Origin of the sequence: Pseudomonas sp. UBA6699 (assembly GCF_002454615.1) — a bacterium.
GTDB classification, from domain to species: domain Bacteria; phylum Pseudomonadota; class Gammaproteobacteria; order Pseudomonadales; family Pseudomonadaceae; genus Aquipseudomonas; species Aquipseudomonas juntendi.
Genome location: NZ_DKJF01000057.1, coordinates 1 through 57,671, shown reverse-complemented (window position 1 = coordinate 57,671; position 57,671 = coordinate 1). Strand labels below are relative to the sequence as shown.

The following is a 57,671-nucleotide window of genomic DNA, read 5'->3' as shown; positions in this document are numbered from 1 at the left end:
GAGCGGGTTGTTGAACACGCTCTGGTCGTGCGGGGTGTTCTTGCAGACGGCCAGGGCCAGCGAGCGTCCCTCGCGGCGGCGCCCGGCACGGCCGGCACGCTGCAGATAGTTGGCCGGGTGCGGGGGCACGTTGTTCATCGCCACCACGCTGATGCCGCCGATGTCCACGCCCATTTCCATGGTGGTCGAGCAGCTCAGCAGGTTCAGCCTGCCGGTCTTGAACAGGCCTTCGTAGCTGTCCAGCTTGCTCTTCGGCTGCTGTGCCGAGTGCTCGGCGGCACGGAAGTAGTGGCCCCCCTCGATGATCCGGTCCATGACGTCCGACCAGAGCGCGTCCTTGCGCAGCTGCTGGATCTGCGGCTCGCTGTTCAGCCAAGCGCGGATCGCCAGCAGGCCCTCATCACCCGGCACATGCAGGAGCGCCTCGGGCGGACGCGGCAGGGTGTAGGGCGTCACCTTGACGACCATCTCGCGGTCGGTACGTGGCGTATAGGGACTGAGCTGCTCGAACGGGGTGTTGATGAAGCGCCGCGATACCGGGCACAGGTAGACCGTTTCGGGCAGCCGGAAGCTCAGGTCCTTGAGGTCGAGCTGATAGCCGTCGCCTGACGAAATCAGCAGCTTTGCCTGCTGGGTCAGTACCCGCCAGGCTTCGCTCAGGATCGAGTCGATCTGGTCCTGATGGGCCGCGGTTGACCAGTTGAATGCCTTGCAGAGCAGCAGGATGGCCCGTGACTGGAGGCTGCTGACGGTATTGACGGATGGCCAGCGGGCAAAGCGACTTTGCAGCTTTTCAGGCTTTTCCCCCAGGACCGGCGCCACGACCCATTTGGGGCTGATGCGTGCGCCGATCAGCGACTGCCAGCGTTTGTCGATGTTCAGGAGGGTGTTTTCGCGGACGAAGAAGTCCAGCAGCACCTTCAGGTAGGTGCGCCAAGTGTCGACATCCAGATGTTTGGGCCAGGCCATGGGCTTGCTGGTGATGCTGTCCAGCTTGGGATAGCAGACCTGTACCAGGCCGAGGGTTTCCAGGCTGTTGGCACGCTTCGGGCGGCGATAGAACTCGCGGGCCAGCAGCATGTTGGCCAGGGCGACACTACCCTGCGGGCCGAAGGTGTTCGGTGCGAGGTTGTTGTAGTAGTCGAGCATACCCATCTGCAGCTCCGGCGTGCCGCCCAGATGGTTGGCCATGTCGGTCCAGCTGATTTCCGCGCCTTTGGCCGCTTCAGCTTGCATGTCCAGCAAGGATTGCAAGTGCTTTTGCTCGATACGACTCAATCGCTCTGCTGTTTGAAGGTCTTGCAGGTCCTGCAAGTCCTCTGCGGACAGTCCATTGACGGGTTGTGCCTGCAGCAGGCGCTGATAGATCAGCCCGCGAATCCGGTTGCGCTCGGAGTCCTGCTGCAGCTTGACGGCAATCCGTGCGGTGCCCTGGCGGCTGTCGGTGAAGGAGATCAGCTTGCGGCCCTGGAACGGCTTGCCGGTCGGCATCGGATCCGGCGGGCAGAACTCCAGCAGGGTGCCGATCACCGTGCTGAGGGTGAAGGGCGTACCGATGCGCGCGGGGCGCAGCAGGCTGCGGCCCTGGATATTGGCGCCACAGCAGGGGCATTCGTTCTTGGCAGTGCGGAAGAGCTGCAGCTCGATGCCACCATCCGCCGGACGATTGGGCGTCAGTCGGTGAGTGGCGCGATCGAGGAAGTCGGCACTGCCTTTCTTGACGGCGCGATTGGTGATCAGGATCTGGATGGATGACACAGTATCCTTATCCTTGGTCTGATCATCGGCCTCCGTGGCTTCATCTTCGAGAGCGAACTCGTCGTCCTGTTGCTGTGTCGGATCGACCAGAGCACTGCTACTGCTTTTGGTGGCCGCCTGCAGGAAGCTCTCGTTGCACTCCTCGCAGGACACCAGTGGCATCAGCGGCGCGCCGCAGCGGCAGTGAGTCCGCTCCTCCAGATAGACCATGCCGAACGGCCAGTCGGCATGTGCCAGCGCGGTGCCGGCCTTGTGGCTGCAGTTGCGGTCCACGCAGGCGCGGATTGCCGGAATCACGTTATGGAACAGGTGTGCGCGCAGCGGCAGGAAGGACAGCCCTTCGGCACTCTTGGTGCCGGACAGCAGATCCAGCCAGGCGAGCACCTGCGCCGAGGGTAGACCGGACTCACGGATCAGCCCTTGCAGGCTTTGTGGTTTCACCTGGCCATTAGGCATGAACAGGGCGCGCAGCCGCCGAGCGGTGGGGCTGGCCTCCAGACGCTGGTAGCGCAGCGCCGACTGTTCCTGGTCCGCCTCGATGGCGCCGATGGCTTCAGGGGTGTCCTGCTCGGCAACCAGGGTGGCGTTCAGCAGCGCCGGGATATCCCGATGTCCCTGCACGACATGCACCTGCTGCGGATCCACTCCGCCGATATCGGCGAGGAAGGTGCGCAGGCTCTCGATGGTCTGGGTATCCGAGCCGAAGGTGGCCGAGGTTGCCACGAAGCGCACATCCTGCGGCTTGACCTGGAAGGCCAGCATCACCCGGCGCAGCAGCAGCGCCATCTCCGCGGCCTGGGAGCCGATGTGGGTGTGCGCCTCGTCCAGAATGATCCAGCGCAGCTTGCCGGCCGACTTCTGCAGGATCGGCTCGTCATCCTTGCGGATGAGCATGTACTCCAGCATGGTCGCGTTGGTCACCAGCAGTTGCGGCGGGCTGGCGCGCAGGCTCTTGCGGTCGATCACCTGGCCATCGTACTGCTGGTCTCTATTCCTGCGTTCGTTCTCCAGGGCACCGGTGTATAGACAATGGCGAATCTGTCCGCCGAATCCGTGGGTCCAGGCATCCAGGCGGTTCTGTTGCGAGTTGATCAGGGCGTTTAAAGGGTAGATGAACAGGGCGCGGACACCCTCCGGGTCTTCGCCAGCGTCGATTTCCTTGGCCAGCTGGCTGAGGACCGGTACCAGGAAACACTCGGTTTTGCCCGAGCCGGTGCCGCTGGTCACCACCAGTGATTGCGGCTCGGGACGGTTGAGAATCTCCCAGGCCGCCAACTGGTGGGTGAAAGGATGGCGATTGCTGGGGAAGGCATATTCCTCTGCAAGATCATGGGGCTCCTTGGGCGGGGCCGCCATGGCTTCGGCAAGGCGTCGGTGTAGTAGGTTACCGCCGGCCAGCGAACTCATGGTTTCAGAGCTTTCCTGCCAGCCGAAGGTCGGCTCGAAGACTGGGTCGGCCAGCCAGGCGCCCGGAGTGCCGGGGGCAGCGGTCAGCTGATCATGCAGGAACTGCCGCAGCTGCGGATTGCCGAGGCTGAGCAGGCCCTGGGCGGCCCGCTCGCTGCGGGTGCTCAGGTTGCCGGTGAGGGCGGAGAAATAGTTCTTCTGATAGAGCATGGGATTCACTTCTGCATCGAGGCGGCTTGCGCCATGGCCAGGCCGAGTTGATAGGCCGAGTCAAACCAGACGCTATCGAACTGGCGAGCATTTCTGAGGCTGAACAGGCGTGCCGGGTCGGCTTGCCATTGCTGCCCGCGGCCAGCGTAGGTATCGAAGGCGGCCATGAAGGGCAGCATGACCGTGGCCAACTTGAAGTCGTTGGCAGGGAGCTTGCTGCAGCGGAGGAGCATTTGCCCGTGGGGCGTTTTCAGGAAGGCTCCTATATCCGTATTGCCGCTGCCGGGGTATTGATGGGTTTCGGCAGGGTTCCGCCGGAACATCTGCTGCATGGCCGAGTGCTCGCCATCAAACAGGTGCGACTGCCAGGAGGCGGTGAGCATCGCCGGGTTTTTCAGGAAGAACCCCACATCCGGGCTTTGCAGATCGAAGGAGTGGTGCAGGCCCTGATCGAAGATAAAGCGCAGCGCGGGCTGCCAGCGAGACAGGAACTGGCTCTTACTCTGGATGTCGGTGCGGATCAGCGACAGTAGCCGGGGATTGTCGACGGCCAGCTGTTGGCGCAATGTCGCAAAGGTGTCGAACCAGTGCTCCGGGGCAATCAGCAGCCACTCGAAGGGCAGCTCGCAGGGCAGGCGCTCGGCCAGGCGGCTGGAGAAATCGTCCAGCCGCAGGGTGGCCATGGCCAGCGCTTGCGGCTCGCGGATCAGTGCCTGGCAGATATCCAGGCTGGCCAGCGGCAGATGGTGCAGCCGGTCCAGCAGCAGCTCCAGCGTCTGCCAGTCCTCGGCTTCCGGATCCGCGGCCATGGCGCGCAGCGCGGCTCGGAGCAGGCGCATGCGCTCTTCACCATCGGCTTCGCAGAGCGCGTCGCGCAGCGGGGTCAGGGGCTTCGACAGTTGTCTCACGGTCGGCGGCACGACGGTCGGACGGCTGTGCAGTTTGGAGTCGTCGGGGGTGTACAGCAGCCAGGGACCAACCGCATCGGTCGGCAGGCTGACCAGCCAGTTGCCGGTGAACACCTGCTCGGAGAAATGCAGCGGCAGGCTGACTGGGTCATGTTCCGGCTCGGCCAGAGGCAGGGCCAGTATCAGGCCCTCGGCCTGGGACTGCTCGGGCAGGAGATCACGAGCGCCATCGCTCAGGGAGGCCATTTCTTTTTGGCTGTGCAGGCGGATGCGCGTCGAGTAGCGGCCCACCTGCAGGCGGGCGTGGGTCTGGTGGGCGTGGATCAGCTCCAGCTGCACGGTATGATCGAGTCCGGGGTGGCAGGACATCATCTGCTGGATTGCCGGAATCAGCTCGAACAGACGGATTTCGCGGATCCCGGTGTAGCGAATTTCCTGCGACAGGGTGGAGCGTGAGTCGGTGCCGCCGGAGGTCAGGCGAATCTGCCAGTTCTCGGCGCCCTGTGTCGACATCAATACCGCACGGCATCCGATCAGCTCTTCGATGGTCAGGGCCTGATTCAGCTTGAGAGGAGTGTCGTTGCGCAGCAGCGTGACGCCATAGCCGGGGAAGGGCAGAGTGAGCTTCTGCTCGCCGTCGGGCCACTGCAGGCACAGCGGAACCGTGGTGGCCGGCCGGCTGCCGGTGCTCTTCAGCCGCAGGGCCAGGCCTGTTCCATCATGGCGGCGCTCCAGCGCGATCTGTTCGCTCTCGCAGCGCACGGGCACATCAGGCCAGTGGTGAAGGCGAATGCTGCCCTCGAGGGTAGTGGCGCCCGGCGCGTAGGTGATGGAGGCTTCGTCCGGGAGAAGCACGGCGCGGGTGTTCAGCAGGCGCTGGCCATCCTTGCGCCAGATCAGCCGGCACAGCCCCGGCGCCCGGGCTTGGGCGAGCGGCAGCTCCTTGCCCTGCGTGCGGACAAACAGCTCATGGGCGGGCGCATAGCTGGAAAAGCCCGTTCCCTGCTCAATGCGTAGGCGCGGCGTGCCACGGAACAGCAGCCCCGGCACGGAGAGCGCCTCCAGACTGTTGCCATGCCAGTAGGCTTCCGGGTGGCGGGTAGCGCTGGCGCTGATGGTGACAACGAAGGGCTGTTGTTTGTACGTGAGCCGGGTGGTACCGGCGGGAAGTTCCATCAGCATTTGCCCGTCGGCCAGGCAGTCATGCAGCTCGCGAGCCTCGCCTTCTTCGGCATACACGATGGTTCTTGCCGGCATGGCCGCCAGTGCCGACTCGCCCTTGACCAGCGCATCGCCCTGGGCGAGCAGGCGGGCAAAGGGGTAGGTATTCTCGAAGATCAGCGGCTCGTCATGGCTCAAGGCTTCGCCGCCCGGTAGGTTGGCAATGTGCAGGGTGGCGCCCCAGCGGCTGACGATCAGCTGCGCGGCATTGTGCAGGCTGTGGATGGCCGGCAGCGGCCTGGCGATCAGCTGGTATTCCTCGTCTCTAAGCAGGGCTTCGCCGACCAGGTATTCCCGCTCGCCGATGCGCAGCAGGAGCTGGAAGTGTGGCGGCAGCGCATCCACGGCCATCCCCAGCGCCTCGGCAACCTGATCGCGCCTGGCCTGAGCCTGCATCACGAAGGACTGCTCGTAGACGGGTATGGAGCCATCGGAACTGAAGCGCAGGCCGCGCTGGATCTGGAAAGGAGGCCGCCGCGACTGGGGCGTGATGCTGACTGTATCCCGGACCAGACCCTTGATCAGGCTGGCGGCGGCCTGGGAATCGAGGGCGATGGGGAAGAGCTCTTCCCAGTGAGGGCACTCTTCCTGCAGCCGGGCGATTGGGTCTTGGGCGCCCTGCAGGGCATAGGCCTTGCGGATGTGCAGCACCGCCTTGACCAAGCTGTCGAGCAGTTCGTAGACCGGCGCCTGCTGGTAGCAGGCGGGCAAAAGCTCGGCCTGGGCCTCGATGGCCTGGCGCAGATGCTCATCCTGCAGGCGGTATTCCAGTGCCTGCTCAGTGACCATGCGTAGCAGGCGGGATAACCCGCCCTGTGCCGACTCGACAAGGCGCATGGGCAGGCCGCCATTCACCGCGACCAGGCCGATGAAACGTTTGCCTTCACTTTTTATAGTGGTTTGCAGACGCCACTGACGACGCCCATCAATTACCAGGCTGCGGGTCTTCTCATGAGCTACCTTTCTCTGGCCGGCTGCCTCGCACAGTGGTCCCCAGCGCCATGCTCCCCCTGGATATTCGCGCTTCCACCATTCGGCCGCAAAAAGTAGCCAGGCCTGAGCATATTCGGGGTGCGCGTGTTGCCCTAGGTTGAGCCCATGCAAGAGCTGGCGCAGTGTCTCGAATTCTTCTGATGAGGTCTTATAGGCGAATAGGGGACGACCATCCGGCTCTTGCAGTCCACGCCTAGATAAAAAATCTGAAATCCATTGGACAAGCGGCACACATAATTCCTTTTTTGTGAACGAGTGAGCTGCCTCAAAGGCTGTCCTTGGATCGTGTCCTTTTTTCAGTCTTAAAACAAGGCGACGGATTCATCCGGCTTGTGGGGGCTGGAGATGAAGTGCATTGATGGATGCACGTGAATCAAGAGATGCTCAGCCTCCGTTCAGCAAGGCAGCCGCCATACCGTCCAGTCGTTTTTTTGTCTTTTCCCATTGCGGCATGACCTGCTGCATAAGGCGGTAGAACCGCTCACTGTGGTTGTGTTCGGCGATGTGGCAAAGCTCATGCAAGATCACATAGTCGATGCACTCGCGGGATGCTTTAACCAAGTGGGGATTGAGCGTGATACGGCCCGCAGGTGAACAACTGCCCCACTGTGTCTGCATGCTTAGGATGCGCAGTGGCGGCTTGGCTGCAACCCAAAGGGCTTGTTGCAAGACAGCGTCTAGACGTCGATCAAACACCTCACGGGCGCGAGCTTTGTACCAGGCGTAAAGGAGTGCGCGGATCTTGTCTGCCGACTTGACCCGAACAGAAACCTCCAGCTTGCCCCGCAACAAACGCACCTGCTGTAGCTCATCAGGCGCCTCAATCACCTTGAGCACATACTGCTTGCCTAAGTAGTAGTGGCTTTCCCCGCTGACGTACTGCCGCGGGCGAACGTGGGTTAGCTGAGCACGGAACTCACGAAGCTGCTCATAGATCCAGCGACCGCGTCGTTTCAGCGCGGCCAATACCTGTTCATCGCTGGCCCCATCCGGCGCACTGACGCGCACGCGGCAGTCCGGATCGACTTTGATCAGAATGCGTGAAACATCGCGAGCCCTTCGCGTCCTTTCAACCTGTATCAACTCATCGGCATAGTGGAAGCTCAGCCAGCTCGACACTGCGGAGGCAGGTGGAGCGCTCATGACGATGGGTACACTCATAAGCCGGACAAGCCTACTCGCGTGATTTGCACCACCCACTCAACCATGGCCTTCGCCTGATCCATGCCAGCGCCCACCGCTTTGCACTCCTTGAAGAGCAGCGGCAGTAGCTTCTTGCGAATATCGCTCTCAATATTTTGTGGGTTGATTGAATGCTCAGCCACTGAGGTCGTGACCATTTCATCCAGGCTGAAAGCTAGTTTTACCCAGTGCTCCTGTGCCTGTTCATCAGCTGAAACCAAGGCCTCAGGAAGGCTCTTCTTGAAAATGCCGAAGTACGCCTGGGCATGCCGGTTACCCGCAAACACATCGGGCAGCTCATCGAGCTTGCGGGCCTGCACCTTCTGCTCAAATTCGTGGAATAGCAGGTATTGCTTAAGCGGGTGGTCAAATAGCTTTGCTGCCTCTTCGATGGCCTGGCGCAGCAGTTTGGAGAACGCTTCTTGGGCGTAGGGGTCATCACGCAACTCCTGCTCAATCATCTTGCTGACGCGGGTCTTGATGATGTCTGTTTCGTTGCGTGTCTTTTCCTCGCTCCACTGTTCAGGCTTTTGCTGCCCCATCTTGCCGACTTCATAAACTCCGCCGGGGTCTTTCACCTCGACGCCTACCACATGCTTATCCAGCAGCTTACGTACCTGCTCGGCATACTGGTCGTAGTTCACCGTTTCACCGGCATCTTGTTTGGCGAGTTGGCGCAGACTGGAGAACTGTTTAAGGGTTTCCTTGTAATGAGCGCGGTCGGCATTGCTGAAGCTGGTGTCCTCGAAGAAGGATGCTGACTGCAAAGCGACCTTTAGGCAGGTAGCGAACTCGGTCAGCGCTTCGTAGAAGTCGTCGCGTACCTTGAGATTCACATCAACCAGCTCCCCATCGCGCTCTTGCATCCTGGGCACCAGCACTTGGCGTAGCTGTTCGATATCACCTTTGTTTTTCACATCGGAGAAGATCGCCCAGAGGTTCTTATGCAGCTGGGGTAGCCGTTTGTACTCGCTGCTCATCTGGTTGTAGAGGCCAGCGATGTCATTGATGTCATAGCCGCCCTGAGTGCGGGAGGCCAGATCCTGATACTTTTGGATCGTGGTATCCAGCTCGGAAAGGATGCCCCTGTAGTCGATCAGCAGGCCGAACTTCTTCAGTGGGTGCAGGCGGTTTACCCGAGCAATCGCCTGGATCAGGTTGTGCTCCTTAAGTGGCTTGTCGATGTAGAGCACGGTATTTTTCGGCTCATCGAATCCCGTCAGCAGCTTGTCCACCACTATCAGGAGCTTGAGAGAGTCATCCTTGTCGAATCGCTCGATCAATTGCTTGGTGTAGATCTGCTCATCCGTACTGCCGACGTTTTTCTTCCACCACTGGGTTACCTCGGGTGAGGCCGATTCATCCACATCGGTGTTGCCCTCACGGCTATCCGGCGGGCTCATCACAACGGCGCTCTCGAACAAGCCTGCCTCATCCAGATACTGCTTGTATTTGATTGCCGAGGCCTTGCTGTCGCAGGCCAATTGACCCTTCAGCCCCTCGTCGATGTTCTTCACGAAGTGGTTAGCAATATCTAGAGCTATCAGGCGAATACGGTCATCCGCGCTATAGATTTGCCCCTTCTTGGCGAACTTGCGCTTGAGGTCGGCTTTCTGCTGCTCGTTTAGCCCTTCAGTGATTCGCTCAAACCAACTGTCGATGGCGCGCGCATTTACATCCAGATCAGGTATGCGCTCTTCATAGAGCAACGGTGTCACAGCCTGATCCTCCACTGCGCGCTGCATGGTGTAGGCATGCACGATGGGGCCAAACTTGTTCGTCGTCTTATCGTCCTTGAGCAGCGGTGTGCCGGTAAACGCGACAAAGGCCGCATTGGGCAGTGCCTGCTTCATGCGGATATGGTTTTCACCACCTTGGCTACGGTGACCCTCATCGATAAGCACGATGATGTTGGCACTGGTGTTCACGCACTGTGGCAGCTTGGTAGCGCTGTTGAACTTCTGGATCAGCGAGAAAATGATGCGCTCGTTGCCCTTACCGATTTGCTCAGCCAAGCGCGTGCCGGAAGTGGCCATGGCAGCCTCGCGATCCTTCTTGCCAGCCAGTTCGCCGCCCGAGGCAAACGTTTTGCTCAGCTGGCTTTCCAGGTCAACCCGGTCGGTGACCATCACAATGCGGCACTGCTTGAGAGAGTCATGCAGGATCAGCGCCTTGCTCAGAAAAACCATGGTGAATGATTTGCCCGAGCCGGTTGTATGCCAGATGACACCACCTTCACGACCGCCGTCTTTGCGTTTCTGATTGATCCGTTCAATCAGCCGTTTGATGCCGAAAACCTGTTGGTAACGCGCGACGATCTTGCCGGCCTTCTTGTCGAACAAGGTGAAGAAACGAGTCATCTCCAGCAGCCTGGCTGGGGACAATAGGCTAATGAGCAACTGATCTTGGCCTGTCAGTGCGAGCTCGCCGCCAGCGATCAGGTTTTCGTACCAGTGCAGATCAGCCGCTGGGCGATGGCTGAAAATTGCCGCCTTCTGCACACCAGTCAGTTGGCGATTCTTTAGCGTGTACAACTCAGAGGTAGAGATATCCTCTTCGCGCCAGGCCGCCCAGAACTTAGCTGGCGTGCCGCAGGTGGCATAGCGCCCATCGCTGCCATTGATCGACAGCAGTAGCTGGCTATAGGCGAACAGTTTGGGAATTTCGTCATGGCGCTGGTTGCGCAGGCTTTGCGAAACGCCTTCGTCGATTGTCGGGCCTTTTTGTGCATTGCCATCCGGGCGCTTGGCCTCGATTACGACCAGAGGAATGCCATTGACGAAGCAAACGATATCCGGCCTGCGCGCTTCCACACCGCCGCTGCGGAGCACGCGAAATTCTTCAGTGAAGATAAAACTGTTGTTGGCTGGATTGTGCCAGTCGATCAGCGCCACGGTTGGGCTGGCCTTTTTACCATCCACGAACTCCGTCACCGAGATGCCATACAGCAGATGGTTATAGAGCCGTTCGTTTGCAGCCATCAATCCTTCATTGAGTGCAGGGCTGCACACTTCACTGATCAGGTTGTCGATAGCTTTTGCGGAAAGCGGGTACTCACCGCCTCCAAACAGGAAGCGCCGCTTACTCAGCTGCTCACGCAGCACATCACGCAGCACCACGTCATCGCTCTTACCGGCCCGCGCAGCCAGAGCGTGCTCGGGTGACATGAATTCCCAGCCGAGGTTGCAGAGCAGCGCCAGAGCAGGAAGCTTTGCGCTGTACTCCTCCTGAAATTTCGGTGTTGGTGTCATGCGCTGTGATTCTCCGGGCGGCCATCCAGTTTTCGCTGAAAACCAATCAGCTCATGAATCTGGCTGCTGTGTGGGTCATAGACCCATTCATGATCAAAAAGGCTGGTTAAACGCTGAGTCATAAAGCAATCGCCTACGACCAGGGAATAGAAGCGGTTGCCATGAGTACGCTGCTGCTCAATTTGCTGGCGTAAATGCTCTGGCAAGCTAGCCATGATGAAGTCTGAAATCATCAACAGGTCTGCTCGTTCATAGGCTTCGCTTTTCATCACACCCAACGCATGATCCAATGCCGGGATCGCATCCGTACCGCCGTGAAAGGACATGCCCAGAAACTTGATCAATGCCTCCATACCAAAGTCGTCGCCAAGATCAAGCGTCTCGATGCCGGTGGAAAAATTAATCAAATAGCATGCTCGCTTTTGCTGCCTGGCCTTGCCTGCAATGAAGAGCGCCACGGCTTTGGCAACCGTCTCAGGCATACCGCTCATAGAGCCGCTGGTGTCGACACAGATCACCATTGGCCCTTGTTTAGCTGCCTCTTCAACGCTACGCAGCTCTTCTTTTTGGTGATGTTGCTGCACGCGCTGAATGCCCTGCATGTCAAAACACATCAGGCGTGACTCGACATACTTGAGGTCGAAAAGAATGGACGTTTCGGGGTCAGCCAGAAGTGCCAACTCGCTGGGCAGCACATGCTCGATGTCACGCCCTAGGCGAATGCCGATGATCTCTTCTCGCGAATTGATATCCGGTAACTCAATGTCTTGCGTATAGCGCACCTGGGCTCGCTCGATACGCTCGGATAACTCCAGCTGGCGTAGCTTGCCCAGCAAATCACATAGCGACCGAACACCCGGATCATTGGCCAAGTAGTTAGCCCACCGCTTAAAGCGCTCGATCTCTTGTGCAGAGAAATTGCCTTTGGACAGGTCAAGGAATATACCCGGGTCCAACCCCAGCATTTCCAACTGCTGTTGAAGCTGTTGCAGTAACTGCAGAAATACCTCGAGCTCCTCCATGAACTGCCGGCGCAGCATGGATATGCGCTCAAGCTCCCACTCGGCCCGCGCTTTATCTAGCGCCTTTTGCCATTCATCTCGCAAAAGGCGGGCACTTACGGTGCTATCGGCCTGACGTTTTTTGGTAACTGTTTGAGAGGCCGTCACCGCTGCTAGCTCACGCTGCCAAAAAGATTGATTGTCCGGCAGTTTGGCTACACGACAGAGCGCAACATACTCCGCAACAGCTGCTGCCAGTTCTGCACTCGAAACAGGGGAAGACTGGTTCCGGGTTTTCCAGTTCGATAGCTGCTGCTCATATAGCGCAAAGGGGAACTCAGCTTTCAGCTCTTCAGCCGAGGCCAGCTGCCACAGCCGAATCCTCTCTGCTACGTGACCTGCAATCGAATCAGAGTCTCTTAATAGCGACGCGAAGATACGCTGAGCATTATCGCTAACATCCTTGGCAGCACTAGCCAGTAGATCTAGCGGCATAATTCTTCCAGCCGTTCGCAGTCTTTGATACGAAGTTGCAAACCTTCGATTTGTAGTGCTATTCCCGAAATTGCTAGAGAAATCTTATCTGCCGGCACAAAAGGCGAGCTCAGCTTAGTCTCGTAGGCTTTAAATTTTTTCTCTACTTTTTTCAGAGTGAAAGAGAGCTTCTCGCGAATTTCACTCACCGAAGAGGAAAGGGAGGTGATTAATCGTATATTAATATCCTCCTTTCTGTCGCCTTTGTGAAAAAGAACTTCAGGCGTGAACTTAATGCTCAGGTAATCCACGTGGCCGTTAGATAAGGTGATCTGACAGGTTCCTTGTCCGTCAAATTTGCACTTAACACTTTTCTGTTCATTACCTTTACTGTCTAGCGGGTGGAACTCGTCTTTTGTCTTGAGTCTATCTTTTGCGATGAATATCTCAAATGCTTTTTCGTAGTTGCTGTAGTAGCTGTTTTTGGGCTTGAAGGTGCCTTTGCATTGAAAGAAATCCTTGTTGGAGAGCTTTACCGTTTTGTAAATATCAGCAGAATGGAAAAGCTCCTTCTTTATCTCCTTGTCTAGTGCGTCTTTCTCTTTATCCAGTGCAGCCAAATCTATACCACTATCAAACCCACAGGCCTTTACCGCCTCCGCAACGATATCCCAGACAGCCTGACGATTTTCTTCATGAGTCCACAGGCAGTGCTGCAGCAGCAAGGCGTCACTATGGTTGGTTTCCTTGCGATCATTAAAAAAGGCTGCTGCCTTCATAAGCATCGCTGCGCGCTGCCAGCGGCGGTCGGAGACATAAACCTTGAGCGTTTCGTATTGCTGCTCCAGCTGTTCGCGGATCAAGTGAATGATGGTTAGCGTCTCAGCAGACAGCTTGACCTGATGCAATTGCGCCATCCACTCAGCCCATTCGCTGGACTTCACCTGTTGAGCCGAGGGGATATCGATTTTGGCTTCGGTCGGTTTGCTATTAAGTAGCTGATCGAAGTGCTGGGCTTCACGAATGGGCCCCACCATCAGCCTCACAATAAAGCGGTCATACAAGGCTTCTAGGCCTTGATTGGCATCTGGCGTTTCGTTGGATGCAGCAATCAGGGCCTTGAGTGGGGCTTTCTCAATGGCTTCACCATTACGGAACACATGCTCGTTAATCAACGTCAGCAGGGTATTCAAAATAGCTGGGCTGGACTTCCAGATTTCATCAAGGAAGGCGAAATCGGCCTTGGGCAGATAACTATCTGTTTTGCGAATGTAGCGATCTTCTTTCAGCGCTTTTATGGACACAGGGCCAAACACCTCTTCAGGTGTGCTGAAGCGGTTCATCAGGTATTCGAAATAGGTTGGCTGCTCAAAGGCGCAGGCTATACGGCGAGAAATCAGACTCTTGGCCGTGCCGGGTGGCCCGTATAAAAATGTATTCTGCCCGCAGAGTGCTCCCAGCAGGGATACCGCGATGATCTCTTCACGCTCAAACATGCCCGCGCTTACGCTGGCGACCAAATCCCCGATACGCTTTTGCAAACCCACATCCAACTCCTTGCAATCACTCGGCAGCCCTCATGGCTACCACATGGTCAAAAGCCGCCAGGTAATCTGACAGACAATGTAACTAAGCCTCAGTGTGCTGACCGACTTGCGCACGTATTCCGTTTTCGAAAGTCATCAGCAGCTTCATTTTCTCAACGATCAGGCCAAGCACTTCCTCTTCATCAAAGTGATCCAGCACCCAGCTAAAACCCAGGATGCTGTTGTTCTTCCCCTCACTCCATACCTTGGTTTCGTTTCCCGTGAAGAGCTTTCGGCCCTGCTCTTGCAGCGTCTCATCAACATCACACAGGTATACCCGTACCGATGGCTTCATCGTGCTGTTGGCACCGCTCAGGTAGAGCACAACGTCAGACCACGTTTTCCAGTTGTCGGAGGCATAACGCAGTGCGGGGCCATTCTTCCAATTGTGCCGCCGGGTATAACGCGCATAGCCGGGCACCTCGGCATCGAGCTTGTCGAGCACCTTAGCGTCGAGGGCATCAATGACCTGGTCCTTGAGGCGCGTCAGCTTGTTGATTTGATGCAGGTGCTCGATAACAAAGTTGACGGCTTTGGCGTCCATGGCCTTCTCCACAGTGATGTTTTCCAGATGCAGCAGGAAGTCGCGGGCAAACACCTGCCACTTATCTACAGGATGAGTCAGCATGCGCTGAGCCAGTTGCTGACGTGCAGCGTCAATAAATTTCGCATAACTCAGGCCATGCCATGCGGCCCGCACGCTTTTGCCTGATGGTGAGAGCACGGCATAAAACAGCGGGCGCTCACCATCGTTGAGTTTGCGCTGAGCGAAGGCTTCATAGTCGGCAAAGGGGTTCACTTGTCCGTGGAAAATCTTGTTTTCCAAGAGCAGATCCCATCCATCACCGGGGAGCACTAGGTCGATTCGGTTGCTGTTGTGGGTGACCACCTCGCGCTGGGGTGCCGCTCGCAAACTAGGCGTCAGCGTTGAGGTATTGGGCAGGCAATTCAGCAGCGCAGTGAGGAAGCACTCCTCCAATCCATGCACCTGCGCTGGGTTGAGGAAGAACGCCAGCAAATCCGTGGTGGGGTTTTCGTAATAGCCGCGCCCACCCAAGGCAAAAATGCTCGGCTCTCGCTCAGGCTGATAAAAGCGCTCGGCCTTCGCCAGCAGTGCGCGCAGTTGTTCCAAATCCATGGTGTAACTCCCTGATCGAGTGAGCGGGCAATTCGGTCACTTGGATTTCTTCTTTGCACTCAGGCGCTTTTCCAGACGTTCAAGCTCTGCCAGCTCTTGAGCATCGGCGGCCAAAGCCTCGGCGCTGCGGCGGTGTTGGTCAAACGTCTCATAACGCTCATGTGCCACCTGCTTCATCTGCTCGTGGCTGATGCTGCCGGCAGTGCGTAGCAGCGGTTGCTCGTTGAAGGCCATAAAGCTGTCGATGTATTGCCGCCAATCGGCGAGCATCAAGTGCTTACGCTGCTCGGCGCGTAGCTCAGCGAAGTCGAGGAACATGCCGACCAGGCGATTGAGCTGGTCTAGTTCCTCGGCATTCAGGTAGTTCTTGGCCACCACAACATCGGCTTTGCGCACCCGGTCGCCCTTGAAACTAAGCAGGTTCATATTGGGTGCGCTGGCATCGGCGCGCTGCACTATCAGCTCGGCGGCGGTGTGGCCGGTAACGGCGAAGAACAGCTTGTTCTGCACTTCGGCAAACAAGCGGGCGGTGTCCTGCTCATTGGCGCGGTAATCCTCGGCCAGAGTGAAGAGATCACGTACCTTTTGGTAGAAGCGCTTCTCCGAGGCCCGTATGTCACGGATGCGCTTGAGCAGCTCATCGAAGTAGTCCCAGCGGGGCTCCTTCAAGCGGGCGTCGTCCATCACGAAGCCCTTCTGCAGGTACTCACCCAAGGTGCGGGTGGCCCACTGACGAAACTGGGTGCCACGAGTTGAGCGCACCCGGTAGCCCACGGCGATGATCATCGGCAGAGCGTAGTACGCTAGGTTGCGCCTGACTTGGCGCGAGCCCTCGGCTTGAACTGTCAAGTTTTCCTTGACGGTTGCCTCCTCTGTCAACTCGCCCTCAGCGAGGACGTTCTGCACATGCAAGCTGATGTTCTGTTTGCTGGTTTGGTACAGCTCGGCCATTTCTAGTTGCGTCAGCCATACTTGGCCATCCAGTACGCGGAGCACTAGTTGAGCTTCGCCGTCGTCACTGGTGTAAAGGATCAGGTCATTAGCATCCATGTTATTGGCCTCTACCTCTTAGCGTTGAGCGCAGCATCTCTGATGCTCCGGGCATGGTCGGTCCATGCTCCTGCGCCAGTAAGCCGGTTTCGCTGCGGCTGAATAGGGCCTGCAAGACAATATCTCTCGATTCCTTGTCGATCTCTGCTTCGTTAGTGAGTGACAAATATAGGTAGGTTAGCTGCTCACGCTCTTCGGCATCGCGCATAAGGTGGAACGAACTAAACGCCAGCCTCGACAATACCCTCAGCAAGAACGCATACACACCCGCAAGGGAACCGAAAAGGATAACCCCTTGTATCGTGTTGAGCTGAACGGGAGTCTCGCGGCCTTGCAGCCACGTGACAAAGATTTCTTGAAAATTTATCGCTGCGACGATAACCAAAGCAACAATAGCTAGCGTCCAAAGCCCGCCTTGTATTCCATACTTACGCGCCGATTTTGCCCAATATTCGGCAGGTTTTTTCAGTTTCAGCTTTTCTTCATAAGTGCTTTCAAGGGTCGTGACTTTCTCAGTCCATTCGGCTAATTGTCGTTCAAATGCATTGGATTGCGACTTTATCTTTCGGCGGCCTAATGCTTTTTGTACTTTAGCAAGTTTGCTGCTAGAAGCCCTATTCTGTGTATCCCAATCTGTAATTTCAGATTTCAGCTCGCCAAACTCAGTGAATAGTTTGTCTTGGGCGTCGGCGAACTGCGTGCGCAGATGCCCAAGAGACAATTTCTCACCATGGCGGCGCTTTACTATTTGAGAGTCCTGATTGGCAAATTCATAAGCATACATGTAGCCTTTGAAATGCTCGATATTGCTAATATTCTGTACGGATTTTCGAATCGAAAAGTCCAAGAATGCATTAGCTGTATTATCGCCATGTTCTTTGAGGCACTGGACGAATGGTTCAACAAAAGGATGACCACGCCAAAGCCAGTCTCGCTGTAATCGCTGAAAATAGCTTTGCTGAAGCTGCTGTAGCTGACGGCTTAGATCATCGTCGCTCCAGACCTCTATGTTGTCCTTCCAACCCTGAATCGTATCTGCCGCTCGGGTGAATACATCGCCTGCATTCAGATGTGTATGGTTAGCGCTATTTCTATCGGTCTGGACTATCTGTTTACGCTCCTTCCAAAAGCTTGCTTCTGCCTCACAGAACGTCAGAAAGGAACGCAAGCTTAGAAAATTCGTTACATGCCCAGCGCAATCGGTCAGCCGAAAATTAATAGTGCGATCCTTCACATAGCCCCCTTGGCATCAACAGTGACTCTACGCTTGCCGGTAAGTAGCTGCTGCATCAGGGCTTTTTTCTCCTGCTTTAGGCAAGCGAGCTTCTGCTCTAGCGCAATAACCTGCTTGCTGGCGACATGCAGGATATCTGCAATCCGCTCTTGTTCCTCCAGAGAAGGCACCGGAACCTTAGTGTTCATGAACTCACTAGGCTTGATGTTGAGCAGGCCATTGTTGCGAACACCAGTATTGACCAGCTGGCCAAGCTGAGGCTTCAGGTAGTCAGCCTCAAATAGATACTTGAAATAGCGGTGACTAAGACCCGGCTTTAGCTTAAAGCAGACATAAACATGAGGCACTAGGCCGGCGTCAAAAGAATCTAGATCAAATATGCAGCCAAATTCATAGGTCTTGGAGTTTCCTTTGTTGTAAGCAAACTCGCCACGCTTGAGCAGGATATAGCTCTCGACGCTCTTGCCAGCCATAAAGCGATTATATTTTTCATCCTGCCGAACAAATCCGCTGAGGGATGATATGGTAAGCACTGGGTGATCGCCGCCATCAGACTTTCTTTGAATGCGCTCTGCAATTTCGGATATACGCTTGAAGTCCTGCTCCCCATCTTCCTCAGCGCTTTCATGACTGCCAAGCAGCTGCTGCATCAAAGCCTTTTTCTGCTGCAGGCTGTTTTCCAGAAGTTGCTCGGCAGTAGCGATGGCCTGATCCCAAGTGGAGAGAATCTTGGCGATTTTTTCTTGCTCGTGATGGGGTGGTACGGCAATTTTTAGTTTTTTGAAATATGGCAGGCCAATGGTTTTTATGGTTGAGCCCACCGCCTGACGCTCAAACTCTGGTTTCATCATTTGTAGCCAGTTATATAGAAACCAGCTATTCATTTTTTGGCTATTGTCACAGCGCCATGCGATAAAATGCTGGCTGACTGCCATAGGGCTAGCCAGAATGGCACTTTTTCCAACACCCGCATCACGGGACAAAATTACGGTTCCTGCTGGGTGCAGAACAGCAGATGAGTTCTGGATGCCTTCTTCTGAGATCTCCTTATCAGTATTAAAAATGAGTCCTTTGTCTAAATTAAAAGAGTCGGCAAGCGAAACCCATTTTATGCCCCCGTTCCAATAATTGGATTTCTCTTTGTTAGGCGTATGGCCACTGCCGCGAACAGTAAAATTATCGAGGAGGTCATACTTCCAGTCAGTAGGTATGTTGCTTTCTTGAGCGCTACGCACCATAGCCTAGCTCCTTTAAGTACACATCCATCTGCACTTCCAGCTCAGCCAGCTTCGCCTTCAGCTTCTCCCGCTCTTTGCGCACAAGCAGCAAGTCGACTGTTTCCTCTTCTTCAAAGGTATCCACATAGCGAGGGATATTTAGATTGTAATCGTTGTCGCGAATTTCCTGCAGGCTGGCACGGTGGCTGTACTTATCCGAGTTAATGCGGTGGCGATAAGTTACTAGGATGTTTTTGATCTGCTCATCCCCCAGCACGTTCTGGTTTTTACCTGACTTGAAGTCTCGGCTCGCGTCGATAAACAGTACGGTTTCATCGGTCTTGGCTTTGCTGAAGACCAAGATTGCAGCGGGGATGCCGGTGCCGTAGAAAAGCTTCTCCGGTAGGCCGATCACGGCATCCAGAAGGTTTTCCTCGATCAACTGCTGGCGAATCTTGCCTTCGCTGGAGCCGCGGAACAGCACACCGTGAGGCACGATCACCGCCATGCGCCCGGTCTTGGCTTTCAGGGTTTCGACCATGTGCAGGATAAAGGCGAAGTCACCTTTGGTTTTCGGCGGAATACCGCGTTTGAAGCGCCCAAACTGATCGTGCTCGGCTTCGTCATGGCCCCACTTGTCCAGCGAGAACGGCGGGTTAGCGGTGACGATATCGAACTTCAGCAATTGCCCATTGGTATCGAGCAGCTTGGGGTTGCGCAGGGTGTCGCCCCACTCAATCTTGTGGTTGTCCTCGCCATGGAGAAACATGTTCATCTTGGCCAGCGACCAGGTGGAGCCGATCGCTTCCTGGCCATAGAGGGCGTATTGCTTGCTGTTGTGGTGCTCGCGCACCTTGCGCCCGCACTTCATCAGCAGCGAGGCCGAGCCGCAGGCCGGGTCGCAGATGCTGTCGCCCGGTTGCGGGTCGAGCAGTTCGGCGATCAGCTCGGAAACTTCCGGTGGGGTGTAGAACTCACCAGCTTTCTGCCCGCCGCTGGCGGCGAAGTTTTTGATCAGGTACTCGTAGGCGTTGCCAATCACGTCCAGGCTGCCGACGCGGGATGGTTTGAGGTCGAGCTCTTCACGGGCGAAGTCTTCGAGCAGGTGGCGCAGGATGGTGTTCTTCTGCTTCTCCTCGCCCAGCTTGTCGGTGTTGAAGGAGATGTCCTGGAACACGCTCTTGCCGGCATCCTTGAGCTTGGTGCCATTAGCTTCCTCGATGGCATGCAGTGCCTGATCGATGCGCTCGCCATTGCCCGGCTCATAACGTCGATCGTAAAGGGCATAGAAGTTGGCATTGCGCGGTAACACGAAACGCTCGTTCTTGAGCATCTCCTCGATCAGTTCCGGCTCATCGCCGTATTCCATCCTGTAGCTGTCGTAGTGGTCCTGCCAGACATCGCTGATGTACTTGAGGAACAGCATGGTGAGGATGAAATCTTTATAGGTGTCCGCACTGATGGTGCCGCGGAAGGTATCGCAGGCAGCCCACAGCGCCTTGTTGATGTCGTCCTGGTTTACTTTGTCGCTCATGGTTCAATCCTTAATAAGGTGCTGGTAAATGCCTTGCAGCATTTGCTCTCTGTTGGTTTGCAGGCGTGCGATCAGCTCATCCTCTTCGTCCCATAGCGCTTGCAGAGCAATCAGCTTCTGCTGAGTGGCGAGTGGCGGAAGGGGAATCCTCATATCCAGCAAGGACGCTTTGCTGATGGCCTGAATCGCACTGCCGCTGCGCTCAAGGCTTCGCTGGCTTTGAGGCAGATTGATGAGCCAGCACAGGTATTCGGGTAAGACATCCTGTTTTTTTGTGCTGACAATAAAGAACTGGCTGGTGGCAACAACCGGTTGCTGCCCCGTGAAGAGAGCAGCCTTGTTGTTGTCGCCACGGGCGATCACCGCGATGTCGCCTGATTGGAGCAGCGGCGGTGAGGTGCGCGCATCCCAGCTGATGGCCGTTAGCGTGTCCGGCTCAATGGCCGAGCTTTGACGCAGATCCTTGATCTGTAGAACACGGATATCACCAGCAGGGTCATGCTCCAACGCGCCGCGGAAGGTGTATCCAGAACGGACATCGGCCACATCGCTCAATTTGAATGACGGGTTTGGCATAAGTAACTCTGGGTAGAAGCGCCATCCTTGGCGCAGGCGTTCATCAGGCTTCGCAACGCTGATACTGATTTTGTAACCACTGAGTTTTTTCGGCGTCCAGCCCAAACCAGGCGGCGTCTCCCTGCAGCCGGGTTACCAGTAAGCCGTCATCAGCATCCATTGCTGCTTTGAGGTTATCCCTTACCTGAGTGGCGCTCTGGCTCGTGGCAACAATCCAAGTGGACTCCAGCGGCCGACACCAGGTGCCATAGGCTTTGATGCGGTCATACAGGGCTTGGTAGTTACGCTGCTTACGCAGGTCATAGGCGATTTGGTACAGTTTCATAGCTTTAGCTCTCCTAACGGGTCAGTTATTGCAATCGCGGCAGGCTGCCACCTGCCGCACCTCATTTTTATCTCCGTACAGCTCGTACTGAGGTGAGGCGAGATCAATATCGCCTAGCTTGCTGCTGCCGTCAATATTTTTATGCAGTAGGATCTCTATGGAGTTCTTGCTTGGGGTCAGCGGTGCGTCCTCTTCTTTCCGCTTTTGCCGTCGCCTCGTCTGACCTAGCCGTTAGCGTGCGGCCCGATCCCCCTCACCCACAGCGAGCTGACTCGGGGCACGCAAAGCAGCGCCATACTCGCAAGCGTGCCGTCCTCATTTCCCAGTCTGGGATCTGACGAAATTTGCAGCATCTGCGTTAGCGCAGCGAAACATCGAGTTAACGTGTGCCTCGTAAGTAATTGGGAGCGCACGCTGATGAGATGGTTTTTCGTGGTGATGCTTTGCGGTGGTGCAGGTCTCTTGCTAAGCGCCCAATATCAAGTACCGCAATGGTTGCTTTGGCTGCTGCTGGCGCTGGGAACCACGATATGGGGCCTGGCCAAGTGGATGGAACGGCAGGAGGCCAAGACGGAGCGCAGCCATGATCGTGCACACTGACCCGGATTGGTCTGCATGGGATCTCCCAAGACTGCAGGCTTTGCAGCTTCCTGCTCGGCAAACACTGGTTGGCATTGCACCCTAACTGCGCGCTAGGTGGCGGGCGCTGGCGAGCCAGCGGCCCGGGACTTTACGTTTATGGCCAGGAGATAGCGAGATTGACCCTTCCTTATGAAAGAACCCGCGCCATTGTCAAAACCGAGGAATTCCTGCGTGAGCTATCCCGTCATACGGGATTACCGCAGGATATCCGCAGCTATGCGAAAAGCCTGCTCAGGCACTATCCCTCTGCGGCCCAGGTTTTCTCGCTGGGACGCCTTGAGGAATGCCTGGTGAATGAAGCGCTTGAAGTCGAATACCGACAACGAGTGATCGCCTTCCACCAGCCATTGCTCTGCTCTTCGCTGGATTCGACACAATAGCGATGCCCCGCTCCCATTCTGAACAGTCGGTATCTCACCTCGTCACGCAGCGTGTTAAGCGTCTGCGCAGGGGGAGGCCTTTCAGCATCAGGTGTCTTGCTGAGCTTGGTTCGAGCTCGGCCATCTCCAAGGCAGTCGCCCAGCTAGTTCGTGGCGGTGAGCTTGTGCGTGTGTACCGTGGCATCTACATGCGGCCGAAAACCAGCCAATACACCGGCCGGGTTCGTCGTCCTGGGCCTTGGGACTTGCTGAGTCTGATTGCCAGGCAGAGTCGCTGGAAGCTGCAGATTCACGGTGCTGATGCAGTGAGGCAATTCGGGCTGAGCACACAGGTGCCCGTCATACCTATCTATTACACCAGCGGCCCCAGTCGATCTCTGTTTATAGAGAAGGCCGAGATCAGGCTCGTGCATGCTGCTCCGATGGTTATGCAGTGCTCCGGAACAAGGGTCGGGATGGCTATCAGTGCTCTTTATTATCTCGGAAAAGATGGCGCTACTCAGGAGTGCATCGATGCGATTAAAGCAGCACTCCACCCCGGAGAGCTGGCCACCTTGTTGTACTGCAATATGCCCAAATGGATGCGCGTGGCGCTAGCTGAATGAGCCCTGCGCATCAGGTGGTGAGGCCGTCCGTACTCGGTTTAAAGTCTAACTTCGTGGTTAGTTGGCAGTCAGCCATCTGATCTGACTGCCCGTGTTATCTGCTTTGAAGCGAGTCTGCGTTTTATTGCTGGCTCGCCTTGATCCGCGCTTTGCGGATGTAATTCACTGATACACCCAGCTGGCGTGCAAGCTCGGCGTCGGAAACGACACCAAACGCAGATGCAATTTCAGGTGTTATTTTTGGTAACGGACGTTTGTATGCCTGTATTCCAAGCTCGTGACGTTTCTTTTTGACTGGAAAGTTGCTGATATCCAGACGATCAGCGACCTCGGTATCCGGCATCTTCCCGAGCATGGCAATGGCTTCATTGGTCCAGATGTCCTCAAGGGGTTTGAAGCGTTCGCGGGCAGTCTTGGGCTCCTGGATTCTCAGCTCACCTCGCTTTCGCTTGATGCGCTTGATGGAAACTCCGAATTCTTGTGCCAGTTGATAGTTCGTTCTTGTAGCGAGTTGCTCAATCAGCTCAGTCGGCAGCTCAATGTCTTCTGGGTGAAACTCAGGAATGCCAATTGAGTGGCGGTAACGCCGGACAGTGCTCGCTCCAAGGCCAAAGCGCCGCGCTACTTCGCGGTCGCTCATCTTTCCGATGCATGCCTTCCAATCACCCATATGCGTGCTCCTAAAACGAGATGTAGCCAGACAGTTTTGCCTGACCTCGTATTCAGAGTGCGGTCGGGCTACCCCTGATTTTCAGGTTGATGCAGTCGGGATTTGATATCGCTCCATTTCTTCGGCGTGTACGGCGCCCTTCTGATTACGGGCTCAGCGAAGCCCATTTGCTAGTTAAACCCGCGCATGCGCGGAAATTTCAGTGCTTTCTTTGATGGCATCGTTGCAGTGTGTTCGGCGATTTTCCGCGCATGCGCGGAATTAGCAAAAGCGGCCGTTGGCAAAGAGGTCAGTCACCACGTCAATTAGCGAACAAAAAATTTCGTCACAGTCCAATTCACTCCCCTTAATCGGGGGCTCGCGCCTCGCATTGTCTAGTAGTCATATCACTAGAGAGAGGCGTCATGTTGACGATCAAATTACGCGACATCCAAGGAGTGCATCCCGAATTTTCTCGTATTGAGCGAGATCTGGATCTAGCTCCTGTAGGGGTTCCAGATCAGGCTCTGATCCCCAGGGCTATGGCCTTGCGCATCAATATGCTCTACCCGTTGGTCATCAGTAGGCCGGATGCGCTCTGTATCGGCCAAACGACGCTGTATCGATGGCTAAAAACATATATGGATCCAGAAACGCCGGTGCTGTGCATTGAATGGACGGGGGGGCGAATCAAGGATTGTGCCTACCAGCTTGTTCTGATTGAGCGCCTAGTTGCGCCTGCCCTAGCTCAAATTACGCCACAACAGGTACGTGATTTATTTACGCATATAGGATATGCCGCAGAGCAGTGGCCTCACGAGTATCGCAGTCACGCCCACCTATCTCGGCTGGTTGGGGTAAAAACGCTCAAGGGGCGGGAGGGCGAAAAATGAGTAAGCACTCGGCTCTGTTGCTCCTCGCCTCGGAGCAGAGGCAGTCACCACGAATTATTGGCGAAATCCTCAATCTGCTAGGCGCTCATCCTGGGCTCATTGACCTGCCACGCGCCATTGATCAGCTTCTACGAGTGCTCCGCGCATGCAATGTTGGCATGCCGATTGGTTTCGAGAATTCTGATGTGGTCGTGTGGCGTGAGGCGTGCGGATGGATCGTTTCCCTGGCCCGTCAACCAAATATCCGAGAGCGTCTAGGTGAGCAATTTTGGCTAGGAGATAAAGGGTCGGCGAACAATCCTGTTTTACATAAAGGCGTAAAAATATTCGGATTTCCATACGCCACGTTCCTGCACATATTCAGAGACCACGGAAATAAACAGAACTATGAGCGACTGCTCGCACAGTTGCTTGTTGCATCTCAGAAAACCGCTACTAATCGCTTGCTAGACCAGCGTTATGATGTTTACAAGGCCATCGGCCATCTATGCAAGCTGCAAACCGTCTCAATCGCTTCCGAACTAAATATTTGGGGGAGTACTGAGGAGTTCGTGGCGAGTTGCAGAGGTTTTTTACATAGTAAGTCAAGATCAGAGAATGCCGATAGTTTTGCTGCTATCGCCAGATTTGTTCGTTACTGCAACGGCGAGTTGCCACGCGTGGGTGGCGGCGGAGGCGGTCATAGAGGTAAGCGTAAAAGGCAGAGTTTGCCTGAGCTGAACCACTATATCAGTGAGGATGTTCGAGGGTTTGTGCTGGGGGATCCCGATGATCCTGATCAGCTGCCAGGTCATTACGACGTCATCGTTGGACATACCGATACTGCTGGGGGTGATCTGGCCCCCGGAGAAATGAGTCCAGCAACCGAAATTTGGGTACTGGACGATGAGGGCTGTGAGCGGCCATATGTTGCTGATCTGCTAGGCCAACAAAATGTCGAGGCGCATATTGTCCGTAGCCGACAGTTCCTGCCATTTTCATATAACCAGCTCACGCTAATGGAGTTGCGGAATTTATTGTTTGGTGCCAGCGACCTATTCCACTCGTATCTGCAAGAGCTTTCCTACACAAAAGACCCAACTCCGATCCAGCTCCGAATGGAGGCGATTGTTGCTCTGCATATCAGTCTGTGGTTGGGGCAGTCGACGACGCAGATTATCCAGTTATCCATCGTTGATGACGAGACAGATGACGCCGATGGTCTGGCATTGATCCTAGGGGATTCGGCGCAGTTCAGTATGGTAGTTAAGCGCCCAGATTTGGCTGGCGACGATCGTTGGCAGGCCTCTTCTGGTGTCCGACTATCGTTGCTGCGAATTCTATTGCCCGATCTAGCCGGTAGTGCCCAGTTGGTAAAGCAACTGATCAGGACATTTCCTCACTCAGCCAACCAGGTGTTCACTTATCAAACTGAGCAGCTGGACGCCGAGATCAGGGCACTGCTGCTGGAATTGGGTGGGGGGGATCGCCGCTATACGCGAACCAAATTGCGCAGTTATTTGTTCCACCAGATAGTCGCTGATACTCAGGATGTAGCAGCAGCATCCATGCTGTCTGGCGTTGAAATCCCCTCGGCGCAAACCCCGCGCTACTACTTGCAGCTCGATGCCTGTCACCTTCGCAAAATTTACACCACCTCACTGGTGAGAGTGCTGACGCAGGTTTATGCCTGTGCTGGTCTCGCATATGAATATGTCGACCTAAATCCGGACCAACAGGGTGGGGTGGGTGCAACTCATTGCCTGCTGCCTGCAACCATTGCGAGCAATATCAGTGCAATGGCCAGGGTCTTGAGGAGGAAAGCGAACGGGCGTCTCAGCGAGATGGTCGCTTGGCACAACTGTTTCACCCTCTGGACAGTGCAGATGTTTATGTTGGTCACGTCCTGTAGGGCGGTCCGCAACCCTCTGATGCTCATCGACGAATTTGATTCTGTGTTGGGCATGGGCGCGCTGTCAGACAAGGATTCTGACGATCGTCATATGAGTCGGCTGATTTGCATGCCGCCGATGTTGAGGCGGCAAATAACAAGCTACTTCGCGCATTGCGCGTCTATCAGCCGACAATTGATTGGTTATCTGCCACAGGATGAGGAGGATCATCAGTGGTCGCGAGGGTTTTTCCTACAGATTAACCAGGCTGGAATACGCCGCGTTGAGATTGCCCCGAGCAATATCTACGACCAGATGGAGCTGGTCTCTGGTTACACCACGCATCGAGTCAATGCCCACCGGAAATTCACCCGCACGGAACTCACGGAGCGGGGCTGTCCTTCAGAAGCGCTGGCTGCGTTCATGGGGCACTGGCTCAGGGGTGAGGAGCCTCAGGACGCCTATTCGACGTTCTGCCCTGCGGTATACGCCAAGGTTCTAGATGAGTGGATTACCCCACTACTCAGGGAGCTTGGCTGGTCGGCTCTGAGCAGCCAGTGGGTGACAGAATGAACCTGCCCCGTCTAAACAATCAACAGGGCAGTGTTATCTGGTCGGCTCGGCCTCATGAGCCGGAATGGATGCCCGAGATGCGAGCGCTTCTGAAGTCGATTGCCGAGAAGTCCGGTACGGCGTTCGGCAAATGGCTGTTGGGTGAATGTGCCATATACGGGATCTCGACGACACACGTCCGCGAACTGGAGGCACAGCTCGGCAAAAATCACACGTTGCGCAACGTACTGCGCAGCATCACTCAGCGAGTTCGGGACCAAATCCCGGGATTTCCGCTGGCACGAATAGCCATTGCCGTCAGGCGTGCAGCAAACCCGATCAATCCTGACGTCTACACGGCTGAGCGAATTCAACGCAGCAGCCAACTGATTCACGCCCTGCAGCAGGGTCTGAAACTGGATATCGATGCGCTCAGCACGGATGAGCGCATTGGTCTGCTACTAATGAGTGCGGCCTACAACGGCGGATTGCTCGATGTGGCTCAGCTGAATGCCATGCTCAGTACGACGCCAGACAGCATCGAGTGGGTAGCGGGAATTCCCGAGATACGTCTGCCGCTATCGATCCGCGGCAATGCCGTCGCTGAATTTCGGCAGTGGTTCCCTGATCCGGCAACGCTGGCTCTGTTGATACGCTGCGTGGATGATGTTCAAAAAAGCACCGGCAAACTAAAGCGTAGAAATTGGCACATGCGCTGTGTCTGTGCATTCCTGAAGAAGGTTGAGGTACCTGAACAGTATCATCCAGAGAATCCCAGCGACCTGTTTGATTTTCTAAGGATGCAAATGCAGTTGCGGCTGCCGCAGGTGCTGGTGAATTTTGCATGCCGCAAGGGTTTTGTCTCGCAGTCACTGCGCCCCTCATCTTGGGGCAATATTCTCGGCCTAGATGATCTCGAGGACCCTGCGGGGACTTATGACGATGAATCTGTTTCGGATGTAACTGAGGATAACCCTGACCCCCCCGCATGGCTGGAGGAACTGCGCGATCGGATCCGGGACAACCTGCCCATAGAGAGCCCTTTGCAAGCGGAGTCTCATGGAGAACTTCCCGGCCTAATCCAGAGTTGGCTTGCCTACATGCTGGGTGGCGCCTCCGCATACGGCCACAGTATTGGGCGAAGCACGATAAAGCGATATACCCAAGTACTAGGCGCAGCACTTTCCTCTCGGTTAGATGGCATAAGCATCTTCGAGCTCGAAATTGACGCGCTCGAACTTGTGTATGAATCCGCACTGGATGCTCAGGCCACAGATAGCAAACGGCGCACCCTGGCCAAGGCAGTCCAGGAGTTTCACACGTTTCTGCAGCGTCGTTACAACTACCCGACAATCAGCCCCTACTCAATCCTAGGCATCGGCAAAGGTGTGACCAGGGTAGATGCTCGCATTATCAGCGAGGAGCAGTACCAATTGGTTATGCAGGCGCTCGGCACATGCGGGCTTGAGCTGCGAACGCCACGTCTGGTGACGGCTGCGAGGCTTTTGTTGATCTTGGGGTTCCGGTTGGGATTGCGGCGTAACGAGGCTCTAAAGCTTCGCCTACGTGATTTGCATCTGCCCGAATTTTCAGCAGCGGAGTGCGCGCATATTCAAGCTCGGCAATCGCATATGCGCAGGCTATCTAAAGATGAACAGGCCAGAATAGAGCTGCCCGTTGACCTGCTCATTCGCCCCCATGCACAGCGTGGGTTGAAAACCCAGAATGCGGTTCGGAGTTTGCCGCTGCGTGAGCTGCTTGAGCCCGATGAGCTCACATTGCTGATCGACTGGTATCGAGAGCGGCAGCAGGAAGAAAGCCAAAATTCAACGTCGGAATTCCTGTTCTGCATCCCACAGCTGAGAACTCAGTGGGTCAGCGAGAGCTGCCTGTTCCCAGCTCTACATGACTGCATGCGAGCAGTCACGGGTTCCGAGTTCCTGCATTACCATCACCTGCGCCATTCCTGCGCCACGTGGTTTTTGCTCAAGTTGATGGGTGCGCAGAATGCGCTATCACCAGAGCTGGTTTTCAAAGATCTGCCCCTTACCACTCGCTGGCTCAGAGATGACCTCAGGTTGCGTAAGGCGATGTTGCCTGTAGAGGGCCCCACCCGGCGAATCGTCCATATTGTCAGTGCCATCCTCGGGCATGGCAGCCCAAAAACCACACTGTTGCACTACGTCCATAGCCTGCCTCAGATCATGGCAATGATGTGGCAATGGAATCCCCAGAACTGGATATTCAACGCCGCAAACGTCGCCAAGATAGCCGAGGTAAGCCAACCCACCATGAGCACTGAGCCCCGTGAAGGCATTTCAGCTGAGTGCGGCGTGCTACTCGACATCATCGGTCGCATTAGACCCCTGAAGGAGCGTAAGCGTGCTCGGAAGAAGGCGAGTCGAGGCCAGGCTGAACAGGTGGAGCAGAACTGGGCGATTGGGCGAATTCTGGCTATCGAGTCGATGCTGGCGTATGCCTCATATGCCGAGCAGACAGGTCGAGCGGTCAATCTCGACTGGGTCGAGTTTTCTGCCGAGGCGCGTGAAATGATGCTTGAGCGGGCACGCTGTATCCGCGATATGCAACAGCGACCGGGAGCAAGCAGCTCAAGCCCTAAACACAGGCTGCAACCTGCTCTGTATGCAGAAGGTTCGTCGTATCTGTCGCTGTTGCCCTCGCCTCCAAAGCATGGTGGGCGTGAGGCTGTGGCCGAGTATGCGCAGCGCCTCTACGACCTGCTCGAAGGCCCCGACAGCGAACGCGCCCAGCGCGTGATTGATGATTTTGTTGAGCGCTGTTGGATGACTGAAACCACGCTGCGATTCCAGCGTAACCGTGACGAGGACCATGCACAGGACTATCTGTGGCTGCTGAGTGCTATAGGTATTCCGGCTCGATCTATCGAGCTGATCGTCTACGACGCTAACAAGCCGAAGACGACCAAGTCCTACTGGCGTCAGCAGCTCGGGAGCACTCGCCGGTCGTTCAGTCAGCACGCGCCGGAGAGTAACGATGTAGCGAATCTACATTTGGGTATAAGGGCGAAGCTTGAGCTGAAGGGTGAGGCAAGGCAGAACCATCACTCCGGCGCCGCCCTGCGCTACCTGATGCTGATGGCTTCCATCGACTGGCATTTCCGTGCCTGACCAAGTCCGGAGGGCATTCAGCCCTCCGGATCATCCTGCAGTTCCAGCAACTCACCCACCTCACAGTTCAGGTACTGGCAGATCGTCTCCAGGTCCTTGAGCTCCACCCGTTGCGCGGTCTCGTGATAGAGCCGCGTGAGGGTTCCGCGGTTGATCCCCGTGTCCCTAACCACGTCACTTATCTTCAATTTCCGCTCACCGAGTAGGCGAGATAAATGGCACTTGACCATCTCAATCTCCAAAAAATGATCTTCTAGAGATCATTTTGTACTTGCAAAGCCCAAAATGAGCGTTATATTGATCTTCAGGAGATCATTATGAGCTATCAGGAGCTCATAAGAATCCGCTGTCGTTCAATTTAGCAGAGAGGGCATTGCTATGTCTCACACCTATCTGACCACCGAGGAGCTGGCCACTCGTATGAAGTACGACGTGCGCACCATCCGTAACCGCCTGAAGGACTCGGTACTGCTCGAAGGCATCCATTACTTCCGCCCGTTTGGTGGTCGAAAGATCCTGTTCATTTGGGAGGCCATCGAAAAGGACATGCAGAAGCATTCCCGCACCTCCAGTTTGATACCTATGGCCGGCGGAGGCATTTGCCATGGGTAAGATTCGTGCCCGTGCCGACAACGAGAAGTTGTTCTTCGACTTCACTTATCTGGACAAACGCTGCCGTGAGCAAACCACGTTGCCTGATACGCCGGCCAATCGAAAAAAGCTGGAGAAAATCCTTGAGCGTATTGAGGCAGAAATCACGCTGGGAAGCTTCGACTATGCCACTTACTTTCCGCAAAGCAGCAAGGTTCAGGAGTTCGCAAGACTGCGGGCTGGCTGCGCGATATTGAAGACTCCACCATTTAGGGACTTCGCCGAACGCTGGTTCGACGAAAAGCGTGTGGAGTGGCGCGACACACATACAACGACGGTACGTCAGACCCTTGATAAATACCTGCTACCAACATTCGGCAGACAAGAAGTCAGCGCCATCACCAAGGCAGAAATCCTGTCCTTCCGCTCGGCACTCGGCAAAGTTCCCGGGCTGAAGGGGCAGGCTCTGTCAGCGACGCGAATCAACCACATCATGACGCCATTGCGCATGATCCTTAGTGAGGCGGCTGACCGGTTTGAGTTTACTTCACCGTACCTCAACATCAAATCGCTGAAGGTTCCCAAGACCGATGTGGAGCCGTTCACTCTGGATGAAGTGCTGCAGATTCTCGGTGCCGTGCGCGAGGACTTCCGCAACTACTACACGGTGCGCTTCTTCACCGGGATGCGCACGGGAGAAGTCGACGGCCTGCAGTGGAAATTCGTCGACTTTCAGAGGCGGCAAATCCTTATCCGCGAAACTTGGGTCGGTGGCCGGCTCGACTACACGAAGAATGACGGCTCGCAACGCGAAATCGACATGTCTGGCCCGGTGTACAAGGCCCTGCTCGATCAGCAGAAGAAGACGGGGAGTGGTCAGTTCGTCTTCTGTTCTCGGGAAGGTACGCCTTTTTCGTACCGCAACATCAACAACAGGGTTTGGTTTCCGCTGCTGCGTCATCTGGGGCTGCGCCAGCGACGCCCTTACCAGACCCGCCATACGGCTGCGACCCTTTGGCTGGCTGCAGGCGAAAACCCGGAGTGGATTGCCCGGCAGATGGGCCACACAACTACAGAGATGCTGTTCCGCGTCTACTCGCGCTACGTGCCTAACTTGACCCGACGTGACGGAAGCGCCTTCGACAATCTGATCCAAGCCAATTTGAAGGACTGAGGAGTACTCACATGAAATTGATCAACCGCAGCAACGTCACGTACCTGCATCCGGCGATGGAGGCTCGTGAACACCAGTACTTGAAGCATTTGGCTTCTGCCATGAGCCACTACCTCGAGAGCCCCAACGGCAATGAACTGGTCTGCATCCTTGGCTCCGGCTACGAGAAGAACAACCGCCAGGCGCTCGATACCTGGGTCGCCTATCACCGTAATGAGGTCTTCGAGAAACGGTTGGAGGGGCGCAGCCCGCTGGACTTCCTGATCGAAAAGCTGGAGAGCATGCTCAACAACTAAAGTAACGAAGGGGCCGAAAGGCCCCTTCTGCTTAGGTGCTTTCAGATGGGTTGGGAGTTGTGCCTGATTGTGGCTAATACTCAATCTCTGCGAAGTAACCGGCATGCCATCTCACCGTGCGGCACGCTTTGGGCACAGAATTGGCACAGCCTGAAAAGCCGCCGCTAGATGACACTGAGGGCAGTGCTCATCGCAGCCTGAGAGCTGGCATCAAGGGAATTTTGCTGGAGGGCGCCGATTCAGCAGCGGAAGCGGCGAAGCCTTAGAAAAAGGCCATTGAATCAAGAGGATATGGCGCACCTGGCGGGATTCGAACCCACGACCCTTGCCTTCGGAGGGCAATACTCTATCCAGCTGAGCTACAGGTGCGTATGTGTTGCGGCGAACTATTTGACCACTAGCCTTCACCCTTCTCAACTCGATGATCACTGCCTTCGGAGGGCAGTACTCTATCCAGCTGAGCTACGAGTGCAACGCGCACGCATGATACCCATCTGCGCCGGTCGCGTCCATCGCCTTGATCTGTAGCCTTTTTTCCCGGTTGCCTGTGCCGGCCGGTTCGCGGCTGAAGCCGCTTCCGCCCAGTGGGAGCGGGCGTGCCCGCGAAAGGGCCGGTTGCCAGTACGCAGATGATGACTTTTCCGCCAGGCTGTTCAACCATTCGTTCTTTTTTTCGAACAGCCTATTGTCCAACACCCCAGCAGCCGCTTAGCATTCGTTTGAGATTTCAAACGCTCGATGCCCTGCCTTGGGCGCTTTTCAACAATCAACAATTCGGGAAGCCGACATGCAGCTCAAAGACGCTCAGTTGTTCCGCCAGCAAGCCTACATCAACGGTGAGTGGCTGGATGCGGACAATGGCCAGACCATCAAGGTGACCAACCCGGCCACCGGTGAAGTCATCGGTACCGTGCCTAAGATGGGCACCGCGGAAACCCGCCGCGCCATCGAAGCTGCCGACAAGGCCCTGCCGGCCTGGCGTGCCCTGACCGCCAAAGAGCGCTCGACCAAGCTGCGTCGCTGGTTCGAACTGATGATCGAGAACCAGGACGACCTGGCTCGCCTGATGACCACCGAACAAGGCAAGCCACTGGCCGAAGCCAAGGGCGAAATCGCCTACGCCGCCTCGTTCATCGAGTGGTTCGCCGAAGAAGCCAAGCGTGTCTATGGCGACACCATTCCGGGCCACCAGCCAGACAAGCGCCTGATCGTCATCAAGCAGCCAATCGGCGTAACCGCGGCCATCACCCCGTGGAACTTCCCGGCTGCCATGATCACCCGTAAAGCCGGCCCGGCCCTGGCCGCTGGCTGCACCATGGTGCTCAAGCCTGCTTCGCAAACCCCGTACTCCGCCCTGGCCCTGGTCGAACTGGCCCACCGTGCCGGTATCCCGGCTGGCGTGCTGAGCGTGGTTACCGGCAGCGCTGGTGAAGTGGGCGGTGAACTGACCGGCAACTCCCTGGTACGCAAGCTCTCCTTCACCGGCTCGACCGAAATCGGTCGCCAGCTGATGGAAGAATGCGCCAAGGACATCAAGAAGGTTTCCCTGGAGCTGGGCGGCAACGCCCCGTTCATCGTGTTCGACGACGCCGACCTGGACAAGGCGGTCGAGGGCGCGATCATCTCCAAGTACCGTAACAACGGCCAGACCTGTGTCTGCGCCAACCGTATCTACGTGCAGGACGGCGTCTACGACGCGTTCGCCGAGAAGCTGGCGGCTGCGGTGGCCAAGCTGAAGATCGGTAACGGCCTGGAAGATGGCACCACCACTGGCCCGCTGATCGACGGCAAGGCTGTCGCCAAGGTTCAGGAGCACATCGAAGACGCCGTTTCCAAAGGCGCCAAGGTGCTGTCCGGCGGCAAGCTGATCGAAGGCAACTTCTTCGAGCCGACCATCCTGGTTGATGTACCGAAAACTGCTGCTGTCGCCAAGGAAGAGACCTTCGGCCCACTGGCGCCGCTGTTCCGCTTCCAGGACGAAGCCGAAGTCATCGCCATGTCCAACGACACCGAATTCGGCCTGGCTTCGTACTTCTACGCCCGCGACATGAGCCGTGTGTTCCGTGTTGCCGAAGCCCTGGAGTACGGCATGGTGGGTATCAACACCGGCCTGATTTCCAACGAAGTGGCGCCATTCGGTGGCATCAAGGCTTCTGGCCTGGGCCGCGAAGGTTCCAAGTACGGTATCGAGGACTACCTCGAAATCAAATACCTGTGCATCAGCGTTTGATCGCACGGTAACGGCTTTACCTCTGCCAGCGGGGCGCGAGAGCGACGTCTCGCTGGCCTTTTTTACATTGCAGTACCTGGTGGCCAGGGCGCTTGTGGCAGTCGATCAACGAATACTGTTCGCGAGCACTCCCAGCCACCCCCGAATAAAAGCGCCATTACTGTCGGCGCAATGAGGGCATTATGAGCAAGACCAACGAATCCTTGATGCAACGTCGTGTAGCTGCCGTCCCGCGTGGCGTTGGCCAGATTCACCCGATCTTCGTCGACAGCGCGAAGAACTCGACCGTGATCGACGTTGAAGGCCGCGAACTGATCGACTTCGCCGGCGGCATCGCAGTGCTGAACACCGGCCACCTGCACCCGAAAGTGGTTGCAGCCGTGCAAGAGCAGCTGACCAAGGTCAGCCACACCTGCTTCCAGGTGTTGGCCTACGAGCCTTACGTCGAGCTGTGCGAAAAGATCAACAAGCTGGTTCCAGGCGACTTCGACAAGAAGACCCTGCTGGTCACCACCGGCTCCGAAGCCGTTGAAAACGCCGTGAAAATCGCCCGTGCCGCCACTGGCCGTGCCGGCGTTATCGCCTTCACCGGCGGCTACCACGGCCGCACCATGATGACTCTGGGCCTGACCGGCAAGGTCGTGCCGTACTCCGCAGGCATGGGCCTGATGCCAGGCGGCATCTTCCGCGCCCTGTTCCCGAGCGAGCTGCACGGTGTCAGCGTTGACGACGCCATCGCCTCGGTCGAGCGCATCTTCAAGAACGACGCAGAGCCACGCGACATCGCTGCAATCATCCTGGAGCCTGTACAAGGCGAAGGCGGCTTCCTGCCAGCGCCTAAAGAGCTGATGAAGCGCCTGCGCGCCCTGTGCGACCAGCACGGCATCCTGCTGATCGCCGACGAAGTGCAGACCGGCGCTGGCCGCACCGGCACCTTCTTCGCCATGGAGCAGATGGGCGTTGCGCCTGACCTGACCACCTTTGCCAAGTCCATCGCCGGCGGCTTCCCGCTGGCCGGTGTATGCGGCAAGGCCGAGTACATGGACGCTATCGCTCCGGGCGGCCTGGGCGGCACCTACGCCGGCTCGCCGATCGCTTGCGCCGCAGCCCTGGCCGTGATCGAAGTGTTCGAAGAAGAGAAACTGCTGGACCGCAGCAAGGCAGTAGGTGAGCGCCTGACCACCGGCCTGCGTGAAATCCAGAAGAAGCACCCGATCATCGGCGACGTTCGTGGCCTGGGTTCGATGATTGCCGTCGAGGTCTTCCAGAAAGGCACCCACACCCCTGACGCTGCTGCTGTTGGCCAGGTTGTGGCCAAAGCCCGCGAAAAAGGCCTGATACTGCTGTCTTGCGGCACCTACGGCAACGTTCTGCGGATTCTGGTTCCGCTGACCGCCGAAGACGCGCTGCTGGACAAAGGCCTGGCCATCATCGAAGAGTGCTTCGCTGAACTTGCCTGATGTGATGCGCTTCAGAAAAAACCCGCCTCGGCGGGTTTTTTTATGCCCGGTGATGCGTCGGAGGCTATGGTTGTTGGATGATGCGCCCAGCACGTTGTAAAAGGCTGAGGCAAGGATTTACAGGAGTAGTTGGCGATGAACGCTGCAGAGCCCACCCCACCGAGCGTACTGATCGTCGAAGGCGACCCGTGGGTACGCGACATGCTCAGCGAGATGCTGCTGAGCGTTCGCTGCGATGCCCGCCTTCAGGTCTGCGCCGACGGCTCGCAGGCGCTCAGCGCCCTGGCCGCCAAGCCGGACCTGATCATTGCTGCACGTGAGCTGGCTGGCATCGACGGCCTCGACCTGCTGCGCAAAGTCCGCGCCAAAGGGTCGGGGTTGCCGTTCATCCTCATGAGCAACCGCAGCGACAGTGCAAGTGTGCGCGAAGCCCTGCCGCTGCACCCCACGGCGTACCTGAGCAAGCCCCTGAACCTGGGTAACCTGCGCAAGCGCCTGGAACAGTTGCTGCTGGGCGTGGGCGAAGAAATCGCCTGCCCGGTGCCGCCCTTGCAGCCCGGTGCCAGCCTGCGCGCTTACCTCGAACAGCGCCGGGCTACTGCCGATGGCGGGCCGCTGCTGGCCGACTTGCAGGTGGCGATCAAGCGAGCCCTGAACCCTGAAGGCCTGAACCTGAAGGTGCTGGAAGAAGAAGTCTGCCGTGACCCGCAAGTGACCGCGGTGCTGATAGCGGCTGCCAACAGCGCAGCCCTGCACCGTGAAGCACCGGTGCAAACCCTGCTGCAAGCCCTGAACAAGCTAGGCAGCACACAAAGCATGAACCTGATTCTGGGCATGACCCTCAAGCGCAGCGCCCGCCTCAGCGACCCCTTGCTGGCGCAGCATGCGGCGCAGTACTGGGACTTGTCCCTGCACACCGCCGAATATGGCCGTACGCTGGCGCGCCTGCTGGCGCTGGACGAAGGGCTTTGCTATTGCGCGGGGTTGCTGCATTGCCTGGGTGACCTGGCGGTGCTGCGCTGCCTGCAGGAATGGCGCCTGGCGGGTGGCGAGCTGGACGAAGACAAGGTCCAGTTGTCGCTCAACGAGTTCGGTGCCGCTTTCGGCTCGGCGCTGCGCACCCGCTGGCGCTTGCCGTTGGCTTTACGCGAGCTGATCGCGGCGATCTATCAACTCGGTGGCGGGGTGTACTCGCGCGATATTCTGGCCATGAACCTGGCCGGGCAGTTGGCGCGGCTACCGGCTGAGCAGGGGCTGGCGAAGATTGCCAGTGGCAAGACAGCGCGTTTGCTGAAGATGGGCTTGCCGGAGCTGACCCGGTTGCGCAAGGTGGAGAACCCCGAAACCAGTTCGCAGCCCGCGGCTGAAGGCCCGATACAAGCCGACGATGTTCCTTGAGCCGGGCAGGCGTAAGGGGGTTCAACCGCGCACGATCTGGTTCTTGCCCTGCCGCTTGGCCTGGTACATCGCCGCATCGGCGCGGGCATACAGGCTGTCCAGCGCCACATCTTCACCGGTCAACCCGGTAAGCCCCTGGCTCACCGTTACCCCGTAGGTGTGCGCCCCATGGCTGAAGCTCAAACGCTGAATCTGCCGCTGTAGCCGCTCGGCTATCTGCCCGGCCAGCTCGGCACTGCACCCTGGGAAGACTGCCGCGAACTCCTCGCCGCCAATACGCCCGAACAGGTCGCCACGGCGCAACACGGCCTTGCCGCTGTCGGCGATGTGCTGCAGCACCTGGTCGCCTTCCTGGTGGCCATAGCTGTCGTTTATCTGTTTGAAGTCGTCGATGTCCAGTAACAGGAAGGCCAACGGCGTGCCGTTTTCCCGGGCGCTGTCAAACGCCGCTTGGGCGCATTCGAAGAAGTGCCGGCGGTTGCTGCTTTGGGTCAGCACGTCAATGGTGGCCAGGCGCTGCAACTCGCCTTCCAGCTGCTTTTTCTCAGTGATGTCTTCGGCAATGCCGACGATGATCACGCGGTCGCCGTCATGCTGCTGGTTGATGTAGCACTTGTCGCTCAACCAGCGCACTTGCCCGTCAGCATTGATGATACGGTACTCGCGGTCCTCGACCGCGCTTTTGAGCAGCACCTGGGCCAGGCTGCGCTCGGCGTATTCCAGGTCGTCGGGGTAGATGCTGTCGCGCCACTCGTTGAAGTCGGCCAGTACCAGGCTGGCCGGGCGGCCGAAGATGCGCTCGTAGGCAGGGCTTACGTACAGCACTTCGCGTGTTTCCCAATCGAAAGCCCAGAGCACCGCGTTGACACTCTCGAGCAACGAGCTGAACAGCTGTTCGCGTTCGCTCAGGCGGGCGACTTCACCTTGCGCATGAAGGAGCGCCAGTAAAGTGCGGGCGGCTCCCGGTGGTACCGGGCCCGGCGATGTCATTGGAATATTCTTGGCCATGTGCACGTAGCGAGTCTCGACGTGAAAGCGTGCGGCCAGCATCCTGCCCGCCACGCGGGCGATGTGCGGGGTTTGAGTGGGGGCGAGGTGGTTAAGTTCCAGCTGGCACGCCCCATGCTGGGGCGTGCCGATCAACGGCGATCAGGCGCCGACCGGGCGCAGGGAATAGGTTTTCAGCTGTGCCGCGAAGTCGCGCAGGGCTTGAATGCCACTGGTTTCGGCTTCGTGTACCCAGTCCTTGATGGCGGCCAGCATGTCATGGCCGTTGGCGCTGGTGCGGGCCCAGATCTGCTGCAAGGCCAGGCGCTTTTCGTAGATGGTTTTCAAGGCCTGGCTGTGCGCAAGCATCGATTCGATGCGCACATGGTGGCGGTCTTCGAGCAGGCTGGTTTCACGGGATAGCAGGCGCTTGGCACGGCGGAAGTGGTGGCGCACCGAGGCGTCGACACGCGCCAGTTCCAGCTTGACCAGTGGGGCGATCACCAATTTGCGGTACTGGGCCATGATCTGGAAGCGGTTGTTGAGGATCGCCATGGCGGTGTCCATGTCCAGGCTACCTTTGCCTTCCACCCGATGGGCAATCGGCGCCACACGCTGCACCTTGGCCAGGCGCAGCAGGCAGAACAGGCGGATCCACGCCCAGCCCATGTCGAACTCCCAGCGCTTGACCGACAGCTTGGCTGAATTGGGGTAGGTGTGGTGATTGTTGTGCAGCTCTTCACCGCCGATCACGATGCCCCACGGCACCAGGTTGGTGGCCGCGTCACGGCATTCGAAGTTGCGGTAGCCGAACGCGTGGCCCAGGCCGTTGACGACACCGGCAGCCCAGAACGGGATCCACATCATCTGGACCGCCCAGATAGTGATACCGAGGGTGCCGAACAGCAGCAGGTCGATCACGGCCATCAACGCGATGCCGCCCAGTTTGTAGCGCGAGTAAAGGTTGCGCTCGATCCAGTCATCAGGGCAGTTCTTGCCGTAGATGCGCAGGGTGTCTGGGTTGCGGGCCTCTTCGCGATACAGCTCGGCGCCTTTGCGCAACACCGTGCTCAGGCCTTTGTGCACGGGGCTGTGCGGGTCGTCGGGTGTTTCGCACTTGGCGTGGTGCTTACGGTGGACCGCCGTCCACTCGCGGGTGTTCTGCGCCGTGGTCAGCCACAGCCAGAAGCGGAAGAAATGCTTGAGCGCGCCGTTGAGCTCAAGGGCTCGGTGCGCAGAGTAGCGATGCAGGTAGACCGTGACGCTGACAATGGTCACGTGGGTCATCAACAGGGTGATGCCGACCAGTTGCCAGGCCGACAAGTCGAGCAGGCCGTTGTACCACATAGATGTAAATGCCCTCGAAATGCGGGGGGAAGGGTCGATTATCCCTTGGTGGGGAAATAAAACCAGTCAACTGTTCAGACAGGAGGTCACGACATGTTTCAGCCTTTATAATGCCCCTTTCTTTTCAATGGGCTATCCCACCCGACATGTCTGTTTCCGTTCGCGACGCCTTGCGCATGGCCGCGCTCTATGTGGTGCTCTCGATCCTCTGGCTGGTGCTGGCCGAGGTGATGCTGCAGAGCATGACCGACGACCCCCTGGCATTGACCGTGGGGCGGCAGATCAACGTGGTGGTGTGGGTGCTGTGCAGTGCCTTGCTGATTTATCTGTCCCGGGTGCGGCTGCTGCATTTCATCGGCCATGGCGCGCGGTTGCGCTGCGAAGACCGGGAACGCCTGCGCATGGCCGCCGCGGTGTTCGACAGTACCCTGGAAGGGGTGCTGGTAACCGACCGCCAGGGCCTGATCGTGCACGTCAACCGTGCCTTCATGCGCATTACCGGTTACCAGCAGCACGAGGTGATCGGCCAGCGCCCGAGCAAGTTCAAGTCGGGCCGCCATGGCCAGGCCTTCTACCAGCAGGTCTACGCCACCCTGGCTGAAAAGGGCGAGTGGAGCGGCGAAATCTGGAACCGGCGCAAAAGCGGCGAAATCTACCCGCAGTGGCAGACTATCTGCGCTATTCACGATGACGAGGGTGAGCTGAGCCATTACGTGGCCGTGTTCAGTGACATCAGCGCGATCAAGCATTCGGAGCAGGAACTGGCCTACCTGGCCCACCACGACCCGCTGACCGGCCTGCCCAACCGCTTGCTGTTCAACGACCGCGTCGAGCAGGCCCTGGCCGCGGCGCAGGCCAACAAGCGTGGGTGCGCCCTGCTGCTGCTGGACCTGGACCACTTCCAGAGCATCAACGATGGCCTTGGCCACACCATCGGTGACCAGTTGCTGAGGCTGGTGGGGGAGCGCCTGGGCAAGATATTGGGCAATGGTGTGACCTTGGCCCGGCTGGGCGGTGACGAGTTCGGCGTGCTGGCCGAAGGCTGCCAGCAAGTCGGCCAGGCAGGCAAACTGGCGCAGGGCATCATCGAGCGCATGCGCGAGCCGTTCCTGTTCGATGGCCATCGGTTGTTCATCAGTGTCAGTGCCGGTATCAGCCTGTTCCCCAGCGATGCCTTGTGTGCCGAACAGTTGCTGCGCAACGCCGATTCGGCGTTGTACAAGGCCAAGGGCAATGGGCGAGCCTGCTATGCGCTGTACACCGAAGAACTGACGGCCCACGCCCAGCACCGGGTTGAAACAGCGGGCGAGTTGCGCCGCGCACTGGAGCATGACGAACTGCGGGTGTTTTTCCAGCCGGTACACGACCTGGCGACCGGCAGCCTGGTCGGGGTCGAAGCGTTGGTGCGCTGGCAGCATCCGCAGCGCGGCCTGGTGCCGCCGGGCGAGTTCATCCCGATCGCCGAGCGTACCGGCCTGATTGCCGAAATCGATGCCTGGGTGCTGCGCCAGGCCTGCCGGCAAATGGTGCAGTGGCAGGCGCAAGGCCGGCAATTGGCGTTCGTGGCGGTGAACATCTCCAGCCGGCTGTTTGGCCAACATGAGTTGTACCGGCAAGCGGCCGACGTCCTGCACGACACCGGCCTGGCCCCCGCCTTGCTAGAGCTGGAAGTGACCGAAAGCGCTGTGATGGAAGACCCGGAGGTGGCGCTGGAGCAACTTCACCGCTTACGTGAGCTTGGCGTGACCCTGGCCATTGATGACTTCGGCACCGGCTACTCTTCGCTGCTGCGGCTCAAGCGTTTGCCCGTTCAGAAGCTGAAAATCGACCAGGGCTTCGTTGCCGGGTTGCCGCTGGATGAGGATGACATCGCGATCGTGCGGGTGATCATCGCCCTGGCCCGCAGCATGGGCATGCAGGTGCATGCCGAGGGTATCGAGCAGGCAGAGCAGGCCGCCTTCCTGCTGCAGCAGCAGTGCCAGCTGGGGCAGGGGTACTGGTTCGGGCGGCCGGTGCCGGCTGCGGATTTGCACTGGGATTGAGGGCCTCTTCGCGGGTTTGCCCGCGAAGAACTCAACGCTTGTTCAAGCCTTTTGCCAATCGGTCGCCACCCAGCTGGATCAACGCCACCAGCGCCACCAGCATGGCGATCACGGTCAGCATGATCTGGCTGTCGAAGCGCTGGTAGCCATACCGGTAGGCGATGTCGCCCAGCCCTCCGGCACCGATCGCCCCGGCCATGGCCGAGGAGTTGATCAGGGTCACCAAGGTGATGGTGAAACCGCCGACAATGCCCGGCAACGCTTCGGGCAACAACACATGCCAGACAATGTGCCAGCGCCGGCAACCCATGGCCTGCGCGGCTTCCACCAAGCCATGGTCGACTTCGCGCAGGCTGACCTCGGCGATCCGGGCAAAGAACGGCGTGGCGGCGATGGTCAGCGGGACAACCGCCGCCCACACACCATAGGTCGTACCCACCACCAGCCGGGTGAACGGGATCAGCGCGACCATCAGGATCAGGAACGGGATCGAGCGGAACAGGTTGACGAAGGCGCCCAGTAACCGGTTCAGCAAGGCTGCCTCGAATATGCCACCCCTGCCGCTGGTGACCAGCAGCAGTGCCAGGGGTACCCCCAGCAGCAAGGCGATAAGCGACGACACGCCAACCATCAGCAGGGTATCGAGCAAGCCTTCCAGCAGACGATCAAACCACATGGCCCAGCACCTCCACGTTGTCCGCCCAACGGCGGGCGCGTTGCAGCAATTGTTGGGTATCGTGCGGTGCGTGCTGCACCGACAGGATCAACTGGCCCAGGGCGTGCTCGCCAATGGTCGCCACGCCGCCCTGCAGCAAGCGCACGCGACCGCCCAGGTCGTGGAACAGGGCAGACAGTTCAGGCTCGCCAAGTACACTCAGTTGCAATACCACGGCGCAGTCACGGCTTGTGGGGTGGGCCTGCAGGCTGGCTTGCAGCGCCGCAGGCAGCCGCGCTTGCAGCGGCGCAAGCAGGGTTCGGGTGACCTCGTGGTGAGGGGCGCCGAAGACACGCCAGACTTCGCCCTGCTCGACCACCTCGCCGCGGTCCAGCACCACCACCCGGTGGCAGATATCACGGATGACCGCCATCTCGTGGGTAATCAGCACGATGGTCAGGCCCAGGCGCCGGTTGATATCGCGCAGCAGTTCCAGGATCGAGGCCGTGGTCTCCGGGTCCAGCGCGGAGGTGGCTTCGTCGCACAGCAGGATCTCGGGGTCATGCACCAGTGCCCGGGCAATGCCCACGCGCTGTTTCTGCCCGCCTGACAATTGCGCGGGGTACACGTGGTGTTTCTCCTGCAGGCCGACCAGTGCCAGCAGCTCCCGGACCTTGCGTTGTCGCTCGCCCTTGGCCACGCCCGCCACCTTCAAGGGCAGCTCGACGTTCTGCCACACCGTCTTCGCCGACAGCAGGTTGAAATGCTGGAAGATCATGCCGATACGCCGGCGCAGCGCCACCAGCTGGTCGTCATCGAACGCCGCGATGTCCACTTGGTCGATCAGTACCCGGCCGTGGCTGGGGCGTTCCAGGCGGTTGATGGTGCGTAGCAACGAAGATTTGCCGGCGCCGCTGCGGCCGATGATGCCGAACACTTCGCCCTGGCGAATGTTCAGGTCAATGCCGTGCAAAGCGGGTTGCGCCTGCCCAGGGTAGGTCTTGCCCAGGCCGATGAAGCGTACATGGGCTTGATTGATTTCCGGGTGCAGGGCGTGCTCCCTGGCCGTTGACGCTCGCGGTTGGGGGGTGGGCGCCTTGAATGCGCTGGCCTGGCTCATGTCAGCCTTCCCAACCGGCCTGGTACAGCTTGCCGTGAGCCTTGTCCAACGCTGCGCGTACGGCAGGCGAATGTTGGTAGATGTCGACGAACTGTGCCAGGCGTGGGTCGTTTTTGCTCTGCGGGCGAATCACGAATTGAATCACGTACTCCTTGTTTTCCAGACCGTCGAACAGCAGCGCTGAACTGGCATCGAAGCTGTTGGCCAGGCGAATGTATGCCGGGTACCCCTGCACCAAGTCGGCGTCGTCATAGGCACGCACCAGCTGCACGGCTTCGACTTGCAGGATCTTCAGCTTTTTCGGGTTGGCGACAATGTCGTCCTCGGTGGCTTTGTAGCCAACCCCTGGCTTGAGCGTGATCAACCCGGCCTTGGCCAGCAATTGCAGGCCGCGGCCGCTGTTGATCGGGTCGTTGGCGATGGCCACGCTCGCCCCTTCAGGCAGGTCGGCGAAGCTTTTGTACTTTTTCGCGTACAGGCCCACGTTGTTGATGATGCCCGGTGCATAGGGCACCAGGTCGAAGCCCGCAGCCGCCTTGGCATTCTCCAGGAACGGGATGTGCTGGAAGTAGTTCACGTCGATGTCGCCGCTGTTGAGGCTGACATTGGGCGCGATCCAGTCGCTGAACTCGATCAGCTTCACCTCCAGGCCTTGCTTGTGGGCTTCTTCCACGGCGGCTTCCAGCGGGATCGCAAAGGCCGAGGTAGTGCCGATCTTCAGGGGTTCGGCGGCCTGGGCAGTGGCGCACAGGCCGAGGGACAGGGCGATGGCCACGACGGGCCGGAACAGTTTTTCAAGCATGGTGCAGGGCTCCAGTCGGTGCAGGGGTAGGGGTGCGGTTAAAGCGGTAAGCCGAACCAGGGTGGTCGGCGGGCAAGTGCGGGTGGTCGGCCTGGAACAGTTTCTGGCGCAGGGTGCCCTCGGCGTACGCGGTCTTGTAGCGGCCGCGTTGTTGCAGTTGAGGAACGACCAGGTCGATGAAGTCCTCAAAGCTCTCCGGGGTGACGGTGCGGGTCAGGTTGAAGCCGTCCAGGCCGGTCTCGTCGAGCCAGGCGATCAACTGTTCGGCGACCTGCTCGGGGTCGCCGACGACCTTCACGTAGCGCCCGCCCAGCGCGTGCTGTTGCAACAGGCGCCGGCGGGTCCAGGCGTTGCCCTGCAACTGGCGGGTGGCTGACTGAATGGCGTTGCCCTGGCTGAAGGGGATCGGCTCGTCCAGTGCATAGGCCGCGAAGTCAATGCCGGTCGAGGCCGCAAAATGTGCGACGCCGGCCTCGGCGCTGGCATGCTGCAGATACTCGGCATGCTTGGCCTGGGCCTGTTGCTCGGTCGCCGCGACGATCACCGTGATGCCCATGAAGACCTTGACCGCCTGCGGGTCGCGCCCGGCAGCCGAGGCAGCCGCGCGTACCTGCTCGACCTGGGCGCGGGCCGCGGTCTTGTCCTGAGCGCTGATGAACACACATTCGGCATGTTGCCCGGCGAAGCCCAGGCCGCGTTGCGAACTGCCTGCCTGGAACAGTACCGGGGTGCGCTGCGGCGAGGGCTCGCACAGGTGGTAACCGTCGACCTTGTAGAACTCGCCATGGTGCTGCACCTTGCGCACCTTGTCGGGGCGGGCATAGATGCGCTGCTCGCGGTCAGCGACCACCGCGTCGTCAGCCCAGCTGCCCTCCAGCAGCTTGTACAGCACCTGCAGGTATTCGTCGGCCTGGTCGTAGCGGCGGTCATGTTCGGGTTGCTGTGCCAGGCCCATGGCGCGGGCGGCACTGTCGAGGTAACCGGTTACGATGTTCCAGCCAACCCGGCCCTGGCTCAGGTGGTCCAGGGTGGATAGGCGTCGGGCGAACAGGTAGGGCGCCTCGTAGGTCAGGTTGGCGGTAAGGCCAAAACCCAGGTGGCGAGTGACGGCGGCCATGGCCGAAACCAGCAGCAAGGGGTCATTGACCGGCAACTGGATGGCCTCTTTGAGGGTGACGTCCAGCGATTGCCCGTAGATATCGTAGGTACCGACGATATCGGCGATGAACAGCCCATCGAACAGGCCCCGCTCCAGCAGGCGTGCGAGCTGGGTCCAGTACTCCAGGCTGGTGTACTGGGTCGAAGTGTCCCGTGGGTGGGTCCACAGGCCGTGGTTGATGTGCCCGACACAGTTCATGTTGAAGGCATTGAGCAGGATTTGCTTGGCCATCAGAGCGTCCCCCGGCGTGGCGGGTTGACGTCGTTGAGGTAGTAATTGCCGATGGCGTGGTATTTCCAGCGGACCGGGTCGTGCAAGGTGTGCACGCGGGCGTTGCGCCAATGGCGGTCGAGGTTGTGCTCGGCCAGCGTCGCTTGGCTCCCACTCAGTTCGAACAGGGCAGTGCCGGCGGCAAGCGCGATTTCCGTGCTGCTGGCACGCGCTTCGGCCACGGCGATGGACGCCGCGGCGACGGTGTCGGCGGTGCTGTCGTTGCGGGCGCGGTCGAGGTATTCGCCAGCGCGTTCCAGCAGGGCTTCGGCCGCGTGCAGGCGGATCGCCAGGTGGCCGAAGCTTTTCAGCGTCAGTGGGTCATCGCTTGCCTTGTCCAGGCCTGCGTCGACCCATGGTCGGCTGCGGGTGCGCACGAAGTGCAGGGCATCCTCGTAGGCGGCGCGGGCGATGCCGGTGTCGATGGCGGCGTGAAGAAGCTGCGCCAGCGGGCCGACCGGGGTGGGGCGCTCGAAGGCGCTCTGGAAAGGCACCACGTCCGCTGCGCTGACGTAAACGTTGTCCAGCAGAACCGAGCCACTGCCGGTGGTGCGCTGACCAAAGCCGCTCCAGTCGTCGATCACCTGCACGCCCTGGCTATCGGCCGGCACGAACACCAGGTGCTGCACGCCCTGTTCATCGACCACCGACGTGGGAATACGCTGGGCGTAGATGGCGCCAGTCGCGTAGAACTTGCGGCCATTGATGCGAAAGCCGTCACCGTCACGGCTCAGGCGGGTGGTGCGTTCGTTGGCGGTCTTGGTACCCAGCTCGGCCAGGGCATTGCCGAAACGGCGGCCGGCCAGTACTTCGCCATACAGCCGCTTCTGTTGTTCGGGGCTGCCGTTTACCCGCAGTACTTCCAGGCTGTAGAAATGATTCTGTGGGATCTGCCCCAGCGAGCCGTCGGCCTGGGCGATGCGGGCGATGACCTTGGCCAGGGTGACGTTGGACACGCCAGCGCCGCCGAAGGCCTTGGGCACACTGATGGCCCACAGGCCGGAGCGGGTGAACAGGTCCAGTTCGCTGTGCGGCAGCCGGCGTTCGCGGTCGCGCAGGGCGCTGTCGCGGCGCAGTTGTTGGGCGATTTCGTCGGCGACATGCAGGGCTTGGGTGTCGCTGGTGATGATTCTGATGGTCATGGGTTTCTCCGGGCCTTGGGAGCGCGATGCGGCCCATCGCGACACAAGGCCGCTCCTGCAGGGATACGCGGTTCCATGCCGGTCCGCGCCACGGGTAGGAGCGGCCTTGTGTCGCGATGGGCTGCAAAGCAGCCCCCAAGGCCATTGAATTCAGATCCAGGAATGCCGCGCGGGCAAGGTCCCGTTAAGGTGGTAAGCCCCAACCGCGTGGTACTTCCAGCGCACCGGGTCATGCAGCGTGTGCACCCGGGCGTTGCGCCAGTGGCGGTCGAGGTTGAATTCGGCAAGGGTGGCGCGGCTGCCAGCCAGCTCGAACAGCTTTTCGCTGGCCTGCAGGGCAATTTCAGTGGTCAGCACCTTGGCTTCGGCCACCGCAATGGACGCGCGCGCAGCGCTCGCGGCATCCACGGGCGCGGCGCTGACCTCGTCAAGCACCTGCGCGGCCTTGCGCAGCAACGCTTGCGCCGCATGCAGTTCAAGCTTCAGGCGCCCGACGTCAGCGATCACGTAAGGATCGTCGCTGGCGCGCTCGACATTGGCGTCGACCCAAGGCCGCGACTTCTCGCGAACGAACTTGATCGCATCTTCGATGGCCGCTTCAGCGATACCTGCATCGATTGCTGCCTGGATCAACTGCGAGACCGCGCCCTGGGTATTGGGTATATCGCGCTGGCGCCAGTTGTCGATCACCAGCGCCGCCTCCACCGGCACCTGGTCCAGCAGTACCGTGCCGCTAGCAGTGGTGCGCTGGCCAAACCCGGACCAGTCATCGACGATGCGCAACCCCGGGCTGCCTCTACGTACGAACGCCAGGCGCTGACGGCCGTCGTCGTCCAGGGCTTTGACCGCCACCCAATGGGCGAACAGGGCGCCGGTGGAATAGAACTTCTCGCCACTGATGCGATAACCGTCGCCGTTGCGGGTGATACGCGCGGTGAGCGTGAGGGTGTCCTTGGTGCCGCGCTCGGGCCCGGCATTGCCGATGCGCCAGCCTTCGAGCACGCTGCGGAAAACAAACGCCTGTTGCGCTTCGCTTGCCGTCAGGCGCAGCAATTGCAGGATGCCGAACTGGTTCTGCGGGATCTGGCCCAGGGCCGGGTCGGCGGCGCTTATCAGGCGGAACACTTCGGCGATGGTGGAGAACGAAACATCGGGGCCACCGTGGGCCTTGGGTACGCTGATGCTACCCAGCCCGCTGCGGGTGAACAGCTCGACCTCCGCCCATGGCAGCTTGCGTTGCTGGTCGCGGCGGGCGGCATGCTCGCGGGCGACCTCGGCCAGTTCGCGTGCCGCTTGCAAGGCTTCGGCGTCGTTGCGCAACACCTTGGCTGGCAGCAACGGGGGAGCGCTGTCGAGATCGCTGTGTAATAGGCTGTTGGGTTGGCTGGACATCAGTACCGCTCCTTGGCTGTACTCAATGCCCTGGCGTTACGCACTGGGGAAATTGTGATGCTGACCATTCCTGACCTCGCGAAAAGTAAAGCCGCTACAGCTGGTCGCGGCGAACGTGTGCTGGTCCGGTGGTCCGGTTGATATACCCTAATGCTTTATAAAAATTTAATGAACTAACTCTTTGGAATATATATAGAAGGAGAGATTTCCGCGGCTACGCCGACCTCTTCGCGGATGAACCCGCTCCCACAGCGTTAACCCTGAGGGAGCGGGCGAGCCCGCGAAGGGCCCAGAGCAGGCCTACTCGGAAGCAGCAGTCCCAAGGAACTTGCGCAAGAACTGCCGGGTACGCTCTTCCTTCGGCGCCGCAAACAGCGCTTTGGCCTCGCCTTGCTCCACGATCACGCCTTTGTCGAAGAAGATCACCCGGTTCGCCACGTCCCGGGCGAAGCTCATTTCGTGGGTGACGATGACCATGGTGCGCCTTTCTTCGGCCAGGCCGCGAATAGTCGCCAGCACTTCACCCACCAGTTCCGGGTCCAGCGCCGAGGTCGGCTCGTCGAACAGAATCACCTCGGGCTCCATGGCCAAGGCACGGGCAATGGCCACCCGCTGCTGCTGGCCACCGGACAGACGCCGCGGGTAGGCATCTTCCTTGCCCGCCAGGCCAACCTTGGCCAGCAAGCGGCGGCCCAGTTCGACAGCCTGTTCGCGCGGGGTCTTCTTGACGATCACCGGCCCTTCGATCACGTTTTCCAAGGCTGTGCGGTGCGGAAACAGGTTGAAGTTCTGGAACACAAACCCCGCCTGCTGGCGCAACCGGCGGATTGCACTTTGCTGCCCCCCCAGCGGGCGGTTGGCATCGATGCTGATGGCGCCGATCTTTATCTGCCCGGCGTCGGGCGTTTCCAGCAGGTTCAGGCAGCGCAGGAAGGTGGTCTTGCCCGAGCCGCTGGGGCCGATGATGGCCACCACCTCGCCAGGCTGTACGGTCAGGTCAATGCCGTTGAGCACGGTCTGGCCCTTGAACCGCTTGGTCAGGCCTTTGACTTCAATCATGCTCAATGCTCCTGGTCATGCTGGTTGACCCGCGCTTCCATACGGTTCTGGAAGTGCGCGAGGATGCTGCACAGCACCCAGTAGATAACCGCAACCGCTACGTACATGGTGAACACTTCGAAGGTGCGTGCGGTAATCAGCTGGGCCTGGCGGAACAGCTCGGGTACCTGGATGGTGGCTGCCAGGGCGGTGTCCTTGACCAGCGAAATGAAGCTGTTGCCCAGCGGTGGCAGGGCGGTGCGCAGGGCCTGGGGCAGGATCGCCCGGCGCATGGCCTGCACCCGGGTCATGCCGATGCTGGCCGCAGCTTCCCATTGGCCACGGTCAATCGATGAAATCGCCGCGCGCAGGATTTCGCAGATGTAAGCCGCCATGTTCAGCGACAGGCCAATCAGCGAGGCCGGGATAGGGTCGAGTTCGATCCCGATCTGCGGCATGCCGAAATAGATCACGAACAGTTGCACCAGCAGCGGCGTGCCGCGAAAGAACGACACATAGATCCGCGCCAGCCAGTTGAGCGGCAATACCTTCGACAGCCGCATCAGCGCCAGGGCAAAGCCCAGCACCAGGCCGAAGAACATGCCGCCCACGCTGAGCAGTACGGTGTAACCCGCGCCCTTGAGCAGGAAGGGCGCGGAGTCGGCTACGAGTTGCAGGCTTTCAGCGATCATTTAGTGACATCGGCACCGAAATATTTTTCCGACAGCTTGGCCAGCGTGCCGTCAGCCTTGAGCTTGTCGATGGCCTTGTTGATGGCCGCCAACAGTTCAGGCTCGCCCTTGCGCAGAGCCACGCCGCTTTCCAGGCGCGAGAAGGCAGGGCCGGCCAGTTCGGTGTCCTTGGCTTTTTGCGCGTATTCCAGCGCCGCCAGGCGGTCGATCAGGATGGCGTCGATGCGGCCGTTGCGCAGGTCGGCGAATTTGCTCGGGTCGTCTTCATAAGTGCGCACCTCGGCTTTCGGTACGTCTTGTTTCACCCACTGCTCGTAGTTGGTGCCCAGACCCACGCCGACTTTTTTGCCGGCCAGATCCTGTGCACCATTGATATTCAGCTGCTCGGCCTTCTTCTTGAGAATCAGCGCCTGGATGCCGGAGATGGTGTAAGGCTCGGAGAAGTCATACTTCTTCTTGCGTTCTTCCGAAATGGTCACCTGGTTGACCACGATGTCCAGCCGTTTGGACTCCAGCGCGGCGAGAATACCGTCCCACTTGGTTGGCTGGATCTTGGCCTTGACCCCCAGCTCTTTGGCCAGCAGTTCGGAGAGCTCGACTTCAAAACCGGTCAGCTTGCCGTTTTCATCCTGAAAGCTGAACGGCGGGTAGGTGCCTTCGAGGCCGACGTTGATCACGCCTTTTTCCTGAATGGTTTTCAGCTCTTCGCCGGCGAGGGCCTGGCCGAGCAGACCAGCACCCAGCACAAGGGCCAGGCTGGCATTGAGTAGCGGTTTGACGAACTTCGACATGGCAGAGCCCCGCGCGTGTTGTGTAGGGAGAGGGTGGCGACTATAGAGCTGGCTTTTTAGGCCTGGAAATAATAAAAAAATATTTTGTTACTTCCATTTTATTCGTTATCAGAGCGTGATTGCTTTGAGGGTAGGCGAGGTTGCCTGCGCCGTCACCGCAGGGTGTGCCCGACATGGCGCAGGATGGAATAAAGCGTAGTTTTTTCCAAGAGGCGGATTTGCCGTAGAGTGGATTGCACGCAGGCACGCCCGGCCCTTTCGCGGGCATGGCGAAACAACCCGATGGCCTATACGGCAGGAGAAAACCGTGAGCGAACAACCATTATCCGGGCGCTGGCAGTTGCAGAGCATCGTAACCGGCCTGCGCGGCGCGCGTGAGCAGTGGCGCACCCGCAATGGCCGCAGCAGCGGCGAGCAGGGTGGCCGCGAGCTGCCGTCGCGCGAGGCGATGCGGCAGATCCTCGAGCAACTCTGTGGTGCGCTGTTCCCTATGCGCCTGGGCCCGGTCGACCTGCGCGAAGAAAGTGAAGATTTCTACGTTGGCCATACCCTCGATGCCGCCCTGACCGCCTTGCTGGCCCAGGCCCGACTGGAGCTGCGTTACGCCGCCCGGCAAAGCCAGGCCGAGCTGGCCGGTGTGGATGCTCACGCGCTGAGGCTGGTACAGGATTTCGCGGCAGCCTTGCCAGCGCTGCGGGTGTTGCTCGACACCGATGTGCTGGCTGCCTACCACGGCGACCCGGCGGCCCGTAGCGTCGATGAGGTGCTGCTGTGCTACCCCGGCGTTCTGGCGATCATCCACCACCGCCTGGCGCACCATCTGTACCGGGCAGGCCTGCCACTGCTGGCGCGCATCAGTTCGGAACTGGCGCATTCAGCCACAGGTATCGACATTCACCCTGGGGCGCAGATCGGGCCGAGTTTCTTCATCGACCATGGTACGGGGGTGGTCATTGGCGAAACCGCGATCATCGGCGAGCGCGTGCGTATCTACCAGGCTGTGACCCTTGGCGCCAAGCGTTTCCCAAGCGACGAGTCGGGCACTTTGCACAAAGGCCTGCCACGCCACCCAATCGTCGAAGACGATGTGGTGATCTATGCCGGCGCCACGGTACTGGGGCGCATCACCATCGGTAAAGGCTCGACCATTGGCGGCAACGTGTGGCTGACCCGCAGTGTGCCAGCCGAGAGCAACATCACCCAGGCCAACTTGCAGTTGGATTGCCAGGACAAGCATTGACCTGAAATTTGCCTGGCGTGCACCGGCACTTTTCAAGGTGAAACGGGCTCTTACAAGGACCGCACAGCGAGCGACCGATGTGCGCGCCAGGCGCGGGTTTGCCCGCGAAAAGGCCGGGCCAGAAGCGCGCCAGTCGGCGCCCCAATTCGCATTGAACACCGATCCATGTTTAACTTGAACGCTTGTTCAATGAAAAACGCTGGTCCGCTGCCGGTGTTCAACAGGAGGATTCCTTTGCTGAACCCGTTCATTCCGAACCTCACGTCTTTTGACGAGGTGCCTGCCCCATGAGTGCACCGACCCCATCACTTTCCAACAGCAAGATCCGCATGAACCCGCCGGTGTTCTACTTTGCGGCAAGCTTCATCCTCATCTTCGGCCTGGTGGTCATCTCCAACCCGCAAACCGCAGGCGACTGGTTGCTGGCGGCGCAGAACTGGGCGGCCAATACGGTCGGCTGGTACTACATGTTGGCAATGACGCTGTACCTGGTCTTCGTGGTGGTCACCGCCTTGTCCGGCTACGGCAAGATCAAGCTCGGTGCCGACCACGACGAGCCCGAGTTCAGTTACCTGTCATGGGCCGGCATGCTGTTTGCGGCTGGCATCAGCATTACGTTGTTCTTCTTCTGTGTGTCCGAACCGCTGACCCATATGCTGCAGCCGCCCCAAGGCGAAGCGGGCACTGCCGAGGCCGGGCGCCAGGCCATGCAGATCCTGTTCCTGCACTGGGGGTTGCATGGCTGGGGCGTGTTCGCCTTCGTCGGCATGGCGCTGGCCTACTTCGCCTACCGCCATAACCTGCCGCTGGCGCTGCGTTCGGCGCTGTACCCGCTGATCGGCAAGCGCATCAACGGGCCGATCGGTTATGCGGTGGACGGCTTCGGCATCATCGCCACCGTGTTCGGCCTTGGCGCCGACATGGGCTTTGGCGTGCTGCACCTGAACGCCGGCCTGGATTACCTGTTCGGCATCAGCCACAGCCAGTGGGTGCAGGTGATCCTCATCACCCTGATGATGGGCGCGGCGGTGGCCGTAGCCGTTGCCGGGGTAGAGAAGGGCGTGCGGGTAATGAGCGACATCAACCTGTTCCTGGCCTGCGCATTGCTGCTGTTCGTGCTGTTCGCCGGGCCTACCCAGCACCTGTTCAACACCCTCATCCAGAACCTTGGCGATTACCTGGGCGCCTTGCCGCGCAAGAGCTTCGACGTGTATGCCTACGGTGAGAACCGCGACTGGCTGGGTGGCTGGACAGTGTTCTACTGGGCCTGGTGGATTGCCTGGGCGCCGTTCGTGGGCTTGTTCATTGCGCGCATTTCCCGCGGCCGTACCATCCGCGAGTTCGTCTTTGGCGTGCTGCTGATCCCGCTGGGCTTCACCCTGGCGTGGATGTCGATCTTCGGCAACAGTGCCCTGGACCAGGTCATCAACCACGGCATGACCGCGCTGGGCCAGTCGGCCCTGGACAACCCGTCCATGAGCCTGTACCTGCTGCTGGAAACCTACCCCTGGAGCAAGGTGGTGATCGCCACCACGGTGTTCATCAGTTTCGTGTTCTTCGTCACCTCGGCCGACTCTGGCACCGTGGTGCTGTCGACCTTGTCGGCCACCGGTGGGGATGCCGATGAGGACGGGCCGAACTGGCTGCGCATTTTCTGGGGCGCGATGACCGCGCTGGTCACCAGTGCGCTGTTGTTCGCGGGCAGCATCGATTCGCTGAAATCGGCGGTGGTACTGACCTCGCTGCCGTTCTCGTTGATCTTGCTGTGCATGATGTGGGGGTTGCACAAGGCGTTCTACCTGGAGTCGCAACGGCAGATCGCGCAAATGCACTCGCTGGCACCGTTCGCCCAGTCACGCCGCGGCCGCGGCGGCTGGCGCCAGCGCTTGAGCCAGGCGGTGCACTTCCCGTCGCGTGACGAGGTGTACCGCTTCATGGACGATGTGGTGCGCCCGGCGATTGCCGATGTGCGTGAGGTGTTCGAGCAAAAAGGCCTGGTGCTGATTACCCAGGATGACCCAAGCCACGACAACGTCAGCCTGAAAGTGGGGCATGGTGAAGAACAGCCGTTCATTTACCAGGTGCAGATGCGTGGCTACTTCACGCCATCGTTCGCCCTGGGTGGGCTGGGCACGCAGGAGTTGAAGAACCGCCGCTACTACCGGGCGGAGGTGTACCTGAGCGAAGGCAGCCAGAACTACGACCTGGTTGGCTACAGCAAGGAGCAGATCATCAACGACATCCTCGACCAGTACGAGCGGCACATGCAGTTCCTGCATCTGGTCCGCTGACCAGGCGTTCCTGTTCTGGCCTCTTCGCGGGCACGCCCGCTCCCACAGGTCCGGCACCGGTTTCGAAACCTGTGATGTACCTGTGGGAGCGGGCGTGCACGCGAAGAGGCCAGAACAGGCAACAACTAAAAGGGCACATCCCCGAGGATCGTCGCGCGGTGCATCACCCGCCGATTGGGCCGGTAGTCATCCACGGCAAAATGCTGGGTCACGCGGTTGTCCCAGAACGCCACGTCATGCTCCTGCCAGCGCCAGCGAATGCTGAACTCCGGCCGTGTGGCATGGGCGAACAGCAGCTTCAGCAACGCCTCGCTCTCCAGCTCGCTCAGCTCATTGATGCGCGTGGTAAACCCCTCATTGACGAACAACGCCTTGCGCCCGCTCACCGGATGCGTCCGCACCACCGGGTGCGACAGGGGCGGGTTGTTGCGCCGCGTGGCTTCCCAGCGCGCCAGGTCTTCAGCGGTGGTGCCAAAGCGTTCCAGCGGGAACGACTTGGTGAAGTCGTGAGTGGCGGTCAGCCCGTCGAGCATGCCCCGCAGCGGCGCCGACAAGGCTTCAAAGGCAGCGATGCCGCTGGCCCACAAGGTATCGCCACCGTAGGCCGGCAACTGCTTGGCACTGAGCACCGCACCCAGTGCCGGGGTTGGCAGGAAGGTCACGTCGGTGTGCCACACGGCGTTGTCGCGCACATCAGTGACCGCCGTGTCGAGCACCAGCACCTGCGGGGTGTCCGGCACATTGGGGTAGATCGGGTGAATGTGAAGGTCGCCGAAGCGGGCGGCAAAGCGCGCCTGTTGTTCCGGGTTGATCGGCTGGTCGCGGAAGAACAGCACCTGGTGCTGCAGCAGCGCCTGTTCAATGGCGTCGCGTTGTGCTGCGGTGATGTCGCGGCTGATGTCCACGCCGCTGATCTGGGCGCCGAGCGCCGGGCTGAGGGGAGTGATGGTCAGGCTCATGTCAGTCTCTCCAATCAGGCGCCAGTGTGCTGGCGTGGACAATGGGGTTCAGTGGCTTTGCCCGTGCCAGGGCACCAGCTTGCGTTGCAGGGCGCGCAGGCTCATTTCCAGTGCGAAGGCGATCAAGGCGATCAGCAGGATGCCCAGCACTACGACGTCGGTAACCAGAAACTGCGCCGCCGACTGCACCATGAAGCCCAGGCCACTGGTGGCGGCAATCAGCTCGGCGGCGACCAGCGTCGACCAGCCAACCCCCAGGCCGATGCGGATCCCGGTGAGGATGTCGGGTAGCGCGCTCGGCAGGATCACGTGCCGGATCAGCTGAGCCTTGCTTGCGCCCAGCGACTGCGCTGCACGCAACTTGGCCGGGTCGACAGTACGAACGCCGGTGGCGGTGGCAATGGCGATCGGCGCAAAGATCGCCAGGAAGATCAGCAACACCTTCGACAGCTCGCCGATGCCGCACCAAATGACAATCAGGGGCAGGTAGGCCAGCGGCGGGATCGGCCGGTAGAACTCGATCAGCGGGTCGAGGATGCCGCGTGCCACGCGGTTGTAGCCGATGGCGATGCCCACCGGGATGGCGGTCAGCGTGGCGGCCAGCAGGGCCACGTCGATACGCGCCAGGCTGGCGCCCAGGTGCTGCCACAGGCTGGCATCCATGTAACCCTGGGTCAGCAAGGTCCAGCCCTTGGCCAGGATGTCGCCGGGCGAGGGCAGGAACAGCGGCTCGACCCAGCCGGCGGCAGTCACCAGCCACCACGCCAGCAACAGGCTGGCGAGGGTCAGGGTGCTGATCCAGCGGGTGGAACGTGGGCGGCGCAGCTTGATGGCTGGCCGGGGTTGGGCGTCGTGTTTGCCGGTAACCGGCAGGTCCAGGCTGCTCATGCGCGCTCCTGCAGGCTTTGGCGTTGGGAAAACACCCGCGCCAGTACGTGCTCGCGGGTTTCGATGAAGGCCGGGTCGCACTTGATCGCCCGGGCCGATTCGCCAGCGGCATAACGCTGGCCGAAGTCCAGTTGCAGGCGTTCCACCACGCGCCCCGGGTTGGGCGCCAGCAGTACCAGTTCGCTGGCCAGGAATACCGCTTCTTCGATGTCGTGGGTAATCAGGAACACCGGCTTGGCGGTGCGCTGCCATACCTGCAGCAGCAACGCCTGCATCTGCTCGCGGGTGAAGGCATCGAGGGCGCCGAACGGTTCGTCCATCAATAGCACCCGTGGGTCGGCTGCCAGCGCCCGGGCCAGGCCCACGCGTTGCTTCTGGCCGCCGGACAACTGCCAGATGCGCCGCTCGCCGAAGCCGGCGAGGTCGACCAGGGCCAGCATCTCGCGGGCTTTGGCTTCACGCTCGGCGCGTGGTACGCCGGCCAGCTCCAGGCCGAATGCGATGTTGCCCAGCACGTTCTGCCATGGCAGCAGCGCGTCGTCCTGGAACACCACACCGCGCTCGGCTCCAGGCCCTTGCACCGGTACACCGTCGAGGGTGATGCGGCCGCCACTGGGGGTAACGAAGCCGGCGATCAGGTTGAGCAGCGAGGTTTTGCCGCTGCCGGATGGCCCCAGGGCCACCAGCAGTTGGCGCGGCCCCAGGCTCAGGTTGATGTCGGCCAGCACCGGGGTGGCGGCACCGGGGTACTGTGCGCTGATGCGCTCCAGTTCGAGCAAGGCCATGGCGGGCTCCGGTTCAGTTTGGAAGGAACTTGGCGCTGACGTACGGCGAGTAGTCCGGCAGTACGGCGTCAACCTTGCCTTGCTGCTTGAGGAAGTTGGCCGTGTCGGTCAGTGCCTGGGTGGTGGGTGCGCCCAGTGCGCTGGCCTGGTCGGCGGCCAGTGGGTAGACGTTGCCCTGCAGCAGCACGGGAATGTCGCTGGCCTTGGCGCCGGACAGCTTCACCAGTTTGTCTACGTTGCCCGTGTCAGCCAGCCAGGCTTGCGGGTCTTTGCGGTATTCGGCGTAGGCATCGAGGGTGACCTTGGCGAAAGCCTTGACCACGTCGGGGTGCTTCTCGGCGAAGTCCTTGCGCACGATCCAGGCATCGAAGGTGGGTGCGCCTTTTGCGGCCAGCTCGCCCGAGGTGATCAGCACCTTGCCGTTCTCCTTGGCCACGCCCAAGGCCGGGTCCCAGACGTAGGTGGCGTCGATGTCGCCGCGTTTCCAGGCGGCAATGATCGCAGGGGGCGCGAGGTTGAGTATCTGCACCTTGGAGGGGTCGATGTTCCAGGTCTTCAGGGCTGCCAGCAAGCTGTAGTGGCCAGTTGAAACGAAGGGCACGGCGACTTTCTTGCCGACCAGGTCTTGTGGCGTCTTGATGCTGTCGCGGGCGACCAGAGCCTCGCCTGCGCCGATCTGCGTTGCGATCAGAAACGTTTCGACCGGCAGCTTGCGGGTGGCGGCGGCGGCCAGCGGGCTGGAGCCCAGGTAGCCGATCTGCACGTCACCGCTGGCTACTGCGGTGATCACATCGGCGCCGTTATCGAACTTGCGCCAGTCAATGCTGGCCTTGCTGGCTTTTTCGTAGTCGCCATCTACCTGCGCCACCTTGGCGGGGTCGACGGTGGTCTGGTAGGCGACGGTCAGGTCGGCCGCCTGGGCCAGCCAGCTGGCGCTGGCGAGGGTCAGGGCGGCGAACAGGCGCAGCGGGGCATGCGGGATCATGGTGAACCTCTCAGGCAAACTGGGGTATGCGAGAAGGCTAAATGATCTAAAAAATTTAAAATAAATAACTTTTTCGCATTAGCTTAGCAGGTAAAGCTGTAGGAGCGGCCTTGTGTCGCGATGGGGCGCGA

45 protein-coding genes and 1 tRNA gene (1 of these 46 running past the window's edge) are annotated in these 57,671 nt (G+C 59.2%); 15 read left to right on the top strand and 31 right to left on the bottom strand.

The genetic code is table 11. The features are described 5' to 3' along the window. From B3361_RS10890 to B3361_RS10830, 13 genes are all read right to left on the bottom strand, one after another. A protein-coding gene (locus B3361_RS10890) for a DEAD/DEAH box helicase (protein WP_054881254.1) crosses the window boundary here: on the bottom strand, positions 1-3,375 show its 5' portion. It extends 2,832 nt beyond the left edge of the window; 3,375 of the gene's 6,207 nt are visible here — the first part of the coding sequence; its start codon is at positions 3,373-3,375; its stop codon lies beyond the left edge, outside the window. A 5-nt stretch (positions 3,376-3,380) separates the two neighbouring features. Beyond that, positions 3,381-6,728, bottom strand: a complete 3,348-nt coding sequence (locus B3361_RS10885) for an STY4851/ECs_5259 family protein (RefSeq protein WP_223656451.1) — start codon at positions 6,726-6,728, stop codon at positions 3,381-3,383. 153 nt (positions 6,729-6,881) lie between these two features. Next, complete coding sequence (locus B3361_RS10880; RefSeq protein WP_054881253.1) at positions 6,882-7,658, bottom strand: M48 family metallopeptidase; 777 nt, start codon at positions 7,656-7,658, stop codon at positions 6,882-6,884. After that, complete coding sequence (locus B3361_RS10875; protein ID WP_054881252.1) at positions 7,655-10,930, bottom strand: type I restriction endonuclease subunit R; 3,276 nt, start codon at positions 10,928-10,930, stop codon at positions 7,655-7,657. Before B3361_RS10875 ends, B3361_RS10880 begins: the two co-directional genes overlap by 4 nt. Then, complete coding sequence (locus B3361_RS10870) at positions 10,927-12,426, bottom strand: VWA domain-containing protein (RefSeq protein WP_054881251.1); 1,500 nt, start codon at positions 12,424-12,426, stop codon at positions 10,927-10,929. The genes B3361_RS10875 and B3361_RS10870 overlap by 4 nt, the downstream gene beginning before the upstream one ends. Next, positions 12,417-13,952, bottom strand: a complete 1,536-nt coding sequence (locus tag B3361_RS10865; RefSeq protein ID WP_054881250.1) for an AAA family ATPase — start codon at positions 13,950-13,952, stop codon at positions 12,417-12,419. Before B3361_RS10865 ends, B3361_RS10870 begins: the two co-directional genes overlap by 10 nt. A gap of 82 nt (positions 13,953-14,034) precedes the next feature. Continuing rightward, entirely contained in the window at positions 14,035-15,129 is a 1,095-nt protein-coding gene (locus tag B3361_RS10860) for a PD-(D/E)XK nuclease family protein (protein ID WP_054881249.1), read from the bottom strand. Between the two features lie 36 nt (positions 15,130-15,165). Beyond that, positions 15,166-16,179, bottom strand: coding sequence for a virulence RhuM family protein (locus B3361_RS10855; RefSeq protein WP_003291346.1), 1,014 nt, complete (start codon positions 16,177-16,179; stop codon positions 15,166-15,168). 1 nt (position 16,180) lies between these two features. After that, positions 16,181-17,413: a DUF6161 domain-containing protein gene (locus tag B3361_RS10850; protein WP_054881248.1), complete on the bottom strand. Its 1,233-nt coding sequence runs from the start codon at positions 17,411-17,413 to the stop codon at positions 16,181-16,183. Then, a complete protein-coding gene (locus B3361_RS10845) occupies positions 17,410-18,651 on the bottom strand; it encodes a restriction endonuclease subunit S (RefSeq protein ID WP_071534856.1) in 1,242 nt (413 codons plus the stop codon). Before B3361_RS10845 ends, B3361_RS10850 begins: the two co-directional genes overlap by 4 nt. Continuing rightward, positions 18,641-20,164, bottom strand: coding sequence for a type I restriction-modification system subunit M (locus tag B3361_RS10840; RefSeq protein WP_033991389.1), 1,524 nt, complete (start codon positions 20,162-20,164; stop codon positions 18,641-18,643). Before B3361_RS10840 ends, B3361_RS10845 begins: the two co-directional genes overlap by 11 nt. 3 nt (positions 20,165-20,167) lie before the next feature. After that, on the bottom strand, positions 20,168-20,845 hold the full coding sequence (locus tag B3361_RS10835; RefSeq protein ID WP_223656452.1) for a restriction endonuclease subunit S: 678 nt from the start codon (positions 20,843-20,845) through the stop codon (positions 20,168-20,170). Continuing rightward, positions 20,784-21,065 (bottom strand): hypothetical protein, encoded by a 282-nt coding sequence (locus tag B3361_RS10830; protein WP_033991388.1) that lies wholly within the window; start codon positions 21,063-21,065, stop codon positions 20,784-20,786. The genes B3361_RS10835 and B3361_RS10830 overlap by 62 nt, the downstream gene beginning before the upstream one ends. Positions 21,066-21,482: 417 nt before the next feature. On the opposite strand from B3361_RS10830, the gene B3361_RS10825 reads away from it, so the two are divergent. The 3 genes from B3361_RS10825 (at position 21,483) to B3361_RS10815 (ending at position 22,692) form a co-directional block, all read left to right on the top strand. Beyond that, positions 21,483-21,665, top strand: a complete 183-nt coding sequence (locus B3361_RS10825) for a hypothetical protein (RefSeq protein ID WP_043217148.1) — start codon at positions 21,483-21,485, stop codon at positions 21,663-21,665. A 158-nt stretch (positions 21,666-21,823) separates the two neighbouring features. Continuing rightward, a complete protein-coding gene (locus B3361_RS10820; RefSeq protein ID WP_021702831.1) occupies positions 21,824-22,087 on the top strand; it encodes a BPSL0761 family protein in 264 nt (87 codons plus the stop codon). Positions 22,088-22,089: 2 nt separating this feature from the next. Continuing rightward, the gene (locus B3361_RS10815; RefSeq protein WP_054881700.1) at positions 22,090-22,692 is read left to right on the top strand and encodes a DUF6088 family protein; all 603 of its coding nucleotides are present in this window, start codon (positions 22,090-22,092) and stop codon (positions 22,690-22,692) included. Between the two features lie 121 nt (positions 22,693-22,813). Here B3361_RS10815 and B3361_RS10810 read toward each other — a convergent pair whose 3' ends face one another. Then, positions 22,814-23,362 (bottom strand): hypothetical protein, encoded by a 549-nt coding sequence (locus B3361_RS10810; protein ID WP_054881699.1) that lies wholly within the window; start codon positions 23,360-23,362, stop codon positions 22,814-22,816. A gap of 404 nt (positions 23,363-23,766) precedes the next feature. Here B3361_RS10810 and B3361_RS10805 point away from each other — a divergent pair, with 404 nt between their 5' ends. The 3 genes from B3361_RS10805 (at position 23,767) to B3361_RS10795 (ending at position 29,806) form a co-directional block, all read left to right on the top strand. Continuing rightward, positions 23,767-24,234, top strand: coding sequence for a hypothetical protein (locus B3361_RS10805; RefSeq protein WP_054881698.1), 468 nt, complete (start codon positions 23,767-23,769; stop codon positions 24,232-24,234). Continuing rightward, positions 24,231-26,678, top strand: coding sequence for a hypothetical protein (locus B3361_RS10800; protein ID WP_223656453.1), 2,448 nt, complete (start codon positions 24,231-24,233; stop codon positions 26,676-26,678). The genes B3361_RS10805 and B3361_RS10800 overlap by 4 nt, the downstream gene beginning before the upstream one ends. Positions 26,679-26,746: 68 nt before the next feature. Next, positions 26,747-29,806 carry a hypothetical protein gene (locus tag B3361_RS10795; protein ID WP_177337106.1) on the top strand — a complete coding sequence of 1,020 codons (3,060 nt, stop codon included), beginning with the start codon at positions 26,747-26,749 and terminating at the stop codon, positions 29,804-29,806. Positions 29,807-29,823: 17 nt separating this feature from the next. Here B3361_RS10795 and B3361_RS10790 read toward each other — a convergent pair whose 3' ends face one another. Further along, positions 29,824-30,036: a helix-turn-helix domain-containing protein gene (locus B3361_RS10790; protein WP_003282467.1), complete on the bottom strand. Its 213-nt coding sequence runs from the start codon at positions 30,034-30,036 to the stop codon at positions 29,824-29,826. Between the two features lie 148 nt (positions 30,037-30,184). Here B3361_RS10790 and B3361_RS10785 point away from each other — a divergent pair, with 148 nt between their 5' ends. Genes B3361_RS10785 through B3361_RS10775 form a run of 3 tightly spaced genes read left to right on the top strand, consistent with a single transcriptional unit; the run spans position 30,185 to position 31,867 of the window. Then, positions 30,185-30,418: a hypothetical protein gene (locus B3361_RS10785; protein WP_003282466.1), complete on the top strand. Its 234-nt coding sequence runs from the start codon at positions 30,185-30,187 to the stop codon at positions 30,416-30,418. Beyond that, positions 30,411-31,571: an Arm DNA-binding domain-containing protein gene (locus B3361_RS10780; protein WP_003282465.1), complete on the top strand. Its 1,161-nt coding sequence runs from the start codon at positions 30,411-30,413 to the stop codon at positions 31,569-31,571. The genes B3361_RS10785 and B3361_RS10780 overlap by 8 nt, the downstream gene beginning before the upstream one ends. An 11-nt stretch (positions 31,572-31,582) precedes the next feature. Next, positions 31,583-31,867, top strand: coding sequence for a hypothetical protein (locus B3361_RS10775; protein WP_003282464.1), 285 nt, complete (start codon positions 31,583-31,585; stop codon positions 31,865-31,867). Positions 31,868-32,159: 292 nt separating this feature from the next. Here the strand turns inward: B3361_RS10775 and B3361_RS10770 are convergent. Beyond that, positions 32,160-32,236: transfer RNA gene (locus B3361_RS10770), tRNA-Arg, on the bottom strand. Positions 32,237-32,654: 418 nt separating this feature from the next. Between B3361_RS10770 and gabD the strand changes: the two genes are divergently transcribed. From gabD to B3361_RS10755, 3 genes are all read left to right on the top strand, one after another. After that, positions 32,655-34,097: an NADP-dependent succinate-semialdehyde dehydrogenase gene (gabD, locus tag B3361_RS10765; RefSeq protein ID WP_009682215.1), complete on the top strand. Its 1,443-nt coding sequence runs from the start codon at positions 32,655-32,657 to the stop codon at positions 34,095-34,097. A 182-nt stretch (positions 34,098-34,279) separates the two neighbouring features. Beyond that, on the top strand, positions 34,280-35,557 hold the full coding sequence (gabT, locus tag B3361_RS10760) for a 4-aminobutyrate--2-oxoglutarate transaminase (protein WP_029884784.1): 1,278 nt from the start codon (positions 34,280-34,282) through the stop codon (positions 35,555-35,557). A gap of 135 nt (positions 35,558-35,692) precedes the next feature. Then, on the top strand, positions 35,693-36,955 hold the full coding sequence (locus tag B3361_RS10755) for a response regulator (protein WP_054905589.1): 1,263 nt from the start codon (positions 35,693-35,695) through the stop codon (positions 36,953-36,955). Positions 36,956-36,976: 21 nt separating this feature from the next. Here the strand turns inward: B3361_RS10755 and B3361_RS10750 are convergent, their stop codons facing one another. Together B3361_RS10750 and desA are read right to left on the bottom strand one after the other, a co-directional pair. Continuing rightward, a complete protein-coding gene (locus B3361_RS10750) occupies positions 36,977-38,005 on the bottom strand; it encodes a GGDEF domain-containing protein (protein WP_054905588.1) in 1,029 nt (342 codons plus the stop codon). A gap of 99 nt (positions 38,006-38,104) precedes the next feature. After that, the gene (desA, locus tag B3361_RS10745) at positions 38,105-39,289 is read right to left on the bottom strand and encodes a delta-9 fatty acid desaturase DesA (protein ID WP_054905587.1); all 1,185 of its coding nucleotides are present in this window, start codon (positions 39,287-39,289) and stop codon (positions 38,105-38,107) included. A 146-nt stretch (positions 39,290-39,435) separates the two neighbouring features. On the opposite strand from desA, the gene dibA reads away from it, so the two are divergent. Next, a complete protein-coding gene (gene dibA, locus B3361_RS10740; RefSeq protein WP_054905586.1) occupies positions 39,436-41,331 on the top strand; it encodes a phosphodiesterase DibA in 1,896 nt (631 codons plus the stop codon). A 31-nt stretch (positions 41,332-41,362) separates the two neighbouring features. Here the strand turns inward: dibA and B3361_RS10735 are convergent, their stop codons facing one another. The 9 genes from B3361_RS10735 to tcyJ all read right to left on the bottom strand — a co-directional run bounded on the left by B3361_RS10735 (position 41,363) and on the right by tcyJ (position 50,392). After that, complete coding sequence (locus B3361_RS10735) at positions 41,363-42,007, bottom strand: methionine ABC transporter permease (RefSeq protein WP_054905585.1); 645 nt, start codon at positions 42,005-42,007, stop codon at positions 41,363-41,365. Further along, positions 41,997-43,106, bottom strand: a complete 1,110-nt coding sequence (locus tag B3361_RS10730; protein ID WP_110678933.1) for a methionine ABC transporter ATP-binding protein — start codon at positions 43,104-43,106, stop codon at positions 41,997-41,999. Before B3361_RS10730 ends, B3361_RS10735 begins: the two co-directional genes overlap by 11 nt. A 1-nt stretch (position 43,107) precedes the next feature. Further along, complete coding sequence (locus tag B3361_RS10725; protein WP_029884778.1) at positions 43,108-43,908, bottom strand: MetQ/NlpA family ABC transporter substrate-binding protein; 801 nt, start codon at positions 43,906-43,908, stop codon at positions 43,108-43,110. Then, entirely contained in the window at positions 43,901-45,298 is a 1,398-nt protein-coding gene (locus B3361_RS10720; RefSeq protein WP_054905584.1) for an LLM class flavin-dependent oxidoreductase, read from the bottom strand. The genes B3361_RS10725 and B3361_RS10720 overlap by 8 nt, the downstream gene beginning before the upstream one ends. After that, positions 45,298-46,479 carry an SfnB family sulfur acquisition oxidoreductase gene (locus tag B3361_RS10715; protein WP_054905583.1) on the bottom strand — a complete coding sequence of 394 codons (1,182 nt, stop codon included), beginning with the start codon at positions 46,477-46,479 and terminating at the stop codon, positions 45,298-45,300. Before B3361_RS10715 ends, B3361_RS10720 begins: the two co-directional genes overlap by 1 nt. A gap of 150 nt (positions 46,480-46,629) precedes the next feature. Further along, the gene (locus tag B3361_RS10710; RefSeq protein WP_054905732.1) at positions 46,630-47,871 is read right to left on the bottom strand and encodes an SfnB family sulfur acquisition oxidoreductase; all 1,242 of its coding nucleotides are present in this window, start codon (positions 47,869-47,871) and stop codon (positions 46,630-46,632) included. Positions 47,872-48,171: 300 nt separating this feature from the next. Beyond that, positions 48,172-48,930, bottom strand: a complete 759-nt coding sequence (gene tcyN / locus B3361_RS10705; RefSeq protein WP_029884774.1) for an L-cystine ABC transporter ATP-binding protein TcyN — start codon at positions 48,928-48,930, stop codon at positions 48,172-48,174. Between the two features lie 2 nt (positions 48,931-48,932). Beyond that, positions 48,933-49,601: a cystine ABC transporter permease gene (tcyL, locus tag B3361_RS10700; protein WP_009682229.1), complete on the bottom strand. Its 669-nt coding sequence runs from the start codon at positions 49,599-49,601 to the stop codon at positions 48,933-48,935. Next, a complete protein-coding gene (gene tcyJ, locus B3361_RS10695; RefSeq protein WP_029884773.1) occupies positions 49,598-50,392 on the bottom strand; it encodes a cystine ABC transporter substrate-binding protein in 795 nt (264 codons plus the stop codon). Before tcyJ ends, tcyL begins: the two co-directional genes overlap by 4 nt. Before the next feature lie 307 nt (positions 50,393-50,699). Here tcyJ and epsC point away from each other — a divergent pair, with 307 nt between their 5' ends. Then, entirely contained in the window at positions 50,700-51,632 is a 933-nt protein-coding gene (gene epsC / locus B3361_RS10690) for a serine O-acetyltransferase EpsC (protein WP_029884772.1), read from the top strand. Positions 51,633-51,919: 287 nt separating this feature from the next. Then, on the top strand, positions 51,920-53,923 hold the full coding sequence (betT, locus tag B3361_RS10685) for a choline transporter BetT (RefSeq protein ID WP_054905731.1): 2,004 nt from the start codon (positions 51,920-51,922) through the stop codon (positions 53,921-53,923). Between the two features lie 125 nt (positions 53,924-54,048). On the opposite strand, the gene tauD is transcribed toward betT, so the two are convergent. Genes tauD through tauA form a run of 4 tightly spaced genes read right to left on the bottom strand, consistent with a single transcriptional unit; the run spans position 54,049 to position 57,540 of the window. Beyond that, a complete protein-coding gene (tauD, locus tag B3361_RS10680) occupies positions 54,049-54,882 on the bottom strand; it encodes a taurine dioxygenase (protein WP_009682233.1) in 834 nt (277 codons plus the stop codon). Between the two features lie 48 nt (positions 54,883-54,930). After that, a complete protein-coding gene (gene tauC, locus B3361_RS10675; protein ID WP_286920205.1) occupies positions 54,931-55,770 on the bottom strand; it encodes a taurine ABC transporter permease TauC in 840 nt (279 codons plus the stop codon). Then, positions 55,767-56,555: a taurine ABC transporter ATP-binding subunit gene (gene tauB, locus B3361_RS10670; RefSeq protein ID WP_054905728.1), complete on the bottom strand. Its 789-nt coding sequence runs from the start codon at positions 56,553-56,555 to the stop codon at positions 55,767-55,769. Before tauB ends, tauC begins: the two co-directional genes overlap by 4 nt. Before the next feature lie 13 nt (positions 56,556-56,568). Further along, positions 56,569-57,540 carry a taurine ABC transporter substrate-binding protein gene (gene tauA, locus B3361_RS10665; protein WP_054905727.1) on the bottom strand — a complete coding sequence of 324 codons (972 nt, stop codon included), beginning with the start codon at positions 57,538-57,540 and terminating at the stop codon, positions 56,569-56,571. Between the last annotated feature and the right edge of the window lie 131 nt (positions 57,541-57,671).

Excerpts from the sequence above, each read along its gene's own strand:
- B3361_RS10880 (WP_054881253.1), bottom strand. The coding sequence starts at position 7,658 with ATGAGTGTACCCATCGTCATGAGCGCTCCACCTGCCTCCGCAGTGTCG.
- B3361_RS10875 (WP_054881252.1), bottom strand. The coding sequence starts at position 10,930 with ATGACACCAACACCGAAATTTCAGGAGGAGTACAGCGCAAAGCTTCCT.
- B3361_RS10870 (WP_054881251.1), bottom strand. The coding sequence starts at position 12,426 with ATGCCGCTAGATCTACTGGCTAGTGCTGCCAAGGATGTTAGCGATAAT.
- B3361_RS10860 (WP_054881249.1), bottom strand. The coding sequence starts at position 15,129 with ATGGATTTGGAACAACTGCGCGCACTGCTGGCGAAGGCCGAGCGCTTT.
- B3361_RS10855 (WP_003291346.1), bottom strand. The coding sequence starts at position 16,179 with ATGGATGCTAATGACCTGATCCTTTACACCAGTGACGACGGCGAAGCT.
- B3361_RS10845 (WP_071534856.1), bottom strand. The coding sequence starts at position 18,651 with ATGGTGCGTAGCGCTCAAGAAAGCAACATACCTACTGACTGGAAGTAT.
- B3361_RS10840 (WP_033991389.1), bottom strand. The coding sequence starts at position 20,164 with ATGAGCGACAAAGTAAACCAGGACGACATCAACAAGGCGCTGTGGGCT.
- B3361_RS10830 (WP_033991388.1), bottom strand. The coding sequence starts at position 21,065 with ATGAAACTGTACCAAATCGCCTATGACCTGCGTAAGCAGCGTAACTAC.
- B3361_RS10825 (WP_043217148.1), top strand. The coding sequence starts at position 21,483 with ATGAGATGGTTTTTCGTGGTGATGCTTTGCGGTGGTGCAGGTCTCTTG.
- B3361_RS10815 (WP_054881700.1), top strand. The coding sequence starts at position 22,090 with ATGCCCCGCTCCCATTCTGAACAGTCGGTATCTCACCTCGTCACGCAG.
- B3361_RS10810 (WP_054881699.1), bottom strand. The coding sequence starts at position 23,362 with ATGGGTGATTGGAAGGCATGCATCGGAAAGATGAGCGACCGCGAAGTA.
- B3361_RS10805 (WP_054881698.1), top strand. The coding sequence starts at position 23,767 with ATGTTGACGATCAAATTACGCGACATCCAAGGAGTGCATCCCGAATTT.
- B3361_RS10800 (WP_223656453.1), top strand. The coding sequence starts at position 24,231 with ATGAGTAAGCACTCGGCTCTGTTGCTCCTCGCCTCGGAGCAGAGGCAG.
- B3361_RS10795 (WP_177337106.1), top strand. The coding sequence starts at position 26,747 with ATGCCCGAGATGCGAGCGCTTCTGAAGTCGATTGCCGAGAAGTCCGGT.
- B3361_RS10790 (WP_003282467.1), bottom strand. The coding sequence starts at position 30,036 with ATGGTCAAGTGCCATTTATCTCGCCTACTCGGTGAGCGGAAATTGAAG.
- B3361_RS10785 (WP_003282466.1), top strand. The coding sequence starts at position 30,185 with ATGTCTCACACCTATCTGACCACCGAGGAGCTGGCCACTCGTATGAAG.
- B3361_RS10780 (WP_003282465.1), top strand. The coding sequence starts at position 30,411 with ATGGGTAAGATTCGTGCCCGTGCCGACAACGAGAAGTTGTTCTTCGAC.
- B3361_RS10775 (WP_003282464.1), top strand. The coding sequence starts at position 31,583 with ATGAAATTGATCAACCGCAGCAACGTCACGTACCTGCATCCGGCGATG.
- gabD (WP_009682215.1), top strand. The coding sequence starts at position 32,655 with ATGCAGCTCAAAGACGCTCAGTTGTTCCGCCAGCAAGCCTACATCAAC.
- gabT (WP_029884784.1), top strand. The coding sequence starts at position 34,280 with ATGAGCAAGACCAACGAATCCTTGATGCAACGTCGTGTAGCTGCCGTC.
- B3361_RS10755 (WP_054905589.1), top strand. The coding sequence starts at position 35,693 with ATGAACGCTGCAGAGCCCACCCCACCGAGCGTACTGATCGTCGAAGGC.
- B3361_RS10750 (WP_054905588.1), bottom strand. The coding sequence starts at position 38,005 with ATGCTGGCCGCACGCTTTCACGTCGAGACTCGCTACGTGCACATGGCC.
- desA (WP_054905587.1), bottom strand. The coding sequence starts at position 39,289 with ATGTGGTACAACGGCCTGCTCGACTTGTCGGCCTGGCAACTGGTCGGC.
- dibA (WP_054905586.1), top strand. The coding sequence starts at position 39,436 with ATGTCTGTTTCCGTTCGCGACGCCTTGCGCATGGCCGCGCTCTATGTG.
- B3361_RS10735 (WP_054905585.1), bottom strand. The coding sequence starts at position 42,007 with ATGTGGTTTGATCGTCTGCTGGAAGGCTTGCTCGATACCCTGCTGATG.
- B3361_RS10730 (WP_110678933.1), bottom strand. The coding sequence starts at position 43,106 with ATGAGCCAGGCCAGCGCATTCAAGGCGCCCACCCCCCAACCGCGAGCG.
- B3361_RS10725 (WP_029884778.1), bottom strand. The coding sequence starts at position 43,908 with ATGCTTGAAAAACTGTTCCGGCCCGTCGTGGCCATCGCCCTGTCCCTC.
- B3361_RS10720 (WP_054905584.1), bottom strand. The coding sequence starts at position 45,298 with ATGGCCAAGCAAATCCTGCTCAATGCCTTCAACATGAACTGTGTCGGG.
- B3361_RS10715 (WP_054905583.1), bottom strand. The coding sequence starts at position 46,479 with ATGACCATCAGAATCATCACCAGCGACACCCAAGCCCTGCATGTCGCC.
- B3361_RS10710 (WP_054905732.1), bottom strand. The coding sequence starts at position 47,871 with ATGTCCAGCCAACCCAACAGCCTATTACACAGCGATCTCGACAGCGCT.
- tcyN (WP_029884774.1), bottom strand. The coding sequence starts at position 48,930 with ATGATTGAAGTCAAAGGCCTGACCAAGCGGTTCAAGGGCCAGACCGTG.
- tcyL (WP_009682229.1), bottom strand. The coding sequence starts at position 49,601 with ATGATCGCTGAAAGCCTGCAACTCGTAGCCGACTCCGCGCCCTTCCTG.
- tcyJ (WP_029884773.1), bottom strand. The coding sequence starts at position 50,392 with ATGTCGAAGTTCGTCAAACCGCTACTCAATGCCAGCCTGGCCCTTGTG.
- betT (WP_054905731.1), top strand. The coding sequence starts at position 51,920 with ATGAGTGCACCGACCCCATCACTTTCCAACAGCAAGATCCGCATGAAC.
- tauD (WP_009682233.1), bottom strand. The coding sequence starts at position 54,882 with ATGAGCCTGACCATCACTCCCCTCAGCCCGGCGCTCGGCGCCCAGATC.
- tauC (WP_286920205.1), bottom strand. The coding sequence starts at position 55,770 with ATGAGCAGCCTGGACCTGCCGGTTACCGGCAAACACGACGCCCAACCC.
- tauB (WP_054905728.1), bottom strand. The coding sequence starts at position 56,555 with ATGGCCTTGCTCGAACTGGAGCGCATCAGCGCACAGTACCCCGGTGCC.
- tauA (WP_054905727.1), bottom strand. The coding sequence starts at position 57,540 with ATGATCCCGCATGCCCCGCTGCGCCTGTTCGCCGCCCTGACCCTCGCC.